At 65.6% G+C, this 45,178-nt stretch carries 41 protein-coding genes; 23 read left to right on the forward strand and 18 right to left on the reverse strand.

Going from position 1 to position 45,178, the window contains the following annotated elements; genetic code table 11:
- Positions 1–67: 67 nt before the first annotated feature.
- Entirely contained in the window at positions 68–1,117 is a 1,050-nt protein-coding gene (locus QO033_RS23480; protein WP_284483211.1) for a cytochrome-c peroxidase, read from the reverse strand.
- Between the two features lie 137 nt (positions 1,118–1,254).
- The gene (locus QO033_RS23485) at positions 1,255–1,827 is read right to left on the reverse strand and encodes a lytic transglycosylase domain-containing protein (RefSeq protein WP_407682147.1); all 573 of its coding nucleotides are present in this window, start codon (positions 1,825–1,827) and stop codon (positions 1,255–1,257) included.
- A 264-nt stretch (positions 1,828–2,091) separates the two neighbouring features.
- On the opposite strand from QO033_RS23485, the gene ssb reads away from it, so the two are divergent.
- Both ssb and QO033_RS23495 read left to right on the forward strand, forming a co-directional pair.
- Complete coding sequence (gene ssb, locus QO033_RS23490; protein WP_284483213.1) at positions 2,092–2,631, forward strand: single-stranded DNA-binding protein; 540 nt, start codon at positions 2,092–2,094, stop codon at positions 2,629–2,631.
- Between the two features lie 77 nt (positions 2,632–2,708).
- Positions 2,709–3,782 (forward strand): site-2 protease family protein, encoded by a 1,074-nt coding sequence (locus QO033_RS23495; protein ID WP_284483214.1) that lies wholly within the window; start codon positions 2,709–2,711, stop codon positions 3,780–3,782.
- A 78-nt stretch (positions 3,783–3,860) separates the two neighbouring features.
- Here QO033_RS23495 and aroB read toward each other — a convergent pair whose 3' ends face one another.
- Together aroB and QO033_RS23505 are read right to left on the reverse strand one after the other, a co-directional pair.
- On the reverse strand, positions 3,861–4,973 hold the full coding sequence (gene aroB / locus QO033_RS23500; RefSeq protein WP_284483215.1) for a 3-dehydroquinate synthase: 1,113 nt from the start codon (positions 4,971–4,973) through the stop codon (positions 3,861–3,863).
- Positions 4,970–5,584 (reverse strand): shikimate kinase, encoded by a 615-nt coding sequence (locus QO033_RS23505; protein WP_284483216.1) that lies wholly within the window; start codon positions 5,582–5,584, stop codon positions 4,970–4,972. The genes aroB and QO033_RS23505 overlap by 4 nt, the downstream gene beginning before the upstream one ends.
- Positions 5,585–5,665: 81 nt before the next feature.
- On the opposite strand from QO033_RS23505, the gene QO033_RS23510 reads away from it, so the two are divergent.
- From QO033_RS23510 to QO033_RS23530, 5 genes are all read left to right on the forward strand, one after another.
- The gene (locus tag QO033_RS23510; RefSeq protein WP_284483217.1) at positions 5,666–5,815 is read left to right on the forward strand and encodes a hypothetical protein; all 150 of its coding nucleotides are present in this window, start codon (positions 5,666–5,668) and stop codon (positions 5,813–5,815) included.
- Positions 5,805–7,334 carry a hypothetical protein gene (locus tag QO033_RS23515; protein WP_284483218.1) on the forward strand — a complete coding sequence of 510 codons (1,530 nt, stop codon included), beginning with the start codon at positions 5,805–5,807 and terminating at the stop codon, positions 7,332–7,334. Before QO033_RS23510 ends, QO033_RS23515 begins: the two co-directional genes overlap by 11 nt.
- Before the next feature lie 3 nt (positions 7,335–7,337).
- Positions 7,338–8,288 (forward strand): tyrosine recombinase, encoded by a 951-nt coding sequence (locus tag QO033_RS23520; RefSeq protein WP_284483219.1) that lies wholly within the window; start codon positions 7,338–7,340, stop codon positions 8,286–8,288.
- A gap of 106 nt (positions 8,289–8,394) precedes the next feature.
- Positions 8,395–9,702: an HlyC/CorC family transporter gene (locus tag QO033_RS23525; protein WP_284483220.1), complete on the forward strand. Its 1,308-nt coding sequence runs from the start codon at positions 8,395–8,397 to the stop codon at positions 9,700–9,702.
- The gene (locus QO033_RS23530) at positions 9,699–11,333 is read left to right on the forward strand and encodes an MFS transporter (RefSeq protein WP_284483221.1); all 1,635 of its coding nucleotides are present in this window, start codon (positions 9,699–9,701) and stop codon (positions 11,331–11,333) included. Before QO033_RS23525 ends, QO033_RS23530 begins: the two co-directional genes overlap by 4 nt.
- A gap of 67 nt (positions 11,334–11,400) precedes the next feature.
- On the opposite strand, the gene QO033_RS23535 is transcribed toward QO033_RS23530, so the two are convergent.
- The 4 genes from QO033_RS23535 to QO033_RS23550 form a co-directional block, all read right to left on the reverse strand.
- Positions 11,401–13,128, reverse strand: coding sequence for a calcium-binding protein (locus tag QO033_RS23535; RefSeq protein ID WP_284483222.1), 1,728 nt, complete (start codon positions 13,126–13,128; stop codon positions 11,401–11,403).
- A 113-nt stretch (positions 13,129–13,241) separates the two neighbouring features.
- Positions 13,242–14,531: a DUF2254 domain-containing protein gene (locus QO033_RS23540; RefSeq protein ID WP_284483223.1), complete on the reverse strand. Its 1,290-nt coding sequence runs from the start codon at positions 14,529–14,531 to the stop codon at positions 13,242–13,244.
- A 99-nt stretch (positions 14,532–14,630) separates the two neighbouring features.
- Positions 14,631–14,879: a hypothetical protein gene (locus tag QO033_RS23545; RefSeq protein WP_284483224.1), complete on the reverse strand. Its 249-nt coding sequence runs from the start codon at positions 14,877–14,879 to the stop codon at positions 14,631–14,633.
- A gap of 166 nt (positions 14,880–15,045) precedes the next feature.
- On the reverse strand, positions 15,046–15,609 hold the full coding sequence (locus QO033_RS23550) for an NADPH-dependent FMN reductase (protein WP_284483225.1): 564 nt from the start codon (positions 15,607–15,609) through the stop codon (positions 15,046–15,048).
- A 186-nt stretch (positions 15,610–15,795) separates the two neighbouring features.
- Here QO033_RS23550 and QO033_RS23555 point away from each other — a divergent pair, with 186 nt between their 5' ends.
- From QO033_RS23555 to QO033_RS23565, 3 genes are all read left to right on the forward strand, one after another.
- On the forward strand, positions 15,796–16,206 hold the full coding sequence (locus QO033_RS23555; RefSeq protein WP_284483226.1) for a winged helix-turn-helix transcriptional regulator: 411 nt from the start codon (positions 15,796–15,798) through the stop codon (positions 16,204–16,206).
- A 79-nt stretch (positions 16,207–16,285) separates the two neighbouring features.
- Positions 16,286–18,694, forward strand: a complete 2,409-nt coding sequence (locus QO033_RS23560; protein WP_284483227.1) for a GcvT family protein — start codon at positions 16,286–16,288, stop codon at positions 18,692–18,694.
- A gap of 32 nt (positions 18,695–18,726) precedes the next feature.
- Positions 18,727–19,350, forward strand: coding sequence for a nucleotidyltransferase family protein (locus tag QO033_RS23565; protein ID WP_284483228.1), 624 nt, complete (start codon positions 18,727–18,729; stop codon positions 19,348–19,350).
- A 148-nt stretch (positions 19,351–19,498) separates the two neighbouring features.
- Here QO033_RS23565 and QO033_RS23570 read toward each other — a convergent pair whose 3' ends face one another.
- From QO033_RS23570 to QO033_RS23600, 7 genes are all read right to left on the reverse strand, one after another.
- On the reverse strand, positions 19,499–21,928 hold the full coding sequence (locus tag QO033_RS23570; protein WP_284483229.1) for a Hint domain-containing protein: 2,430 nt from the start codon (positions 21,926–21,928) through the stop codon (positions 19,499–19,501).
- 772 nt (positions 21,929–22,700) lie between these two features.
- Positions 22,701–23,714: an ABC transporter ATP-binding protein gene (locus QO033_RS23575; protein WP_284483230.1), complete on the reverse strand. Its 1,014-nt coding sequence runs from the start codon at positions 23,712–23,714 to the stop codon at positions 22,701–22,703.
- The gene (locus tag QO033_RS23580) at positions 23,711–24,685 is read right to left on the reverse strand and encodes an ABC transporter ATP-binding protein (RefSeq protein ID WP_284483231.1); all 975 of its coding nucleotides are present in this window, start codon (positions 24,683–24,685) and stop codon (positions 23,711–23,713) included. Before QO033_RS23580 ends, QO033_RS23575 begins: the two co-directional genes overlap by 4 nt.
- Positions 24,682–25,557 (reverse strand): ABC transporter permease, encoded by an 876-nt coding sequence (locus QO033_RS23585; protein ID WP_284483232.1) that lies wholly within the window; start codon positions 25,555–25,557, stop codon positions 24,682–24,684. Before QO033_RS23585 ends, QO033_RS23580 begins: the two co-directional genes overlap by 4 nt.
- Before the next feature lie 3 nt (positions 25,558–25,560).
- Positions 25,561–26,673 (reverse strand): ABC transporter permease, encoded by a 1,113-nt coding sequence (locus tag QO033_RS23590; protein ID WP_321170060.1) that lies wholly within the window; start codon positions 26,671–26,673, stop codon positions 25,561–25,563.
- A 108-nt stretch (positions 26,674–26,781) separates the two neighbouring features.
- Positions 26,782–28,335, reverse strand: a complete 1,554-nt coding sequence (locus QO033_RS23595; protein WP_284483233.1) for an ABC transporter substrate-binding protein — start codon at positions 28,333–28,335, stop codon at positions 26,782–26,784.
- 117 nt (positions 28,336–28,452) lie between these two features.
- Entirely contained in the window at positions 28,453–29,394 is a 942-nt protein-coding gene (locus tag QO033_RS23600) for a LysR family transcriptional regulator (protein WP_284483234.1), read from the reverse strand.
- 108 nt (positions 29,395–29,502) lie between these two features.
- Between QO033_RS23600 and QO033_RS23605 the strand changes: the two genes are divergently transcribed.
- Positions 29,503–31,131 (forward strand): amidohydrolase, encoded by a 1,629-nt coding sequence (locus QO033_RS23605; protein ID WP_284483235.1) that lies wholly within the window; start codon positions 29,503–29,505, stop codon positions 31,129–31,131.
- On the forward strand, positions 31,128–32,006 hold the full coding sequence (locus QO033_RS23610) for a CobW family GTP-binding protein (protein WP_321170061.1): 879 nt from the start codon (positions 31,128–31,130) through the stop codon (positions 32,004–32,006). The genes QO033_RS23605 and QO033_RS23610 overlap by 4 nt, the downstream gene beginning before the upstream one ends.
- Positions 32,007–32,027: 21 nt before the next feature.
- On the opposite strand, the gene QO033_RS23615 is transcribed toward QO033_RS23610, so the two are convergent.
- Entirely contained in the window at positions 32,028–32,513 is a 486-nt protein-coding gene (locus QO033_RS23615) for a MarR family winged helix-turn-helix transcriptional regulator (RefSeq protein WP_284483236.1), read from the reverse strand.
- A gap of 621 nt (positions 32,514–33,134) precedes the next feature.
- On the opposite strand from QO033_RS23615, the gene QO033_RS23620 reads away from it, so the two are divergent.
- Positions 33,135–34,100, forward strand: a complete 966-nt coding sequence (locus QO033_RS23620) for a 2-hydroxyacid dehydrogenase (protein WP_284483237.1) — start codon at positions 33,135–33,137, stop codon at positions 34,098–34,100.
- Here the strand turns inward: QO033_RS23620 and QO033_RS23625 are convergent.
- Complete coding sequence (locus QO033_RS23625; RefSeq protein ID WP_284483238.1) at positions 34,043–34,561, reverse strand: MarR family winged helix-turn-helix transcriptional regulator; 519 nt, start codon at positions 34,559–34,561, stop codon at positions 34,043–34,045. The genes QO033_RS23620 and QO033_RS23625 overlap by 58 nt on opposite strands.
- A 114-nt stretch (positions 34,562–34,675) precedes the next feature.
- On the opposite strand from QO033_RS23625, the gene QO033_RS23630 reads away from it, so the two are divergent.
- The 7 genes from QO033_RS23630 (at position 34,676) to QO033_RS23660 (ending at position 41,264) form a co-directional block, all read left to right on the forward strand.
- On the forward strand, positions 34,676–35,617 hold the full coding sequence (locus QO033_RS23630; protein ID WP_284483239.1) for a PDR/VanB family oxidoreductase: 942 nt from the start codon (positions 34,676–34,678) through the stop codon (positions 35,615–35,617).
- 14 nt (positions 35,618–35,631) lie between these two features.
- The gene (locus QO033_RS23635; RefSeq protein ID WP_284483240.1) at positions 35,632–36,996 is read left to right on the forward strand and encodes an aromatic ring-hydroxylating dioxygenase subunit alpha; all 1,365 of its coding nucleotides are present in this window, start codon (positions 35,632–35,634) and stop codon (positions 36,994–36,996) included.
- A complete protein-coding gene (locus QO033_RS23640) occupies positions 36,993–37,475 on the forward strand; it encodes an aromatic-ring-hydroxylating dioxygenase subunit beta (protein WP_284483241.1) in 483 nt (160 codons plus the stop codon). The genes QO033_RS23635 and QO033_RS23640 overlap by 4 nt, the downstream gene beginning before the upstream one ends.
- A gap of 66 nt (positions 37,476–37,541) precedes the next feature.
- Positions 37,542–38,267: an SDR family NAD(P)-dependent oxidoreductase gene (locus tag QO033_RS23645; RefSeq protein WP_284483242.1), complete on the forward strand. Its 726-nt coding sequence runs from the start codon at positions 37,542–37,544 to the stop codon at positions 38,265–38,267.
- A 125-nt stretch (positions 38,268–38,392) separates the two neighbouring features.
- Positions 38,393–39,427 carry a TRAP transporter substrate-binding protein gene (locus QO033_RS23650; protein ID WP_284483243.1) on the forward strand — a complete coding sequence of 345 codons (1,035 nt, stop codon included), beginning with the start codon at positions 38,393–38,395 and terminating at the stop codon, positions 39,425–39,427.
- 21 nt (positions 39,428–39,448) lie between these two features.
- Positions 39,449–39,970 carry a TRAP transporter small permease gene (locus QO033_RS23655; RefSeq protein ID WP_284483244.1) on the forward strand — a complete coding sequence of 174 codons (522 nt, stop codon included), beginning with the start codon at positions 39,449–39,451 and terminating at the stop codon, positions 39,968–39,970.
- A gap of 1 nt (position 39,971) precedes the next feature.
- Positions 39,972–41,264 carry a TRAP transporter large permease gene (locus tag QO033_RS23660; protein ID WP_284483245.1) on the forward strand — a complete coding sequence of 431 codons (1,293 nt, stop codon included), beginning with the start codon at positions 39,972–39,974 and terminating at the stop codon, positions 41,262–41,264.
- A 49-nt stretch (positions 41,265–41,313) separates the two neighbouring features.
- Here QO033_RS23660 and QO033_RS23665 read toward each other — a convergent pair whose 3' ends face one another.
- On the reverse strand, positions 41,314–42,093 hold the full coding sequence (locus QO033_RS23665) for a 2-keto-4-pentenoate hydratase (protein WP_284483246.1): 780 nt from the start codon (positions 42,091–42,093) through the stop codon (positions 41,314–41,316).
- Positions 42,094–42,283: 190 nt separating this feature from the next.
- Between QO033_RS23665 and ilvD the strand changes: the two genes are divergently transcribed.
- From ilvD to QO033_RS23680, 3 genes are read left to right on the forward strand one after another with little or no spacing between them, the layout of a single operon-like run.
- Positions 42,284–44,011 carry a dihydroxy-acid dehydratase gene (gene ilvD / locus QO033_RS23670; RefSeq protein WP_284483247.1) on the forward strand — a complete coding sequence of 576 codons (1,728 nt, stop codon included), beginning with the start codon at positions 42,284–42,286 and terminating at the stop codon, positions 44,009–44,011.
- Between the two features lie 2 nt (positions 44,012–44,013).
- A complete protein-coding gene (locus tag QO033_RS23675; RefSeq protein ID WP_284483248.1) occupies positions 44,014–44,883 on the forward strand; it encodes an NAD(P)-dependent oxidoreductase in 870 nt (289 codons plus the stop codon).
- Between the two features lie 11 nt (positions 44,884–44,894).
- Positions 44,895–45,110: an aspartate racemase/maleate isomerase family protein gene (locus tag QO033_RS23680; protein ID WP_284483249.1), complete on the forward strand. Its 216-nt coding sequence runs from the start codon at positions 44,895–44,897 to the stop codon at positions 45,108–45,110.
- Positions 45,111–45,178: the final 68 nt, after the last annotated feature.

Genomic DNA, 45,178 nt, shown 5'->3' on the forward strand with positions numbered 1-45,178 from the left:
TCCCAGCGATCTGAGAAACGCAGTCTGAGCATCCATTGCGAAACGCACTCCCATCTTGAGATGGGTATCACCTCGCAGTCCGCGCCGGCGCAGACAACGTGCCGCTCAGACACCGCTTACGGTTGATCTGCCGGGCGGCGGATTTGGAGTTGTACTTGTTATAGAACAGCACCACCGTGCGCAGGTCCCTGAACACGCCGTTATGCATGTAGGGCGCGGTCACCGCGACGTTGCGCAGGCTCGGCACCTTGAACTTGCCGGCCTCGGCCGGATCGGTGACCTGCGGGTTGTCCAGCAGCCCCTGATCGGGGACCGCCGCCACCGCCGGGTTCGCCGGCACGCCGATGTTGTGATATTGGTAGTTCGAGAAGGTCTCTTCCGGATCGATCGGACTCGTCTTCAGCTGATGGCAGATGTTGCAGTTGGTGAACTGCTGCGAGAAGAACAGAAGCCGTCCCAGGTCCTCTTCCGGCGTCAGCTGATAGTCGCCGCGCAGGTAGCGGTCGTATTTGCTGTCGAAGGGGGCGAATTCCGGGGTCCGCTCGTAGGCGGCGAGTGCCTTGGTCATCCCGGCATAGGCCTGATCGGCGTCGTCGAAGATATCCGGGGCCACCAGCGCCTGCAGCGCGGCGACGTAATCGGAGTTCTCGCGCAGCCGGTCGACCACCGCGGCGTGATCGGGCATCCCCATCTCCACCGGGTTCACCGGCGGGCCGCCGGCCTGATCCTCCAGTGTCGCGGCGCGCCCATCGAGAAACTGCCCCCCCACCCATTTGCCATCGGTGCCGAGGTGAAACGGCGGCGTCAGCGCGGCATAGCTGGCGGTGGGCGCGTTGCGCGTGCCCAGAGACTGGCCGTCATCGCCCAGCGACACCGCGCGGCCGGCGTCGGTTTCGCGCGGATCGACGAAGCCGGCATCGGGCGTGTGGCAGGTGGAACAGGACTGCGTGCGGTTCATCGACAGGTTGGGATCGAAGAACAGCGCCTCGCCCAGCTCCTCGAGACTGTCATAGAGCGGCGGCTCCGATTGCGGTGTCGCCGCGCGAACCGCGCCGCCCCCGCCCAACACCAGAACCCCGGCGCAGAGCGCCGCCACCGCTTTTTCCGCAAATGCCATGATCCGTTCCCCTTTCACGGCCGCATCGTAACCAGAGCGATATACTCAGGAATTGATCTGACGCAAATCCGTAAAGCGTCGCAGATCACGCGAGCGTGACTGCCACCCGCGCAGGCCTGCCGGGAAGGGCGCTGCGATCAGCTGCCCCAGATCGCTTTCACGTAGTTCTGCGTCTCGGCATAGGGCGGCACGCCGCCATGCTTCTTCACCGCCTCCGGCCCGGCGTTATAGGCGGCCAGCGCCAGACGCCAGGATTTGAACTTCCGGTACTGCCGCGCCAGATAGCGAGCCCCCCCGTCGAGGTTCTCATAGGGGTCGGCCGGGTCCACCCGCAGGCGGCGGGCGGTGTCCGGCATCAGCTGCGCCAGCCCCAGAGCCCCCTTGTGCGACAGTGCATTGGGGTTCCAGCCGGATTCCTGCTGCACGAGCCGCAGGAACAGGTCCTCCGGCACGTCGTGACGCCGCGCCGCCTCCCGCGCCATGTGCAGATATTCGCCGCGATACTTGCCGGCATAGGGCAGCGGGCCCCATTTGGTTGGCGTATGGATCGACGGCGGCAGCAGCCGGACGGAATCGTTATACTGCTGCGAAGCCCGGGTATCGAGCACACGCGTCTGCGACTTGAACAGGTTCTTCTGCGATCTGGTGGCGAAGATATCCGCCTGCGCCGGCACCGAAAGACCGGCAATCAACAAGAAACTCAGCGACATACTGCGCATACGGCTCTGCCCTGCCCAATTGTGAACCGGCGCGACTATACAGGAATTTATCTCAAAGGGAAGATTGCCGGCGTCCCTGCCCCGCGGTCGCCCCCGGCATCGGCGGACAACCGTGTTTTATCCGGCCTGCAGGTTCTGTAGGGTGCCCGCCATCGCGCCCGTTTCCCCGACCGGAGATTCGGGCGCCACGACACAGACGATAACCCCAATAAGACGTCTCAGAGGCGTCAGAGACGAGAGAAGCGAGGGAGTCCCATGGCCGGCTCAGTGAACAAAGTCATCCTCATCGGCAATCTGGGCCGCGATCCGGAGGTGCGCAGCTTCCCCAACGGCGGCAAGGTCTGCAACCTGCGTATCGCCACCTCCGACACCTGGAAGGACCGCAACACCGGCGAGCGGCGGGAAAAGACCGAGTGGCATTCGGTGGCGATCTTCAACGAGAACCTGGCCCGGCTGGCGGAGCAATATCTGCGCAAGGGCTCCAAGGTCTATGTCGAGGGCAAGCTGGAAACCCGCAAGTGGCAGGACCAGAGCGGTCAGGACCGCTATACCACCGAGGTGGTGCTGCGCCCCTATTCCGGCGAGCTGACCTTTCTTGACGGTCGCGATGGCGGCCAGGGCGGTGGCGGCGGCGGCAGCTACGGCGGCGGCCAGGGCGGCGGCTATGGGGGCGGCTCGGGCGGCGGTTACGGCGGCGGCTACGACAGCGGCCCCTCCGGTGGCGGCGATCCCTATGGCGGCGGCAGCCGCGGCGGCCCGTCCAGCGGCATCGACGACGACGAAATCCCGTTCTGATCGCAACGGGCACATTCAGGGGGCACGCCGCGGCGTGCCCTTTTTCTCAGGGCGTTTTCCAGGGCTGAGGCAGGAATATGAGCTGGTCTTTCTCCATCGGCAGGCTGTTCGGATCGGATCTGCGCATCCACGTGACCTTCTTTCTGCTGCTCGGCTGGATCGGCTATGCCGCCTATGTGCAGGACGGCGCCCAGGCGGCGCTGGACAATGTGCTGTTCGTGGTGGCGCTGTTCGCCTGCGTGGTGGCGCATGAATTCGGTCACGCGCTGACCGCGCGCCGCTATGGCATCCGCACGCCGACGATCACCCTGCTGCCGATCGGCGGCATGGCGCAGCTGGAGAAGATGCCGGAAAAACCCGGCCAGGAAATCGCCGTGGCGCTGGCCGGACCGGCGGTGAATATCGTCATCTGGGCGGCGCTGACTCTGCTGGGCGCCAAGGGCATCTCCGACCTGAGCGCCGAGCTCGATGCAGGCGGCAACGCCAGCTTCCTGTCGCGGCTGGCGGCACTCAACCTGTTTCTGGCGCTGTTCAACCTGATCCCCGCCTTTCCGATGGATGGCGGCCGGGTGTTCCGCGCGCTTCTGGCCTTGATGATGACCCGGGTACAGGCCACCCAGGTCGCCGCCACCGCCGGGCAGATCGTCGCCTTCCTGTTCGGGTTCTGGGGGCTGAGCAGCGGCAACCCGATCCTGGTCCTGATCGCGATCTTCATCTTCATGGCCGCCAATGCCGAAAGCCAGGACGTCGAGATGCGCAGCCTCGCCCGCAAGCTCAAGGCGCGCGACGCGATGATCACCGCCTATGAGAGCCTGACACCGGCGGATACGCTGGACACCGCCGCCTCGGCGCTGATCCGCACCACCCAGCATGAATTCCCGGTGGTCGACGTTCAGGGCCAATTTCAGGGCTTCCTGACCCGCAGCGCGCTGTTCTCCGCGCTGGCGCATGATCACCCGCGCACCCAACCGGTGTCTGAGATCATGGTCACCGACGTACCCAGCCTGCCGCTGACTGCCGGGCTCGACAAGGTATTGGACGCTCTGCACAAATCCGCCCCCGCCGTGGTGGTGGTGGACGCCCGGGGGCAGATGCTGGGTTATATCACCAACGAGAATGTCGGCGAGCTGATGGTGCTGAAGGCACGCTGAGCGCCGCCCCCAACAGACGCGACGACGACAAGACACGATGGCCCGCCCGGTCTCGCCGGACGGGCATCTCGCCCGGGATCAGCGTACCGCCAGCGCATCGTCCAGCAGCCGCACCACCGCCTCACGCGGGACATCGGAGGTGACGAAGGCCGCGCCGATCCCGCGCGCCAGGATGAACCGCAGCTGCCCGTCCACCACTTTCTTGTCCTGCGCCATCAGCGCCATCAGCGCCTCCGCATCCGGCAAGGGCCCGGGGATATCGGCCAGATCGGTCTTCATCCCCATCGCCTTGAGATGCGCGCGCACCCGGCTCGGGTCTTCCTGCGAACAAAGCCCCAGCCGCGACGACAGCTCGAACGCCAGCGCGCAGCCGATCGCCACGCCCTCACCATGCAACAGACGGTCGGAATAGCCCGTCGCCGCCTCCAGCGCGTGGCAGAAGGTGTGGCCCAGGTTCAGCAGCGCACGATCGCCCTGCTCGGTCTCGTCGCGGGCAACGATATCGGCCTTCATCTGCACCGATCGGGTCACCGCGCGCACCCGCGCCGCCATATCGCCCGCCGCCAGCGCCGGCCCCTGGGTTTCCAGCCAATCGAAGAAACCAGCATCGCCCAGAAGCCCGTATTTCACCACCTCGCCGTAGCCGGCGAGGAAATCGCGCGGCGTCAGCGTGCCCAGCACCGCGGTGTCGGCCAGCACCAACGACGGCTGGTGAAAGGCACCGACCAGGTTCTTGCCCTGCGCAGTATTGATGCCGGTCTTGCCGCCGACCGAGCTGTCGACCTGCGCCAGCAGAGAGGTCGGGATCTGCACAAACCGTACGCCGCGGCGCAGCACCGCGGAGGCGAACCCGGCCAGATCGCCGATCACGCCGCCGCCGAAGGCGACCACCACATCGCGGCGCTCCACTTTCTGTTCCAGCAGCCACTCCACCGCGCGGGTGAACTGCGGCCAGCCCTTGGTGGCCTCGCCCGGCGGCAGCGCCAGCGCCTCCATCGTGATGCCCGCCGTCGCAAGCCCCTCACGCAGCGCGTCCAGATGCAGCTCCGCCACCGTCTCATCGGTCAGCACACAGACCTGTTTGCGTTTCAGCAGCGGCGCAATGCGCGTGCCGGCCTCGGCGATCAGCCCGGGGCCGATCTCCACGTCATAGGACCGCTCGCCCAGCTCGACATGGACGGTTTCTTTCATGTTTCAGGCTCCAGAACATCCGGGCGGCTGGCAAGGGCGTCCAGCACCCGGTCCACCACCCCATCGACCGAGGTCTGCGCATCGGAGCGCACCGCCAGATCGGCCTCGGCATAATACGGCACCCGCGCCTCATAGAGGGATTTCAACGTGCCATAGGGATCGGGGGTGCGCAGCAGCGGCCGGTGATCGCGATGGCGCACCCGGTTCCACAGCACGTCGAGATCGGCATTCAGCCAGATCGACACCCCTTTCTGAGAGATCATCCGCCGGTTCGCCTCGGACAGGAAGGCGCCGCCGCCGGTGGAGAGCACGCCCCGCGCCTCCTCCAGCAGCCGGGCGATCACCTGGCTCTCCTTCTTGCGGAAGAACGCCTCTCCGTCGCGGGCGAAGATTTCGGGAATCGTCATGTTGGCGGCCGATTCGATCTCGTGATCGCTGTCCAGAAACGGCACCCCGAGCCGCGCCGCCAGGGCCCGGCCCACGGCGGTCTTGCCGGCGCCCATCATGCCGACCATGACGATGGTTTTCTTGACCCTGGCCGACCCGGATCCGGGCTGCGGCGCGACCGCGGCGCCCGTCGGAGCGGCAGGGGTATGCTCAATTTCGCTCATTCTTCAGTCAATGACGTGATCTTGCGAAAAAGGCCATATATAACTTGAGACAAAGCACGGAACCAATCCCACGGGGTCCCTATGGGGCGTTTGCTCAAATACTTGTTTTTCCTCATCATTCTGGCTGCAATCGGGCTGGTCGGCTATGCCTATGTCGGGCCGTGGTTCGGCGCCGACTTCTCGCCGCCGCTGGCGGAGGTCCGCCAGCCGGTCACCCTGCATGCGGATTAAGACAGCGCTGATCGCTGCGCTCTGGCCGGCGTCGGTGGTGGCGCAGGAGCCGTTGTCGGTGATCGACTGGCTGGGAGAGGCCTATGCCAATCCCGGAGCCGGCGGCTTCGTGCTGCTGGAGCCACCGGTGGCGGAGGCGGCGCTGCGTCCCGAGGTCGAGGTCAGCCCGCTGGAGAGCGTCGCCACCCCGCTGGGGCTGGTCGCCCCCGAGATCACCGGCCTGCCGGTCGATCTGTGGCACGGCAGCGATCCGCAACAGCTGATCCGGCTGATCGGCGAGGTGCCGGTGCATGACAGCCCGGCGATGCAATCGCTGCTCTATACCCTGCTGCTGGCCGAGAAGGCGCCGCCTGCCACCGCCAGCGACGCCGAGGCCGACGCGCTGATGCTGGCGCAGATCGACCGGCTGATCGCCCTCGGGGCCATCGACCCGGCCCAGGCGATGGTGGAGCTTGCCGGCCCCACCCGCAACCGGGCGTTGTTCCGACGCTGGTTCGACACCACCCTGCTCAGCGGCGACGAGGACCGCAGCTGCGCCGTGCTGCAGCAGATCCCCGATCTGGCGCCCCATTACGCCGCCCGTATCTTCTGCACCGCCCGCCATGGCGACTGGCAGACCGCCGCGCTGACGCTGGAGACCGCCCAGGCACTGGAGCTGTTGCCGCGGCCGACGCTCGATCTGCTCGACCATTTCCTGAACCCGGAGTTCTTCGAAGGCGCCGCGCCGTTGCCGGCGGCGGTCGATCCCGATCCGCTGACCTTCCGCCTGTTCGAGGCGATCGGCGAGCGGATGCCCAGTTCCACCCTGCCCCGCGCTTTCGCCAATGCCGACCTGCGCGAGATCGCCGGCTGGCGGGCGCAGATCGAGGCGGCCGAAAGGCTGACCCGCGTCGGCGCGCTCAATCCCAATCAGCTGCTCGGCCTGTACACTGACCGCAAACCCGCCGCCTCGGGCGGTATCTGGGACCGGGTGGCGGCGGTGCAGCGCTTCGACATCGCGCTGTCCACCGGCAGCGCCGAGGCGGTTGCCAAGACGCTGCCGACGGCCTGGACCCAGATGCGCGCGGCGCGACTGGAGGTGCCTTTCGCGCATCTCTTCGCCGACCGGCTGGCGGCGATCCCGCTGCAGGACGCCGCCGCCGCACTGGCCTGGCAGATCCGCCTGCTGGCCCCGGACTATGAGGCCGCCTCGCATCAGGCGCCCGGCAACAGCCGCGCCCAGAGCTTTCTGGGGGCGCTGGCCCAGGGCGCGCCGGGCCGCGCCGATCCGCCCGACGATCAGGCCCGCGCCATCGCCCTGGGCTTCGGCGATGCCTCCGCCGTGCCGCCAGAACTGACCACGGCGCTGAAAGACGGCCGTTTGGGCGAGGTCATCCTGCGCGCCATCGGCCTTTTCGACCGTGGCGCCCGCGGCAACCCGACCGAGCTGACCGCCGCGCTGGCAACACTGCGCCGCGTCGGGCTGGAAGACACCGCCCGGCGCGCGGCGCTGCAGCTGATGATTACCGGGCGGGGCTGACCCATGGAGAGCTCCGCCGATCAGATGGGCTGGATCGCCAGTTTCCTCGATGCCCAAGCGGCAGAGCTCGGGGCCGCCACCAACACCCAGCTGGCCTATGGCCGCGACCTGAAGGATTTCGCCGGCTGGCTGACCCGGCGCGGCAGCGATTTCGCCACCGCCGACCGCGACCTGATCGAAAGCTACCTGGTCGATTGCGATGCCCAGGGGCTGTCGCGCGCGACCCGGGCGCGGCGGTTGTCGGCGATCAAGCAGCTCTACCGCTTCGCCTTTGAGGAAGGCTGGCGCCCGGACAGTCCGGCGATCCAGATCCGTGGCCCCGGCCGAGACAAGCGGCTGCCAAAGACGCTGGACGTGCCGGAGGTGGACAAGCTGCTAGCCGCAGCGCGTGAGGTCGGCCGGACCGAGGCCGACCGGCTGCGCAACACCTGCCTGATGGAACTGCTCTATGCCACTGGCATGCGGGTCAGCGAACTGGTGTCGCTGCCGGTCTCGGCGGCGCGCGGCGATCCACGGATGCTGCTGGTCAAGGGCAAGGGCGGCAAGGAACGTCTGGTGCCGCTATCGCCGCCGGCGCGGACGGCGCTGGCGATCTGGCTGGCGGAACGCGACGCGGCCGAGGACAAGCGCCGGGCCTCCGGGGCGCCGCCATCGCGGTTCCTGTTCCCCTCGCGCGGCAAGGCCGGCCACCTGACCCGCACCCGTTTCTACCTGCTGATCAAGGAGCTTGCCGTCGCCGGCGGCGTCGCCCCCGACAAGGTCACGCCGCACCGGCTCCGGCATGCTTTCGCCACCCATCTGCTGGCCAATGGCGCGGATCTGCGGTCGATCCAGGCGATGCTGGGCCATGCCGATGTCGCCACCACCGAGATCTATACCCATGTGCTGGACGAGCGGCTGGCCGATCTGGTGCTGGACCACCACCCGCTGGCCCACCCCGCCGAGGACGACTGAACCACCGCGGACCGCAGGCACCCCGCGCGCAGAGGCCCCTTGAACGCAGAGGGCTCCGCCCCCATAACCGTGTCAGACCAAAGAGATAGATCCGATACAGCCACCGATGGACAGCCCAGCCCCCCTTCTCGACGCCGCCTTCTGGATCACCGCCGGGGCGATCCTGCTGCTTCTGGTGCTGTCGGGGTTCTTCTCCGGCTCTGAAACCGCGCTGACCGCCGCCAGTCGCGCCAAGCTGCGCAATCAGGCCGACAAGGGATCGCGCGGCGCCCAGCAGGCGCTGGCGGTGACCGAGGACAACGAACGGCTGATCGGCTCGGTGCTGCTCGGCAACAACCTGGTCAACATCCTGGCCGCCTCGCTCGCCACCTCGCTCTTCACCAAGGTGTTCGGCCAGAATGGCGTGGCGCTGGCCACCCTGGTGATGACGCTGCTGGTGCTGATCTTCGCCGAGGTGCTGCCAAAGACCTATGCGATCACCAATTCCGAAAAGGCCGCCGCCACCGTCGCGCCAGTGATCCGGCCGATGGTGATGATCTTCTCTCCGGTGGTGGCCGCGGTCCGGCTGATCGTCCGCGGGGTGCTGCGGCTGTTCGGCGTCCGGATCGACGCCAACAGCCAGATGCTGGCCGTGCGTGAGGAAATCGCCGGCGCGCTGCAGCTCGGCCATTCCGAAGGGGTGGTGGAGAAGGAGGACCGCGACCGTATCCTCGGCGCGCTGGATCTGAGCGACCGCACCGTCGAAGAGGTGATGCTGCACCGCTCCGGCATCGAGATGGTGGATGCCGCCGCCGATCCTCAGGACATCTTCGCCCAATGCGTCAACAGCCCGCATACCCGGTTGCCGGTGTTCCGCGACGAGCCGGAAAACATCATCGGGGTGATCCACGCCAAGGATCTGCTGCGGGCGATCTATGCCCGGCTGGACAAGGCCCGCGACATGGCCGAGGCGTTTCGCGGCTTTCAGTTCACCGATATGGCGAAACCGCCCTACTTCGTGCCCGAGACCACCACGCTGGACGACCAGATGCGGCAGTTCCTGCGCCGCCGGGCGCATTTCGCGCTGGTGGTGGACGAATACGGCTCGCTTCAGGGGCTGATCACGCTGGAGGATATCCTGGAGGAGATCGTCGGCGAGATCACCGATGAATTCGACGTCGACGGCGATCACCCGGTGCGCAAATCGGACGACGGCCATTACCTGATCGACGGCGCGATGACGATCCGCGACCTGAACCGCGCCACCGAATGGCAGCTGCCCGACGACGAAGCCAATACCGTCGCCGGTCTGGTCATCCACGAGGCGCAGATGATCCCGACGGTGGGACAGGTGTTCTCCTTCCACAACTTCCGCTTCGAGGTCACCGGCCGCGACGGCAACCGGATCACAAAGCTGAAGATCCGCCCGCTATGAGGCGGCTGTCAGCGGATCTCTGGGGCTGGTTCGATGCCGTCGTGCTCGACCTCGGCCGGCAGATGCGCTGGTCCTTCCTGCCGCCGCTGATGGTCTATTTCGCCTATGGCGCCTCCGGCATCACCTCGGTGGTGGGGACCTTCTTCGTCAAGGATTACCTCGATGTCTCCGCCGCCTTCCTGGCGGGGCTCGGGTTCTGGGTCGGCCTGCCCTGGGCGCTGAAGATGCCGATCGGCCACCTGGTCGATCTGATGTGGCGCTGGAAATGGGTGCTGGTGTTCCTCGGCGCCGGGCTGATCGCCGCCAGCTTCACCATCATGTACGGGCTCGCCACCCGGGTCGCCTGGATGCCTGGCATGATGCCGGTCACCGCCTGGTTCGTCCTCGCCTCGCTGCTGTCGCCCTGCGGCTACGTGCTGCAGGACGCGGTGGCAGACGCGCTCTCGGTCGAGGCGGTGCCGAAACACGACGCGACCGGACAACCGCTCGACGAGGCGACGACACGGGCGCTGCACACCACCATGCAAACGCTGGGCCGGGTGGCACTGATCGGGGCGCTGTCGGCAGTGGCGGCGCTGAACATCACCCTGTTCTCCGGTATCGAGACCCTGCCGGAGGCCGCCAAGGGCGCCGTCTACGGCCGCATCTACCTGATGGGACTGGCGATCCCGGTGATCTCGGTCTCAGGCGTGCTGCTGGCCAAATGGCAGCAGAACCAGCAGATCGCGGCGCTGATCGCCAACGGCCAGTCGCGCGCCGAAGCGGAGGCGCATTTCGCCCCAGATGGCGGCGCGGTGACGCCCAACTGGTCCTATTTCATCGGCGGCGGCCTCTTCGTGGCGATATCGGTCGGTCTCGGCCTCTCTGACGTTCCCTACGCGCAGGAGATGATCTTCACCGGGTCACTGGCCATCGTGCTCTATCTGATGCGCCAGCTGATTGCGGTGCTGGAACCGGCCAAGGCCCGCGCGCTGGTCGGCACCGCGATCATCATCTTCGTGTTCCGCGCCACGCCGCTGCCCGGCGCCGGGGCGACCTGGTTCACCATCGACCAGCTCGGCTTCGACCAGCAGTTCCTGGCGATCCTGTCGCTGCTGACCTCGGTTCTGACACTGGCGGGCATGTTCGTGCTGCGGCCGCTGATGGCCAATCACAGCATCGTCTTCATCGTGATGCTGCTGACGCTGGCTGGCGGGCTTCTGTCGCTGCCCAACATCGGGCTGTTCTACGGCATCCAGAGCTGGACTGCCGCCCATACCGGCGGCGTCGTCGATGCCCGGTTCATCGCCATTCTGGACACCGCGATGGAAAGCCCACTGGGTCAGGTGGCGATGATCCCGATGCTGGCCTGGATCGCCCGCAACGCCCCGGATAATCTCAAGGCCACCTTCTTCGCGGTGATGGCCTCCTTCACCAATCTGGCGCTCTCGGCCAGCAGCCTGGGCACCAAATACCTCAACCAGCTGTTCACCGTCACCCGCGAGGTCACGGCTCCCGACGGCAGCCTGCAGACACCGGCGGATTATTCACAACTGGGCTGGCTGCTGATCGCCGTGGCGGTGATCGGGGTGATCGGGCCGCTGATCGCGGTGGCGCTGGTACAAAGATCCCGGCTGCGGACGGCGGATTGATCGCCGCGCGCGCCTGGTGGTGCAGGTCGGCCGCGGGCTGAGGCGCCCCTCTGCCCGCGGCCTCAGATCAGAAAGCGCCCCAGTCGTCCCGGAAGTCGCTGAAATCGCTGATGCCGTTCACACGCAGCACATCGCCATCGCCGAAGTCGAAGATCAGCGCCGCCTTCGCCTCGGTCACGATATCGGCCAGCTTGTCATTGGTGATCCGGCCCGGCATCAGGTCCTTGTCGAACAACACCCGGTCGGTGTCATCGGCGAAGTCCAGGATCTTGTCCTTGCCGCTGCCGAGGCCGAAGACAAAGACGTCCTTGCCCCCGCCGCCCTTCAGCACATCGTTGTCGGCGCCCCCGTCCAGACGATCATTGCCGGCCCCTGCCAGGATCTTGTCCTTGCCCCCGCCGCCGTCGATACGGTCCTTACGAGCGCCGGTATCGAACACCTCATCGGCCGAGGTGCCGAAGAGATCCTGCGCCTTCTTGGCCCCGTAGGCGCCGATCTTCAGCACCTGCGCCTTGACCGACAGGCCGCTGTCGTCGCCGGTCTCCGACTCCCAGGTGATCGCGACATTGCCGTTCTTCAGCGTGTCGATCGCCGGATCCGCCTGATCCCCCTTGGTGGTGGCATTCACCACCTGGGCCTTGCCCAAACGCACACCGTCGGCATCGAACCGCTGCGCCATGATGGCGCTGCCGTTGCCGTCGGCATCGCCGCCCGCGACCCAGGTGACCATGAATCCGCCATCCTTCAGCGCGGTGATCTCGGCGTGATCCTGATCCTCGCCGCTGTCGGAATGCACCTGGATGACCGGAGAGGCTTCCTTCAGCGTCTTCTTGCTGAAGATCTGCGCATAGACATCCGTTTGTGCCGATTTGCCGCTGCCGGTGGTCTCGGTCCAGGTGATGGCGAACTGCTTGCCCACGAGCATGACCACCCGCGGATCGGAGGCCGCGCCGGTGGTGCCGGAGCCCTCCAGCACGAAGCGTTCGCTCAGATCGAAGGCCAGGCCCTGCACCCGGGGTTCCTCGAACAGCTGAAACTGGATGATCCCGTCCGCCCCTTCGGCATCCGCGGCGAGGGTCCCCACCACCAGGATATTTTCATCATCGAACTGCGCCAGATCGCCGAAATTGGTGGCGCCGCGCGGGAAAACTTCGGTGTCCATGTAATTACGGGACCATTGGCCATTCGTCGGCAACCGATAGGTATTGGCGGTATATTCATCGACGGTGAACTGGAATTCCGCGTGCAGGTAATCACGCACGTAATAGCCGGTGGCGAACATGTCGCCCCCCAGCGAAATCACCCGCGGTTCCAGCGCGTCCTGCCCCTCGGCTTCGGGATCGGTGCGGCCATAGCGGACGCGTTCGAAATTGTAGTATTCTTCGCCATCCCCGTCGCCGTCGAAGCCGAAGGTCTTGGACCGCGTGCGGATGTTATCCGCCTCGTAATCGCGTGAGACCGGCAGTTCGTCGCGGTTGATGTTGGTTTCGCTCCAGATCGCGTCGGTCTGCCACACCCAGGAGCCCTGACCGGCGCGATTGAAAGCGACATCGGGGTTTTCCTGGTCGCCGACGGTCATGTCGTTGATGCGGAATTCGCCATCCACCATCGCGCCCAGGGCGCCGAAAGTCTGGCCGTAGATGCCGTAGCCATCGCCATCCTGGCCCTTGCTTTCCCAGACGATCTGAAACCCGCCGGTTTTCGGGTTGGCCGCAATGGCAGGATCGCCCTGGTGGCTTTTGCTATAGGTGTTCACCTGAATTTCGTCACCAATAGCCTTAAATGAAGACGCCATAACGCGTTCCCCTTTCAATCAATACACAAGAATAAATTTGCCCGAAGGCATAAAAAAAGGCCTTTTAATGCGCCGAACTTTTCAGGCGTATGCGGCCCTGTCAACCCGTTCCGTCAGGTCGGGAGGTCGCAGACAGGCACTGCCGCGCCCCAACAGCGCCGGCCCATCGCCTCCACATGCGCCGCCAGCGCCTCGCGGTCGACCTCATGCGGTAGCGCCTCCATCGCCCGGCGCAGCGCCAGCTCCCGGGTCTGGCGCGCCGCCTCTGCCAGTGCCGGATCGGGATGATGCTCCAGCCCCGACAACCGCGACTGCAGAACCTTCTGCACCTCCAGCACCGCGGCGCCGTCCCGCGCGATCAGGCCGAAGGGCTCGGCCACCAGCGGCGCCGGGTCCAGCGGCGGCAGATAGAGGCCGGGATAGCGCGGCTGTGCCTCCGGTGCCTCCTGCGGGGCCAGCCAGCTTTCCAGCACCCGGGTGATCCGGTCGATCATGTCGATCACCGTACCGCCGTCGTTCACCCCGGGCGACAGCGCCTTCGATCCGATCTCGGCCAGTACATGCAGGCCGAAGCCCGGGTCCTGCTCGATATCGCGCATCGAACCGATCTGCACGTTGCCCAGCACCGCCTCTGCCAGCTCGGCATCGGTCACCTGGGCGATCACCTCGCCGCGCGAGACATACTCACCCACCCCCTTGAGGACATAGACCACGCCACCGCAACCGCGCGCATGGGCGTCGATGGCCGCGGCGAACACCCGTTCGACATAGCCCGAGCGCGGCGCAGTCACGTCGATGACGTTCTCCGGCACCACCAGTTCGGCGCTCAGCTCCCGGGCGCCCAGACAGGGCGCGGCCATCCGGCGCCGAAATGCCCGCAAGGTCTGATCGGTGATCCGTCCGGCGATATCGGACAGGCTGCCCATGGTCTGCAGCCGGATCATCCAGCGCAGCAGCATCACCACGACCAGCACGATCACCAGCAGCGTCATCCCGAAGAGCACGACGATATCGCGATCCGCGAAGAACCGGGTCGACCGCAACACGATCGAGCAAAGCGCATAGACGAAGGCGCCAACGAAAGTCGCCAGAACCATCTGCGTGGCGTTGTCGCGCAGCTGGATGCGATGCGCCCGCGGGGTCCATTGCGACGAGATTGCGCGGTAGACCGAAACCATGACCGACAGCGAAAAGGTGGTGACCGCCAGCATCGAGCTGCTGAGGATATCCAGCAGCTGATCGACCGACTGCGCCCCCACCAGCCGATCCAGCCCATGCGGCAGCACCGGCCCCAGCAGCTTGGCCGCCAGCACCGCGACGATGCTCAGAACCGAAATCCCGGCAACCCGGAACCACAGGGTGCGCCAGATCAGCAGCCAGCGTTGCACGAGCGTTGTCAGCATCCTCGCCCTCCTGGCCGCCAGCATGACCGGGCGACGGCAGAAGGACAAGCCGGCGGATCGGCCCGGCGCGACATGTGCCGGGATGCCTCGGTCGCTCGATCAGCCGTTACAGGCGCAGCCCGGCCCGACGCGGCAGCTCTTGCTCTTGCTGATACAGCTGTTGCCGCAAGCCTTGCCCTTCTTGCAGATCTTGCAGCAGGCGGCAGCCACCACCGGCGGTGCCGCAAGCTCATGAATACGGCCGATGAAACCCGTCGCCGGTGCGTTCACCGGCGCCAGCGGCGCCGCCGGCGCGCCCGACACCGAAACCATGGCCAAAACAGTCGCGAAAATAGCTCTCCTCAGCATTTCGCCTCCTCCCACTCTCGACAACGATACATTCGCAATCGAAATTCACTCAACCAATAGATGAAAAATAAATCAATTCGGAAATGAAAAAGGCCGGCGCGCAGGCGCCGGCCTCGGGAAGCATCGGAAGCTTCGGTGCGGGGCACCGCGCCCCCTGGCGATGCGATCAGCCGCGCATCGGTTTCAGCGCTTCGGCCCATTTGGCCAGCTCGCCGAGCGTCGCGTTCATGCCGTCGGTCATCGGCTCGTTCGGTTCGACCACGCCATCCTTGACGAACTGCGGGAAGAACGGCACCGGCACCACCTGCGGCAGCGGCATCATCTGCAGGTTCGACATCAGCAGGCGCAGTTCCTGCGCCGCGCGCAGCCCGCCCGAGACATAGGCATAGCTGACCGTCGCCGCCGGCTTGTAGCGCCATTCCTGCGACAGGCACTGAAGCGCGTTCACCAGCGACGCCGGCGGGAAGTAGTCGTATTCCGGGGTCACGAACACGAAGGCATCGGCGTCATCGATGACGGCGCTCCAGGCCTTGGTGTGGTCATGTTCATATTGCTTCATCGCCGGGTGGTTCGGCTCGTCCAGCAGCGGCAGGTTGAAGCTGGCCAGATCCACCAGCTCCACGTCAAAGCCGCCAAAGGCTTCCGCAGCTTTCGCCGCCCAGTCGCCGATCACCGGGCCAGCACGTCCCGGACGGGTCGCGCCGATGATTACTTTCAGTTTCAGAGTCATATGTTTGGTCCTTTATCTTAACGTTCCGGATAAGCCCGGACCCGGACCGGCGGCCGCCGGAGGAGGCTGCGACCAGATGGGTCTTGGTGCAGAACTGAAACTCAGGTATCGTCAGGATACCGGCGCGAAAATAGGCTTTTGCCTGCCCGCTGCAAGACGGAACATTTCTGATACCTGGTATCCCCGATGAAACCGCATCCGAACCCGGACGCCCTTCCGGCGCGCGATCACCCGCACTGCATGGCGATGCGCGACCTGCTGCAGAAAATCAGCAGCAAGTGGACCACGCTGATCGTGACCCACCTGGAGCCCGGCCCCAAACGCTTTACCGAACTGAAACGCGGCATCGGCATCACCCAGAAATCCCTCACCGCCTCGCTGCGCGATCTGGAGCGTGACGGGCTGGTGGAACGGGTGGTGACGCCGACGATCCCGCCGCGGGTCGACTATGCCCTGACGCCGCTGGGGCGCACCCTGCTGGAGCCACTGCGGGTGCTGACCGCCTGGGCAGTGGAAAAAGCCCCGGAGGTCGCCACCGCCCGCGCCCACTATGCCGCCCGGACCGCACCGAAGGCGGCCTCCCGCGGGGACACCTGAACGACACTTTCTGTCGTTTTGGGACAAGCCCCCGGTCGGAACCATCGGATGATGGGATAAACCAGCGAGGGAGTGCCCCATGAAAACCACCACCCGGGTCGTCGTCATCGGCGGCGGCGTCGTCGGCTGCAGCGTGCTCTATCACCTGACCAAGCTGGGCTGGTCGGATGTCATGCTGCTGGAGCGGTCCGAGCTCACCTCGGGCTCCACCTGGCATGCGGCGGGTGGCTTTCACACCCTGAACGGCGATACCAACATGGCCGCGCTGCAGGGCTATACCATCCGGCTCTACAAGGAACTGGAAGAGATCACCGGCATGTCCTGCGGGCTGCATCACGTCGGCGGCGTGACGCTGGCGGACAATCGCGACCGCTTCGACATGCTGCTGGCAGAACGCGCAAAGCACCGCTTCATGGGTCTGGAAACCGAAATCGTCGGCCCCGAGGAGATCGCCAAGATCGCGCCGATCACCAACCTGGATGGCATCATCGGCGCGCTTTACGATCCGCTGGACGGCCATCTGGATCCGGCCGGCACCACCCACGCCTATGCCAAGGCGGCCCGGATGGGCGGTGCCACCATCGAGACCCATTGCATGGTGCGCGAGACGACCCAGCGCCCGGACGGCAGTTGGGACGTGATCACCGACAAGGGCACGGTCCACGCCGAACATGTGGTCAACGCCGGTGGCCTCTGGGCGCGTGAGGTCGGGGCGATGGCGGGCGTCTACTTCCCGCTGCACCCGATGGAGCACCAGTATATCGTCACTGAGGATGTGCCCGAAATCCTCGCCATGGTGGCGGAGGGGCGCGAGCACCCGCATGTGATGGATCCCGCCGGCGAAAGCTATCTCAGGCAGGAGGGCCGCGGCCTCTGCATCGGCTTTTATGAACAGCCGTGTCGGCCCTGGGCGGTGGATGGGACGCCCTGGAGCTTTGGCCATGAGCTGCTGCCAGATGACTTCGACAAGATCGCCGACAGCATTGAGTTCGCTTATAAACGTTTCCCCGTCCTGGCCACCGCGGGGGTCAAGACCGTCATCCACGGCCCGTTCACCTTCGCCCCCGATGGCAACCCGCTGGTGGGGCCGGTGCCGGGCATGCGCAACTATTGGTCGGCCTGTGGCGTGATGGCCGGCTTCAGCCAGGGCGGCGGCGTCGGGTTGATGCTGGCGCAATGGATGATCGAGGGCGAGCCCGAGCGCGACGTGATGGCGATGGATGTGGCGCGGTTCGGCGATTGGATCACCCCCGGCTACACCCGCCCGAAAGTCATTGAAAACTATCAGAAACGCTTCTCTGTCTCCTATCCGAACGAGGAGCTGCCGGCGGCACGGCCGAACCGCACCACACCGATGTATGACATCTTCTCCGACATGGGCGCGGTCTGGGGTCAGCAGTATGGGCTGGAGGTGGTCAATTACTTCGCGCAGGGCGACGAGCCTGGCTATGAAACCCCGAGCTTCCGCCGCTCAGACGCCTTTTCGGCCGTGGCGCGTGAGGTGAAAGGAGTTCGAGAAGCCATTGGAATCAATGAGATTCATAACTTCGGGAAATACCGCATCAGCGGCCCGCGCGCCGGTGCCTGGCTGGACCGCCTCATGGCCGGACGGCTGCCCGCCCCGGGCCGGCTGTCGCTGAGCCCGATGCTGTCGGAAAACGGCAAGCTGATCGGCGATTTCACCGTTACCTGCCTGGCTCCGGACCGCTTTCAGCTGACCGCCTCCTACGGCGCGCAGGCGTTCCACATGCGTTGGTTCCTGAAACATCAGGAAGATGGCGTAACCATCGAGAATATCAGCGATAAGCTGAACGGATTTCAGATCGCCGGACCCCAGGCACGGGCGGTTCTGACCGCCTGCACCCACGCCGATATCGCGGACCTCGGGTTCATGCAGGCGCGGCCGCTGGTGATCGGCATGACCGACTGCCTGGTACAGAGGGTCAGCTATACCGGCGATCTGGGCTATGAAATCTACTGCGATCCGATGGCGCAGCGGCAGCTGTGGCGGACCCTCTGGGCGGCGGGGGCGCCTCTGGGCATGATCCCCTTCGGCATGCGGGCGATGATGTCGCTGCGGCTGGACAAGGGCTTCGGCAGCTGGATGGCAGAGTATTCGCCGGATTACACGCCGGCGGAAACCGGGCTCGACCGCTTCATCTCGCTGCGGAAACCGGTCGATTTCATCGGCCGCGCGGCGGTGGAAGCCGACCGGCCCGACCGCCGGCTGACCACCTTCGTGGTAGAGGCGGAGGATGCCGATGTCCAGGGCTATGAGCCGATCTGGCTGGACGGCCGGGTTCAGGGCTTCTGCACCTCCGGCGGCTATGCGCATCACGCCGGCTGTTCAGTCGCCATCGGCTTTCTGCCCCTGGGCGCGATTGCCGAGGGGCGGGAGGTGGAAATCGAGATCCTCGGCCAGATGCGCAGGGCCCGGGTGGTGACGCAGCCGCTGTTCGATGCCGACGGGGCGCGCATGCGGGGCTGACAGCTCCCCCTCTGCCGGCCTATGATCGTTTCATGACCCAGGCTTTGCCCATCCTCCTGCTCGCCGCCGGACAATCACGCCGGATGCAGGGGCGTGACAAGCTGATGGAACCGGTCGAAGGCGTCGCGCTGCTGCGGCGCATGGCGCAACGGGCGATCGCCGCCGGGCTCGGCCCGGTCTACGTGACGCTTCCGCCGCCGCCGCATCCACGGTATGCCGCGCTGAGCGGGCTGGAGCTGACACCGGTGGAGGTGCCCGATGCCGCCAGCGGCCTTTCGGCCAGCCTGCGCCGTGGTTTTTCCGCGCTGCCGCCACAGGCCGGGGCGGCGATGATCCTGCTCTGCGATCTGCCAGAGCTGACCACAGAAGACCTGAAGAACATCGCACAATCACTTGATTTGAATTCTGAAAATATGATTTGGCGCGGCACGTCAGAAACCGGGGCACCGGGTCATCCGGTGGTGATCGCCCAGCCGCTTTTCGACGAGGTGCAGACGCTCACCGGCGATCACGGAGCGCAACCGTTGCTGCGCCGCCATGCCGACAGGGTCGTGAAGGTTGCGCTGCCCGGCGATCACGCGATCTGCGATCTCGACACGCCGGAGGCCTGGGCGGCCTGGCGTGCCCGGCAGGACACCGCCGTTCCCGCCCCCTGATCATCCGCGCCGACGATCCGCCAAAGGAAAAGGCAGGGACCAAGCCCTGCCTTCCTGATCCGCGCCCCGTTGGCGGATCGAATCGTAGCTGCATCGGAGCATCCGACTGAGGCGAACGCCCGGCCCCCCAGCCGGACGCCCGCAGCGATCAATGCATCAGCAGGACCGCTTCGTGACGCTTCAGGGACCGGCGGGCCGAGGGATAGGCCGCGAGACCGTCACGCGTCTTCAGCTCCGGGAAAAGCTCCAGGATTTCCATCCGCTGGGCACTGTCCATGCCGTTCAGGCTCAGGTCCCCGGGCTGGAAGCTCTCGGTCCAGGCGCCGTCCGACAGAACCACCTCGTGATGGTCGAACATGAAGTGGATATAGGTCACATCCGGGCGTGCCACCTGGTCGACCCCGTCCATCCAGGTCAGATGCTTGGCCGCCACCAGAACCTCGCGATCCTCGAAATAGAGCGAGGTGCGGTCACTGGCGATCAGCACCCGGTGTTGCGGGCTGACCATCATGTCGCGGTCCGGCAGGCCGTTGCCCAGGGCCCCCTGACGGATCAGGATCGGCTGCAGGTGATCGGCCATCTCGGCGGCCTGCAGGTCGCGGCGCCCGACCCAGCGGATTTGCTGGATGCCGTTGTCGCGGGTCAGCACCTGATCGCCGATCTCCAGCTCCTCGACCAGACGCGCGCCCTGCGGCGTCGCGATCCGGGTGCCCGGGGTGAAACAGGGCACGATCTTCTCGATCTCGTGGAAATCGATCGATCCGGTGACATTACCAAAATCATCCAGCAGGTTCATCGTGCCGGAGGTGCTGTTGCCATCCGCATCGACGGTTTCGCTGGTGATCTTGAACCGCTGCCCGCCCATGTAGAGCGTGTCGTAGTCGTCGCCACCGGCGCCGCCGTCGACGTCATCGCCGTCGGTCACCCCGTAGAAGGAGTCGCGATCGTCGCCGCCGGACATGGTATCGCTACCCTGGCCGCCTATCAGCGTGTCGCTGCCGGCGCCGCCCAGCAGGGTGTCGTCATCCACACCACCGTCGATGTAATCGTCGCCGTCGCCGCCCTCGATGTAATCGTCGTCATCCTGGCCGTAGATGGTGTCGTTGCCGGCCCCGCCATAGATCACGTCCATGCCGTTGTCGGTCACCGGATCGGGATCGCCGGCACTGCCGTCATCGGGGATGTTCATGTAATCCGGATAGGCCGGGTCGAGACCGCCATAGATGGTGTCATCGCCATCACCGCCGTGAATCTCGTCCGACCCTTCGCCGCCGACGATGAAGTCGTCGCCGTCGCCGCCCTCGATATAGTCGTCGTCGAGACCGGCATCGATCACGTCATTGCCGGCGCCACCGTAGATGATGTCGTCATCGTCGCCCGTGATGATGGTATCATTGCCATCGCCACCATCGACGAAGTCCATATCGTCGGTCGGATCGGCGTCGGCCGGGATCGGGGGCAGCCCCTCGTACGAGGGGAAGCCGCGGTCGGGCAGCGGGATACCGGAGGTCGAGGAGGTGTCGATGAAATCGTCGCCCTCGCCGCCATAGACGGTGTCGCTGCCGTCACCGCCGATCAGCGTGTCGTTGCCACCTTCGCCGTAGATGGTGTCGTCGCCCTCGCCGCCGTCGATGTAATCGTCGCCATCCTCGCCATCGTCGACGCAACCGGTGCCGGCGTCGAAATAGATGTCCGTGACGGTGACGCCGGAGTTGTTGGCGCCGTCTTGGCTGTGAGTAATGCTGAGGCTGGCGACCGGGCCATCGATGCTGACCAGAACCGAATAATCGGCACTGTCGTTGTCATCGTAGCCGCCGTTGGAATCCGCCGTGTCGGGGCCGGTCACAGTGTCGGTGTCCAGCAGCGTCAGGTTGGCGCCGGCGGTCAGGGTGACCTCAACCGGGTTGCCCTGGGCATCGTAGGCCTCGATCTTGACCACGCCGTCGCCGTCGATGTCGTTCACCCGGAACGAGATGTTTTCCACCTCTTCGGAGAAATCGACGTTATAGGCGACGCTGTTGCCTTCGCCCTGGGTCAGCGAGTCGAGCCCGCTGGTGGTCGAGGCCGGCGTGCCATCGGTCACGATATCGTCGACATTCTCGGTTTCGGCCGACAGCGCGGTGACCGTGCCCCAGTCGGCGGAACTGACCGAGAAGGTCACATCGACGCTGCCGGTGTTCTGGGTGAAGCCGCCCTTCAGGCTGTCGTTCACATCGATCGGGGTGGCACCGCCGTCGTCCGGATCGGGCGCCAGGTCCCATTGCAGCACTTCGCGCGACGCGGTCGGCGCGCCGTCGTTGTAGTTACTGTCGCCATAGAGAACGTCGTCGCCCTCCTGGCCGTAGACTTCGTCGCTGCCGCTGCCGGCATAGACGGTGTCGTCGCCCAGACCCGCTTCGATATAGTCGTCGCCGGCGCCGGCATCGACGATATCGTCGTTCGGCCCCTCGCCCGCCAGAACCGCATCGCCGCCGTCGATGACATCGCCATCGGGATCGCCGGTATAGGTCAGATCAATCTTGTTGTTGCCGGAATCGCCCTCGACGATACCGTTCGGGGTTCTCGGGGTTACAGCCATGACAACTACTCCTTTTCGGCCCACGCCATATCGCGGGCCGGAAATCTCAAGCCCAAATCACCTTCCGGGGAAAACAGATCACGGTCCTGCCACGCCCTATTTCGCGGCAGTCGACAACCGGCCCGGTCGCAGCTATGCAACCGGTCACAAACCGCACGTCGGCTCGTGGGTCTTGTCCTCGCATCATCTTGCCGATGCGCTCGGACGGCCGCTCGCGCGACCGATCTGTTATGTGCCCCCCAGTAGGCCCGTATAGAATTACCGCAACGCAGAACGGCGACAAAAAGAAAAATTGAACAAAAGTATCGCCAGATTATCCGAAAATCCCGCCAGCCCGACTGACGCCGCGTCCTGACCTAGGGTACGCCATGCAGATTGTTTCCAATATTCCCGGGGCTGCTGAGGGAGATTTGACCAAAGACCGGCGGAGACCGTGAAATCCGCGCATCCGCCGCCGCTCTACCCCCATACTGTTTCCCGATCCATGACAGCAGCGCACCGCTCTGTCGCCCCGGAACAGCGCCTGCCCCGAGGGCAGGATGGGCGGAGGCCGGCGCCCTCAGCCCCGGCGTTCCGGAACCAATCCGGCAGGTTTTCGAAGAATTCTACTCAAATCACGAACAGTGGATTCGAATTTTACTCGAATCAAATCTTGCCAGCCCCGAATCCGCGAGTCCCCGGGCCAGAAAAACACCGCCCCGCAGGCCGGACAAGGCCTGCGGGGCGGTGATATCGGACAGAGCCCCGTGCGACAGGGCGGATCGCGGCGGGATCAGGCGGCCTCGGCCGCCGGTCCCGGGAAATGGCAGGCCACCTGCTGGACCGGACCGGATGCCCCGCCCGCGCCCGCCAGCGGCGCCAATACCGGCGGCGTCTGCCGGCAGATCGCCTGCGCCTTGGGACAGCGCTCGGCAAAGGCGCAGCCGGCCGGCGGATTGATCGGACTGGGCGGATCGCCGGAGACCTTCAGCGGCCGCACATAGCCCTTCGACTTGCGCCGCGACAGCGACGGCGCCGCCGACAGCAGCGCCTGGGTATAGGGATGCTGCGGCGCATCGAAGAGCGCATCGCGCGGCCCCATCTCGACGATCTTGCCCAGATACATCACCGCCACATCCTCGCAGACATGGCGCACCACCCCCAGATCGTGGCTGATGAAGAGATAGCTCAGCCCCAGCTCTGCCTTCAGCCGGGCCAGCAGGTTCAGGATCTGCGCCTGGATCGCCACATCCAGCGCCGAGACCGGCTCGTCGCAGACCAGCAGCCGCGGATTGGTGGTCAGTGCCCGCGCGATGGAGATCCGCTGCCGCTGTCCGCCGGAGAACTGATGCGGGAAGAGATTGAGCTGATCGGGTCTCAGCCCCACCAGGCTGAACAGCTCCTTGACCCTCGCCAGCCGCTCCTCCGGCGTGCCGATCTCCAGCAGGTCCATCGGTTCGCGCACGATATCAACCACCCGTGCCCGCGGGTTGAGCGAGGAATAGGGGTCCTGGAAGATCAGCTGCACGTCGCGGCGACGCTGTCGCATCCCTTCCTCGTCCAGCGCCAGCAGATCCTCGCCCTCGAACAGCACCTGGCCACCGGAGGCCGGGGTCAGGCGGATCGCCGCCATCGCGGTCGTGGTCTTGCCCGACCCGCTCTCGCCCACGATCCCCAGCGCCCGGCCGGCGTCGAGGCTGAAGGACACCTGCCGCACCGCCTCCAGATGCGGGCGCGGACCGAACATCGAAGCCTTCGGCAGGGCGAAGCGCACCGTCAGGTCGCGCACATCGAGAAGCGTGGTCATATCCGTCCCTCCTCGGCGCCGTGACAGGCCACCGGATGCCGGCCATGATCGGTCAGCAGCGGCTTTTCCGCGTCGCAGCGGTCGAATTTATAGGCGCAGCGATCGGCAAAGGCGCAGCCCTTGCCCAGCAGATGCAGCGGCGGCACCACGCCAGGAATTTCCTTCAGCGCGTGATCGGCGCGGCCCAGCGTCGGGATGCAGTCGATCAGCCCGCGGGCATAGGGGTGCTGCGGCAAATCCAGCACGTCGTCGGCGGTGGCGGTCTCGATCACCCGGCCGGCATACATCACCGCCACCCGGTCGGCCATTTCGCTGATCGCCCCCATGTCATGGGTGATCAGCATGATGGCGGCGCCGAAATCGCGCTGGATCTCGTTCAGCAGATCGAAGATCTGCGCCTGCACTGTCACGTCCAGCGCGGTGGTCGGCTCATCCGCGATCAGCACCTTGGGCCGGCAGGAGACCGCCATGGCGATCATCACCCGCTGCCGCATGCCGCCCGACAGCTGGTGCGGATAATCCCGCGCCCGGCGGTCCGGGCTGGGGATCCCCACCCGGTCCAGCAGCGCGACGGCATCCCGGAACGCCTGATCGGGGCTGACCTTCTGATGCAGCATGATCGCCTCGGCGATCTGGTCGCCGACGGTGAAGACCGGGTTCAGGCTGGTCATCGGCTCCTGAAAGATCATCGCCACATCCGATCCGCGCAGTGCCCGCATCCGCGCCGGCGACACACCGATCAGCTCTTCGCCGTTCAGCCGGATCGAGCCGCCGGCGATCTTGCCCGGCGGGCTGGGGATCAGCCCCATCACGCTCAGCGCGGTGATCGACTTGCCACAGCCGGATTCGCCGACGATGCCCAGGGTCTCGCCCGCATTCACCTGCAAGGACACCGAATCCAGCGCGGTGACCTCGCCATAGCGCGTCCGGAACGTGACGCGCAGATCTTCGATTTCCAGTAGCGCGCTCATCTTTCCCTCAGTTTCGGATTGAATGCGTCATTGAGCCCGTCGCCGATCAGCGACACCGCGAAGACCGTCAGAAAAATCGCCAGACCGGGAAAGGTTACCGGCCACCAGGCATCCAGGATATATTCGCGGTTGGCGCCGATCATCAGGCCCCAGCTCATCTGGTTGGGATCGCCGAGCCCGAGAAACGACAGCCCCGCCTCGAACAGGATCGCCACGCCGATGGTCAGCGTCGCCGAGACGATCAGCGGTGCCGCCGCATTGGGCAGGATCACCTTCCAGATGATCCGCTTGTTGCGCGCCCCGATCGCCCGCGCCGCGGTGACATATTCCAGCTCCTTGATCTTGAGGAATTCCGCCCGGGTCAGCCGCGCCGTCTGCGGCCAGCTGACCACGCCGATGGCGGCGGCGATGGTCCAGATCGAGGGCGAGAACAGCGTCACCAGCACCATGGCGAACAGCAGCGCCGGCAGCACCTGGAAGAATTCGGTCACCCGCATCAGCAGGGTGTCGACCCAGCCGCCGTAATAGCCCGCCAGCGCCCCCAGCGCCACGCCGATCACCATGGTGATCGCTGCCGCCGCCAGCCCCACGGTCAGCGTCGGTGCGCCCCCCGTCAGCAGCCCGGCCAGGATATCGCGGCCCAGATAATCGGTGCCCAGCGGAAAGCCCGGCTCCACGCCCGGCATCTCATGCGGCGCCCAGACGATATCGAAGGGATCGCCGGCATAGAAGAAACTGCCGTAGAGCGTCGCTGCCACGATGGCCAGCAGGATCACGGCCCCGGCCACCGCCGGCAGGTTGCGCCGATACATCCGCCAGGCCTCGCGGGCCGGGCTCTCGGCGACATATTCGGAAGATGTCGGTTCGCTCATCGCTTATCCCGCTCTTTTTCTGGCTTGAAATATCCCGGGGGTGAATGCGCCCCCGCCGGGGGCGCAGAGGGGGTTGGCCCCCTCCTGCCCCGCCGCGGCCGCCCCGCGCCGGCGCGGCCCTGTTGTCCTGATGCCGCTCATCCCCGGCCCCGCAGCCGCGGATCGGCCAGCCGATAGCTCAGATCGGTGAGGATATTGGCCACCACCACCATGGCAGAGGCAAAGAACAGCACCCCCCATGATCGTCGGATAGTCCCGCCGCAGGATGGAATCGAAGGCCAGCCGCCCCATGCCCGGCCAGTTATAGACCGTCTCCACCAGCAACGAGCCCGAGATCAGGTTGCCGAACTGCAGCCCGGCCACCGTCAGGATCGGCAGCGCCGCGTTCCTCAGCGCGTGGCGGAACAGCACCGAGCGTTCGCCCGCCCCCTTGGCCCGCGCGGTGCGGATGTAATCCGATCCCAGCACCTCCATCATCGAGGCGCGCGACAGCCGGGCGTATTGCGCCAGATAGATGATCGCCAGGGTGAAGGCCGGCAGCACCAGATGGTGTATCACATCGAGCCCCCGCACATACCAGGCGGCGTCGCGCAGCCGCACCGAGGCCATCCCCTCGACCGGGAAGATCGGAAAGGTCGAAGCGAAGAGGATGATCAGCATGATCCCGGTCCAGAACACCGGCACCGCATAGCCCAGCGTCGAGAAGACCGACACGAAGGCCGACAGCGGCCCGTTCGGCTTGCGCGCCGCGATCACCCCCAGGAAGACGCCCAGCAGGATCGACAGCAGCTGCGCCACCAGCACCAGCAGGATGGTCGGCCCCAGCCGCTGACCGATCAGCGAGGCCACCGGCTGGTTGAAGAAATAGCTCTGCCCCAGGTCGCCCTGCGCCACGTTGGAGATATAGATCCACAGCTGCGTCAGCACCGGCTGATCGAGCCCGTATTCGGCGCGGATCGATTGCAGCATCTCCTCGGTGGCGCCACCCATCTCGCCGGCGATCACCACGGCGGGATCCCCCGGCGCCAGCCGGATCAGGAGGAAATTGAGGACGACGACGCCCAGCATCAGCACCAGCCCATAGGCCAGGCGCCGGATCAGGAAGGAAAAGCTCATCGCTTGGTCACCCGATCCCGGAACGCGTCCCGGGATCCCTTGGCAGAAAGTGAAACTTCGGCCTCCCCCGTCCCGCGGGACGGAGGCTGCCATGGGCAAAGGCCGGGATTATTCCGACCAGTCCAGCTGGTCCATCGGCGCCAACGGCCCCCAGATGCCGTCGGGCACATGCACCAGCTTCTTGTCATAGGCGGTCATCTGCGGCATCTGGTTCAGGAAGTAGATCGGCGCATCGTCGACCACGATCTGCTGGAATTCGGCATAGAGCGCCTTGCGCTTGTCGAAATCGCGCTCCACCGCCGCCTGGGCCAGCAGTTCGTCCACCCGCGGGTTGGCATAGCTCTGGGTGTTCGACCAGATCACGCCCTTGCGGATGTTGGAGCTGACATAGGTGCGGTGCACGCCGATCACCGGATCGCCCCAGTTGAACACCGCGTCCATGGTCAGTTCGAAATCGTGGTTGGCGACCCGACCCGCCCAGGTCGGGAAGTCGGGGGCGGCGCGCACGGTCACGGCGATGCCGATCTTCTTCAGCTGCGAGCGCAGATATTCCGCCACCGACTGCTGCTGTTCCTTGAAGCCGGGGATGTAATCCACCGTCAGTTCCATGCCGTCGGGATAGCCGGCCTCGGCCAGCAGCGCCTTGGCCTTGTCCAGATCGACGTCATAGGGGTTGATGTCGGGATTGAAGAAGGGCGACTGCTCGACAATCGGGCCGCGCGCCGGTTTCGAGACGCCGCGATGCAGCGCCTTGATGATGAAGTTGCGATCGACCGCATAGGCGATGGCCTGGCGCACCCGCTTGTCCGACAGTTTCGGCGAGGCGGTGTTGAACGCCAGCCAGTTGATCGGACCGATGGCGGCGCCGCCGTCGCGTTCGATGCCGATGTGATCGGCTTTCTCCAGCCGCTTGATCTCCTGACTGCCGCCCATGAACGGGTACATGTCGGCATCGCCGTTTTCCATCGCGATCAGCAGTGCGGAGGGGTCCTTGATGATGCGGACGATCACCTCATCCAGTTTCGGCCGGCCGTCGAGGAAGAAGTTCGGGTTCTTCTTCAGCACGATGGAGTCGCCCTGGGCGTAGCTGTCCAGCATGAAGGGACCGGAGCCCACCGGCTTGATATTGGCGGGATGCGTCTTGATGTCCTGGCCGTCGCCATAGACGTGTTTGGGAATGATCGGGCAGAGCGCCGGTGACAGCGCCAGCAGCAGCGCCGGATGCGGCTGGCTCAGCTTGATCACCGCGGTCAGCGGATCGGGGGTCTCCACCGCTTCGACCGGGGCGAACATCGATTTGAACGGGTGATTCTCCTTGATCGTCATGATCGAGAAGGCGACGTCCTCCGAGGTGATCGGCACCCCGTCGTGGAAAGTGGCGTTATCCACCAGATGCAGGGTCAGCGACAGGCCGTCCGCGCTCTCCTCCCAGCTCTTGGCCAGGTAGGGCTGCGGCGTCCAGTCCTCGTCATAGCGCAGCGGCGAGGCGAAGATCTGCGCCGACGGCAGACCGGTCGCGATGCCCGATTGCACCGCGCCGTTAAAGTGACGGGGGACCTGGGTCGAGGCGATCACCAGCGTGCCGGAGGCCAGCGCAGGCAGCGCCGACAGGCTCAGCGCGGCGACGGAAACCGCGCCCAGCAAGCGAGAGAAATAGGTCATTTGGATATCCCTGTAGGTCGTCGTTCTGATTTTATGGCATCAGGCTAGCGGCGCCCCTTCCCCCAGAAAACAGTGTTTTCTGTAACAATTCCCCCAAGAAATGTGACAATGAATCCGTCAAATCATCAACAAATGATCAAGCCCACCTTCCCGGACCAGCTCCTCTCCGGTTCGAAGGACCGCCCGGACAATTGCCGATTCCTGCAACGTAGCGGCGTAAGCTACCCCAAATGTCGGAGAATCCAGCGGATCCGAGATCGGGAGCGCAACATAGCCTGCGCTGCCGTCGCGATCGGCCGGCCCACAAATGTTCAAGATGGAATAGCCGAACTCGGCCGAGACCAGCCCACGCAGCACCGAACTGGATTTTGTGCGGTGCACAACATTCGCGCGCAATTCCTGGGATTCAAACAGCCCGAGGAAATATTCCGTCGCCCCTGGCAGGTCGAGCACGATCATCGGCAGCGGCGCCAGCTCGGCCATGGTCACCGATTCCTGCCCCGACAGCGGTGAATTCGCCGGCACGATGGCCCAGGGCTGGGCATGGAACAGCGGCGTGAAGGCGCGATCGTCCGGCACCGAGATCATCTGATGCGGCAACACCATGCGATAGGTCAGCGCCAGATCGACTGCCCCGGATTTGAGCAGATCGCTGATCGAATTCAGATCGCCCTCGGTCAGATCGATGCGAATGTCGGGATAGCTCTGGGCGATCCGCTTCAGCAGCGGTGGCAACACATAGGGCGCCGTCGGCGCATAACAGGCCATCCGCAGCGTGCCGGTGGGATCGCCTGTCAGCGACATCAGATCGGATTCGAAAAGCCGCGCCTGCTCCAGAAAAGACGCCACCCGCGTCCCCACCTGGGTGCCGGCGGGCGTGGCGAGCAGCCCCTTGGCCGGCACCCGCCGAAACAGTTCCACCCCGATGGATTGTTCGATCAGATCGATCGCCGCGGTGATCGAACTTTGCGAGATATTCATCTCCTCCGCGGCCCGCGCGATCGATCCGTTGCGCAGCGCCGCATCGAAGTAACGCATCTGCTTGAGGGTGAAGCGCATGGATCGTTCTCGCAAAAAATGGGGTTTACCCCGACAGTAAATCTATTTTGCCGATCAAATTTGCTGTGTCACTGCTGACAGCGCGCAACCAAGGACCCGGAGACGGCAATGAGCGACATCACCCTGTTTCGAGCGAAAAAAATCATCACCATGGACCCGAACCTGCCGCAGGCGACCCATGTCGCGGTGCGCGATGGCTGGATTCTGGCGGTGGGCGATGCCGATTGCGCCGCCGGCTGGGGCGATGGGACCGTCGACGACTCGCTGGCCGACAGCGTGCTGATGCCGGGCTTCATCGAAGGCCATTCGCATCTGATGGCCGGTGGCATCTGGAAATATGCCTACGCCGGCTATCACGACCGTATCGACCCCGAAGGCAAGCTGTGGAAGGGCGTCACCACCGCCGAAGAGGTGATCGCGGCGATGAAGGCCCATGCCGAGACCCTGCCCGAGGGCGCGCCGGTGATCGGCTGGGGGCTCGACCCGATCTTCCTCACCGGCGAACGGCTGAGCCGGCATCACCTGGATCAGGTCGCGTCCGACCGACCGGTCGCCATCATGTTCTCCAGCTTCCACGTGCTCTGCGCCAACTCCCGGGCGCTGGAAATGGCGAGTTACACCCGGGAAAGCAATGTCGAGGGGGTGCTGAAGGACGCCAGCGGCGAGCCGACCGGAGAGCTGCAGGAAATGGCGGCGATGTTCCCGGTGCTGCGGCGGCTGGATTTCGCCTTCGAGACGATCACCGGCGATCCCGCCGCGATCCGTGCCTTCGGCGCGGTGGCGCAGCGCGCCGGGGTGACCACGCTGACCGATCTCTATGCCTCGATGAACCCCGGCGATGTCGAAAAGCTGCAGTCCATCACCGGCGACGACAGCTTCCCCGCCCGGCTGGTGCCGGTGGTCGGCGCCGTCGGGCTCGACCCGGTGACGACGGCCACCGAGGCTCAGGCGCTCAGGGCGCAGTCGACCGAGAAGCTGCGGCTGGGCCGGATCAAGCTGATGACCGACGGGTCGATCCAGGGCTGGACCGCGCGGGTGAAATGGCCCGGCTACATCGGCGGCCAGCCCAACGGCATCTGGAACACCCCGCCCGAGGTGCTGGACACCCAGGTGATGGAATACCACAAGGCCGGCATCCATCTGGACATCCACGTCAATGGCGACGAGGCCAGCGAAGCCGCGCTCGACGCCATCGAAAAGGCGCAGCGCGCCCACCCCTGGCCCGGTGCCCGCCATGTGCTGCAGCATTGCCAGCTGATGGGGATCGACCAGTTCGAGCGCTGTGTCGAACTGGGCGTCTGCTGCAATATCTTCGCCAATCACATCTGGTATTTCGGCGATCAGCATGTCGCGATGACAGTGGGCGAGGACCGCGCCCGGCGGATGGATGCGCTGCGCAGCGCGCTGGATACCGGCGTGCATGTCACCATTCACTCCGATGCGCCGGTGACGCCGCTGGCGCCGTTGTTCTCTGCCTGGGTAGCGGTGAACCGGCGCACCATGTCGGGCCGCGTGCTCGGCGCCGCCCAATGCGTGAGCGTCGAGGAAGCGCTGCATGCGGTGACGCTGGGGGCGGCCTATTCGATGCGGCTGGATCGCGAGATGGGCTCGATCGAGACCGGCAAACGCGCCGATTTCGCCGTCCTCGGCGATGATCCCACCGCCATCGATCCGATGGCGATCAAGGATGTGCCTGTGCGCGGCACGGTGTTGGGTGGCCGGGTTCAGCTGCTGTGAGCCTGCCACGCCTGCCCCTGACGGTGATCGGCGGCTATCTCGGCGCCGGCAAGACGACGCTGATCAACCGGCTCCTGGCCGAGGAGCACGGCCAGAGACTGCTGGTTCTGGTCAACGATTTCGGTGCCATCAACATCGACGCGGCGCTGATCGCGGCCGAGGGCGGCGATACGTTGGAGCTGACCAACGGCTGCGTCTGCTGCACCATGGCCGCCGGCTTCTATATCGCGCTGGGGCAGGCGCTGGACCGGCGGCCGCGGCCCGATCACCTGCTGATCGAGGCCAGCGGCATCGCCGATCCGGCCGCCATCGCCAATGCCGCCAAGGCGGAGCCGGAACTGAGCTATGCCGGGGTGATCACCCTTTTCGATGCGCTGAACGGCCCGGCGCTGCTGCAGGACGCACGCATCGCGCCGCAGATCGAACAGCAGATCCGCGCCGCCGATCTGCTGCTGATCACCAAGGGCCAGACCCCCGATCCGCAGCTGGTGGCGCAGCTGGAAGCCATCGGCGCGCCGGCGCCCGCGGCACTGCCCGCCGAGGGCCCGCTGGCACCGCTGCTGTTCGAACTGATGCCCCGGCCCAAGGCCCCCGCCCCGGTGCCGCATCCAGCCTATGTCCGCTGGCAGCACCGCAGCGACCGGGTGCTGACACGGGCCGGGCTGGAGGCGCTGCTGGCGACACGGCCAGACGGGCTCTACCGTCTGAAAGGGTTCGTGCTGACCGATGCGGGACCGATGGAGCTGCAGCTGGTCGGCCGCCACAGGGAGCTGCGCCCGGCCACGGCGGAGGCAACCGCGCTGGTCGGCCTTGGCCTCAAGGACCGGGTCAGCCCGGAAGAGATCGAGGCCTGGTTCGCCGCGGCGGAGTGCTGAGCACAGCCACCACCGGCGGCATCAGTACTCGTGCTGCCTCACGTTGTTCAGCATCTTGTGCAGGGTGCCGATGAAGGCCCGGCGTTCGTCCTCGGGGATGCCCTGGAACATGCGGTCATGGCTGTCGGCCATATGCGGCCACATCCGGTCGAAGGCGGCGCGCCCGGCCCGGGTCAGGAAGATGCGGGTGGCGCGCTGATCGTCGGGATCGCTTTCGCGCCGTGCCAGCCCGTCGGAACAGAGCGAATCCACCGCCCGCGACAGGGTCGATTGTTCGACCACCGCATAGACGCCCAGCTGCGACATCTGGATGCCGTCGACCACCGACAGGACCGCCAGCGCCCGCATCTTCGCGGTGCTGAGCCCCAGCGCCGCCATCTCGCGCCGCAAGTCGGCGTTGTACCGTCCCATGATGCGGTTCATCAGATAGGGGGCAAATCCGTTCAGCCCGACCTCTCCCAGCCAGGAGCGCGTGATGGGGTCCGGGCTGTCACCGGTATCGGTCATGGATGTCTCTCCCGAGCGAGTATTGATAGCGTTGCGCATCGCTGCGCCCTCCTCCGGCGCGTGGGCCGTTCGACTGCCGGCCATATTTCCATGATATTTCAACCTTTCGCAACCCTTTCGCATCCCCGCCCCTGGCGGGCGGTCCGGGCTGCGCATTCTGGCAGCATTCCCCTTGGTCACGCAGGTCAGTGCCCTTACCTTACTTGACCGATAAAGCATATCGGCCATACGGGCCCCTGCGGCTGCGCCGGGCCCTGAGCCCGCGCCGTTCGGCGCCTCTGCCAGCTCGCCCCGAAGAAACTTCCATTTGCATGGATAAGCGGGTCTTGCGCCAGTTCCCTACCGCTGCCGGAGAGGATCCGCTGCGATGGCACACCGGCGGCGCATTTCGACCACTCCGGCGCCCATGTCAACACAAACATCATGATCGTCATGCGCGCGTCGGCCCGCCCAGACTGCCCCGGCCCCGACTGCCCCGGCATTGTGCAGGACGCGACGATCCCCCGTCCGCCGGTGATCAAGCGTCTGGTGCTCACGTCTCCGGTCTGGCAGCCTCTGGCCGGACCCGGCCGCCGCCCCCGATCAACGGGCGGCGCCCCCAAGGCGCCCCGAAAGGACATCATGAGCAAGACCATCGAAATCTACGCCCGCGGCGTGCTGCCGCCGCGTCTGGACAGCCGCCTGGATGCGGCCTTCACCCTGCACCGCGACACCGGCGAGATGCCCTCCGACGCCTGGCTGGCCGAGTTCGGCGACCGCGTGGTGGGCATGGCCAATGCCAGTTTCAGCCCGCTCGGGGCGGCGCTTATGGACCGGCTGCCGAACCTCAGGATCATCTCCTCGCTCGGGGTTGGCTACGATCTGATCGATGTCGCCGCCGCCAAGGAGCGTGGCATTCTGGTGACCCATACCCCCGACGTGCTGAACGCCGATGTCGCGAATTACGCGCTGCTTCTGTTGCTGGCGGCAAGCCGCGATCTGCTGGCGCAGGATGCCTATGCCAGGTCCGGCCGCTGGGCGCGGGACGGCCGGGCGCAGCTGACCCGCACGCTGGAAGGCGCCACGCTGGGCATCGTCGGTCTGGGCCGGATCGGCCGCACCCTGGCGAAAAAGCTGGAGATATTCGGCGGGCCGATCCTCTATCACGGTCGCCACGCCCAGCCGGATGTTCCCCATGAATACTGTGCCGACCTGGTTGCCATGGCCCGGCGCTGCGACGCGCTGATCCTGTTGCTGCCCGGCGGCGGCGCCACCGATCACATCATCAATGCCGAGGTGATGGCCGCGCTCGGCCCCGATGGGATCCTCGTCAACGTCGCCCGCGGCTCGGTGGTGGACGAGCCGGCGCTGATCACGGCGCTGGAAACCGGGGCGCTCGGCTTTGCCGCGCTCGACGTCTTCGCCGAGGAGCCGGGGATTCCGCAGGCACTGAAGGACAGCGACAGGGTGATCCTCAGCCCGCATGCGGCCAGCGCCACCCATCAGACCCGGCAGGCGATGTTCGATCTCACCGCCGACAATCTGATCGCCTATTTCACCGATGGCGCGCCGCTGACCCCGGTGCCGGAGTGCCGCGACATGCTCTGATCGCCTTCGGGCGCCTCGAGCTGTTCCAGCATCGTCGCCAGCAATGGCTTCAGCCGCGCCGCATCCTCGGGGTCCAGACGGGCGAGGATGCGGGCCTCATGCGCCTGCGCATCCTCGCGCAGGCGCAGCGCCAGCGCCCGCCCCTCCAGCGTCAGAAACACCCGCACGCGCCGCCCGTCCTGCGGATCCGACCGGCGGATCACCAGACCCCGCTCCACCATCTGATCGATGATTCGAGTCAGCCGGGACTGCTCCATCATCGACAGCCAGGCGAGCCTCGTGGTCATCGCGCCATCCTCATCCGTCAGGCTTGCGAGCACCCGCCATTCCGGCACCCTGAGCCCCTCTGCCCGGGCGTGTGCGTGGAACTCCGCACTCGCCCGATCGCTGACCTTGGCCAGGAGATAGAGCAGATAGGAGGGGACAAAGGACTGATCCGATTGCGATTTTTCTGAGGTCATAGGCTCCTGCCCGGTTCTTGCGCAGCCACCCTGCCGCGACCGCAGGGCAAGTCAAGAAAAAGCTTGACCGGTATTATATGAAATTTCATATTGTTTGCACAGGGAGATAAAAACGTGACAGACAAACTGGTCATAGACAGCCTTCGCGATCTGACCGGCCGCATCCGGGAGTTCACGCTCCGGCCGGCGGATGGCGCCGCCCCGCCCGCCCACGACGCCGGGTCGCATCTGAAATTCGACCTCGGCCCGCTGGGTGAGCGATCCTATTCGCTGGTCGACTGGCCCGGCGACAGCGGCGATGTGCTGCGCATCGCGGTTCAGCGCGAGGATGAGGGCGACGGTGGTTCCCGGCAGATGCACAGTCTCGCCGTCGGCGATACCCTGGCGGTGACCGGCCCGAAAAACGATTTCCCGCTGCAGGATCACACCGGCCCCGCCCTGCTGGTCGCCGGCGGCATCGGCATCACCCCGATCCTGTCGATGGCCACCGCGCTGCAGGCGGCGGGGCGGCCCTTCGCGCTGCATTACGCCAGCCGCAACCGTGGCGTCATGGCCTATGAGGAGGCGCTGGCAGAGGCCTTCGGCGCCGCCGCCCAGTTCCATCACGACGATATCGCACCGCTGAACCTGAGTGCGCTTTTCGCCCATGTCGATCCGGCCACCCATGTCTATGTCTGCGGTCCCAAGCCGATGATCGAGGCCACCCGCGCCGCCGCCAATGCCGCCGGCCTGCCGGATGCGCAGATTCATTTCGAGCTGTTCACCTCCGCCCAGCACGAGGCCGGCGACACCGCCTTCGAGGTCGAGATCGCCTCGACCGGCGAAGTCTTCCTGATCCCGCCGGACAAGACCATCATCGAGGTTCTGGAGGAAGGCGGCATGGATCTGATCTACGATTGCCAGCGCGGCGACTGCGGCATCTGCCAGACCGATGTGATCAGCGGCATCCCCGACCACCGTGACGTGGTGCTGTCGGATGCAGAGAAGGCCGAAGGGAAACTCATGCAGATCTGCGTCAGCCGGGCCAAATCGGCCCGCCTGGTGCTCGACCTCTAGGGAAGGAACGCCACATGCCAGCCGACACGCCCGCTTATACCCCCGCTTACACCATCGACACGGTCACAGATCTGGTCCAGCCGCATCAGGTCCACCGCGACGTCTATACCGACCCCGAGGTCTACCGGCTGGAGATGAAACATCTCTTCGCCAACACCTGGGTGTTTGTCGGCCACGACAGCCAGACGCCGAACAAGGGCGATTACTACACCACCCAGATCGGCGATCAGCCGATCATCCAGGTGCGCCACAGCGACAACGAAATCTACGTCCTCTACAACCGCTGCCCGCACAAGGGTACCAAGATCGCGATCGACCGCGAGGGCAATACCGGCAAGTTCTTTCGCTGCCCCTATCACGCCTGGTCGTTCAAGACCGATGGCTGCAAACTGGCGATCCCGCTGAAGAAGGGCTACGAGGGCACCGGGCTGGAAGAGACCGTCAGCGGCCAGGGCATGAAATCGGTCGGCGCGGTGAAGAATTACCGCGGCTTCATCTTCGCCCGTCTGGCGGAGGACGGCATCGGGTTCGAGGAATTCTTCGGCGACAGCCTGTCCTCGCTCGACAATATGGTCGACCGCTCCCCCGCCGGGCGGCTGGAGGTTGCCGGCCCGCCGCTGCGCTACATGCACAAGTGCAACTGGAAGATGCTGGTCGAAAACCAGACCGACACCTGCCACCCGATGGTGGCGCATGAATCCAGCGCCGGCACCGCGGTGAAGATCTTCGAGGATATGGACTGGCCCGCCGACAAACCGAAGCCGATGGCGATGGAGATCATCGCGCCGTTCATGTCGCCCTACGAGTTCTTCGAGAACATGGGCATCCGCACCTGGCCGAATGGCCATGGCCACACCGGCGTGCATCATTCGATCCATTCGGATTATTCCGCCATCCCCGGCTATTTCGAACAGATGGTCGACGCCTATGGCGAGGAGAAGGCGAAACAGATCCTCGGGGAGAACCGGCACAACACCGTCTATTTCCCCAACATCATGATCAAGGGACCGATCCAGCAGCTGAGGAACTTCATTCCGCTCGGTCCCGACAAGACGCTGGTGGAAAGCTATATCTACCGCCTTGTCGATGCCCCTGACCAGTTGCTGGCGCGCACCGCGATGTACAACCGGCTGATCAACGCGCCCACCTCGATGGTCGGGCACGACGATCTGGAGATGTACGAACGCGCGCAGGAAGGGCTGGCCGCCGATGGCATCGAATGGGTCAATATCCAGCGCCTTTATGAAGACGGCGAGGATTTCGATCATGAGGCGGTCGAGAACGGCACCACCGAACGGCAGATGCGCAACCAGTTCCACGCCTGGGTGAAATTCATGGCGCCGCAACCGGCGCCGGCACAAGCGGAGGCCGCGGAATGAGCTTTCCTGCCCGTGAGGATCTGATCGACTTCATCTATGACGAAGCCCGCATGCTGGACGAGGGCCGTTACACCGAATGGCTGGATCTTTGGATGCCCGAGGGGGTCTACTGGATGCCGCTCGACTACAAGCAGACCGACCCAGATCTGGTCACCTCGCTGCTGTATGAGGATCAGTTCATGCTGAGGCTCCGGGTCGAACGGCTGAACGGCGCCCGCACCTTCAGCCAGAAACCGAAAAGCCGCTGTCATCACGTGATCCAGCGCCCCTTCGTCGATGTGATGGACGCCGGGGCCAACCGCTATGTCACCAATACCAACATGCATTACGTGGAAACCCGGCTGGACGATCAGTTCCTGCTGGCGATCACCGCGACGCATGAGCTGACGGTGATCGACGGCAAGATCAGGATCGCGAACAAGCGGGTCGATCTGCTGAACTGCGACGCCGCCTTCGGCAATATCCAGCTCCTGCCCTGATCCTGCGCCGGGCGCCCCGCCAGGGCGCCCGGTTTTCGTTTGACGACCGCCCACAAGGACCACCACATGACCGACCATACCGCCGTCATCACCGGGGCGAGCCAGGGCATCGGCGCCGATCTGGCCCAACGGCTGCTGGAGCGCGGCTATCGCGTGATCTGCGTGTCGCTGACCGATCCGGAGTTCACCCATGACAATCTGATCAGCCTGCCGACCGATCTGCTGGATCCGCAGGCCACCGCGAAGACCGCCGCCGAAATCGCCCGGCGGTTCGAGGTCACCCATCTGATCCACAACGCCGGGCTGATCCGCCCCAATCTGGTGGAGGACGCCCGCCCGGAGGACTTGCTGGCGCTGACCCAGCTGCATCTGGGTGCGGCGCTGACGCTCCTGCAGGCGGTGCTGCCGGCGATGAAGGCGCGGGGATTCGGCCGGGTGGTCTTCAACAGTTCGCGCGCCGCGCTGGGGGTGCCGACCCGCACCGCCTATTCCGCGACCAAGGCCGGGATCATCGGCATGGCCCGCACCTGGGCGCTGGAGCTGGCGCCGCATGGGATCACCGTCAACGTGGTGGCCCCCGGCCCGATCCGGACCGAGAATTTCTGGAGCATCATCGAAAAGGACAGCGACCGCGAGGCCCAGCTCGCGGCGCGAATCCCGGTCGGGCGGCTGGGCGAGGTCGAGGATATCTCCAACGCCTTCCTGTTCTTCTGCGCCCCCGAAAGCAGCTTCGTCACCGGCCAGACTCTCTATGTCTGCGGCGGCGCGAGCATCGGAACCCTGCAATTGTGACCGCCTTCCCCAAAAGGGGTTTGCGTTTGTGTACCAATACCCTGAAGATAAAAGTTAAAACCCGACTTCAATCAGGCTCCGGACCAACCGGGGCGCGACCAAAACGGACCAACAGGAGACCCACCATGATCATGAAACGTCTGATCGCAACCGTTTCCGCGGGCATCACTGCCGCGGCCCTTTCGACCGGTGCGGCGATGGCCACCGAGCTGACCTATTCGTCCTGGATTCCCTGGACCCACCCGGTGAACCTCAACGTCTACATCCCCTGGATCGAGGCGGTCGAGAAGGCATCGAACGGCAAGATCACCTTCAAGCGCCTGCCCAAGGCCATCGCCTCGCCGCAGGGCTCGCTGGACGCGGTACGCACCGGACAGGCCGACGTCTCCTTCTCCGTGCATGGCTATGCGCGCAAGCAATTCGCCCCCTATCTCTTCGCCGAGCTGCCGCTTCTGGGCGACAGCGCCGAGATCACCTCGATCGCGCTGCAGCGCACCCATGACAAGTATCTGGCCGACAAGGGGCTCTACAAAGGGCTCTATCTGGTCGGCATGATGATGCACGGCCCCGGTCAGGTGCATCACACCAAGAAGGTCATCGCCACCCCCGCCGACATGGAAGGCCAGAAGATGCGCACCGGCGGTGTCATCCCCAAGGCGATCACCGAGGCCTGGGGCGGCGTGTCGATCAGCCAGCCCTCGTCCAAATCCTACGAGATCCTGTCCTCCGGCATCGCCGACGGCATCATGTTCCCCTATGAGAGCGTGACCAGCTTCAACCTGACCGATGTCACCAAATACTCCACCAACGTGCCGGGCGGCTGGTATTCCTCCAGCCACTTCCTGTTCATGAACAAGAAGACCTACGACAACCTGCCGGCGGACGAGAAGGCGATCATCGACCAGTTCTCGGGCGAGGCTTTCGCCAAGATCGCCGGCCACGGCTGGGACGTGATCAACGCCAAGGGGCTCGAGGATCTGAAGGCCAACGGCAACACCATCGAGGACGCCTCGCCCGAGCTGATCGAGGCGATCAGCGGCCTGCGCGACCAGTTTCTTGAGGATTACTATGCCGCCGCCGCCGCCGAAGGGCTCGATGGCAAGGAAATCTACGCCTATTTCCAGGAGCAGGTGAAAGCGCTCGAGGCTGAGGCCAAGTAAGGCCTCCGGGAGTATCCGAAAGTGGACATTCAGACCGCTCATGGGACCGCGGGGCATATCCGCGGTCTCTCACCTCTGGCGTGGTTTCTGACCTATATCGCCTGCCTGCTGCTGTTCGCGATGATGTTTCTCACCTTCGCGGACGTGATGGGGCGCTACCTGTTTTCAGCCCCCCTGCCCGCCACCTACGAAGTGGTGTCGCTGATGATGCCCGCCATCATCTTCTGCGCGCTGCCGCTGACGGTGCTGAACGAGAACCACGTGACCGTCGACCTGCTGGATGACATCATCCCGCTGCCGATGGCCAAGATCCAGGCCGTCTTCGTGCATCTCTTCTGCACCGGCGCGCTGGGGCTGATCGCCTGGCGACTGGCGATCAAATCGTTCGACCAGCACGAATACGAAGAAGTCACCGACGAACTGTTCCTGGCGATGTGGCCGTTCAGCGCGGCGATGGCCGGGCTCTGCGCCATCGCCACGCTGGCGGCGCTCGGCAATGTGATCCTGGTCGTGACCGGCCGCAAGATTCCGGGGAAAAGCTGAGATGACCGAAGCTCTGATCGGCCTTGCCGTCCTGCTGATCCTCGCCTTTCTGCGCATCCCGATCGCCTTTGTCATGGCGCTGGTGGGCTTTGCCGGCATGGCCTGGGTGATGAGCCCGACCGCCGCGCTCTACAACGTCGGGCAGACCGCCTTCGATGCGGCGATCAACTATGAGCTCTCGGTGGTGCCGCTGTTCGTGCTGATGGGCAATTTCGTTGCCCGGGCCCGGCTGGCGGCCGAGCTCTACAATGCCTCCAACGCCTTTCTGGGGCACCGCAAGGGCGGGCTCGCCATGGCCACGGTGGTGGCTTGCGGCGGCTTTTCCGCCATCTGCGGATCGTCACTGGCGACGGCGGCCACCATGTCCAAGGTCGCCATGCCGTCGATGCGGCGGTTCGGCTATTCGGATTCGCTGGCCACCGGCTCCATCGCCGCCGGCGGCACACTGGGCATCCTGATCCCGCCCTCGGTGATGCTGGTGATGTACGGTATCCTGACGCAGCAGAGCATCGGCAAGCTCTTCGCCGCCGGCATCCTGCCCGGGGCGGTGGGGATGGTCTTCTACCTGTTGGCGGTGCGCTGGGTGACCTGGCGCCGTCCCGCCGAAGGGCCCGCCGCCGACCGCCAGAGCTGGCCCGAGCGCATGCGCGCCCTGCGCAGCGTCTGGGGGGTTCTGATCCTCTTCATCGTGGTGATGGGCGGTATCTACGGCGGTGTCTTCAGCCCGACCGAGGCCGCCGGGATCGGCGCGCTCGGCTCCTTCCTCTTCGCGCTGCTGCGCGGCGCGCTGACCTGGAAGGTGCTGACCGAAATCCTGGTCGAGAGCGTCGAGACCACCGCGATGCTGTTCGCCGTGCTGATCGGCGCCCTGCTCTTCGCGAATTTCATCAACTTCACCGATTTCCCGCAGGGGCTGGTGAGCTTCGCGATGCAGTTTCAGGAGACCCCCTGGATGGTGATCGTCGCCATTCTGGTGATCTACATCCTGCTGGGCTGCGTGTTCGAGAGCATGTCGATGATCCTGCTGACCGTGCCGATCTTCTATCCGGTCGTCATGCAGCTGGGCTATGACGCGATCTGGTTCGGCATCGTCGTCGTCGTGGTGACCGAAATCAGCCTGATCACGCCGCCCGTCGGGCTCAATGTCTTCGTGCTGCGCGGAGTGCTGCCCGATGTCACCACCGGCACCATCTTTCGCGGTGTGACGCCGTTCTGGGTCGCCGATATCTTCCGGCTGACGCTGATCGTCGTGGTGCCCTTCCTGTCGACCTGGCTGGCCTCTTTCGTGGCCTAGGTCCTTGCGGGGCCGGGCGCAGGCCCGACCCCGGACGAACGCGATACCGTCAGGCGCTGCGCGAAAACGCGACGCTGCCGAGCGGCCCCATCGTCACCTCGACGCGGTCGACCTCCGGGTCGAGCACCCGCAGCGGCAGATGGGTTCCGCACATGACGAGCATCCCCGGCGCGACCTCGGTGCCCCGCGCGATCAGCGTGGTCAGCAGCCAGGCGACCGCCTCAAAAGGATCCTGCGGGGCCGCTCCGGTGGCCTCGCCCGCCAGTTCCCCGTCAAGTTTCAAAGTCACATGCAGCTTGTCCAGTTCCAGCGCTTCCGGGGCGATACCGCCCTCGCCCAGCACACAGCCGGCGTTGAAGACATTGAGCGCGATGGCCTGCCCCAGTTCGACACCGGCGATGGAAATGCCCCGCTGGTCGATCAGTTCGATCGAGGCGCAGAAACGCTCGATCAGCCCGCGCGCGTCAGCGGCGCTCACCGGCCCCGACAGATCCGCCACCCCCTGGCCCAGAATGGCGGTAATCTCCGCCTCGATGCAGAGCTCACCATAGGCGGCCTTCGGCAGGACGACACCGCCAGGATGCACCTCGGGTGCCAGAACCCGCGCCCAGGCCGGCTCGGTCACGCCGAAATGCGCCTGCTGCGGCTTGCCGTTCACCGCCAGCTTGTAGCCCGCCACCGGCGCGCCGATAGCGGCGACATAGGCGTCCTGCAGCGCATAGGCATCGGCGAAGGGTGCCCCGCCCATCCCCTGCGGCAGATCATAGGGCGCCACCACGCCCCGCGCGGTTGCAAGGGCTGCGGCCACGCTGTCGATTTCGGATGTCACGTTTCACTCTCCCGTTCCGGTGCTGAGGTCTTGGCGCGCATGTTGGCGCCAGCGCCCGCCAATGACCAGAGCCCGACCCGCGCTTCGCGGCGATTTCCGCACCCGGCCGCCCCGGCGGCCGCAGGGATCGTCCCCTTCCCCACGCCGGCGACCGCCATCCCGGCCCGATCCAGACCTGAGGAACACTGAAATGACCGACCCCAAGGCCAGCAACCGCAAGCTGCGCTCCCGCATCACCACCGACGGGCTCGACCGGGTGCCGCACCGCGCCTTCTATCGCGGTCAGGGGCTGGATGACGATGCGATGGCGCGGCCGATGATCGGCGTCGTTTCCACCGCCGGAGAGACCTCGCCCTGCAACGCCAATCTCGGCGAACAGGCGCGCTATGCCTATCGCGGCGTGCAGGAGGCCGGCGGCACGCCGCGCGAATTCACCACCATCTCGGTCTCCGACGGGTTCAGCATGAACCATCAGGGGATGAAAAATTCGCTGATGTCGCGCGACCTGATCGCGGATTCGGTGGAACTGGTGATGCGCGGCCACGCCTATGACGGGCTGGTGGGCTACGGCGGCTGCGACAAGAACCTGCCGGCGCTGATCATGGCGATGGTGCGGCTCAACACGCCCTCGGTCTTTGTCTTCGGCGGCTCCACCCTGCCCGGGGTCTACAAGGGCAAGCCGGTGTCGATCCTCGATACCTATGAGGGGGCAGGCGCGGTGATGACCGGAGAGCTGACGGTAGAGGAGCTGGACGAGATGGAGCGCGCCGCCATGCCCACCATCGGCGCCTGCCCGGGCCAGTTCACCGCCAACACCATGGGCATGGTCTCAGAGGTGCTGGGCATCGCGCCGCTGGGCAGCGCCACAATGCCGGCGGTCTATGCCGAGCGGGTCGCCCTGGGCCGCAGGGCCGGCAAGATGGTGATGGAGATCCTGGAGCGCGGCGGGCCGCTGCCGCGCGATCTGATCACCCGCAAGTCGCTGGAGAACGCCTGTGCCATCGTCGCCGCCACCGGCGGCTCGACCAATGCCGGCATGCATATCTCCGCCATCGCGCATGAGGCCGGTATCCTCTTCACCATGGACGATGTCGGCGCCGTCTTCGAACGCACGCCGCTGATCGGCAACCTGCGCCCCGGTGGCGCGTATTACGCGCTGGACGTGCACCGGCTGGGTGGCGTGCCGGTGATCATCAAGGAACTGATCCGCTCCGGCCACATGCATGGCGACACGCTGACCATCACCGGCCAGACCCTGGCCGAGGCGGTGGCCGATGCGCCGGCACCCGATGGCGAGGTAATCCGTTCGGTCGACAGCCCACGCGACAGCTCCGGCGGGGTGATCGTGCTCAAGGGCAACCTCGCCCCCGAGGGCGCCTTCATCAAGGTCGCCGGTCTCAAGGTCCGGGTGCACGAGGGCCCCGCCCGCGTGTTCGAAAGCGAGGAAGACTGCATGGCCGCGATCCGCAAGCGCGATTACCGCGAGGGCGATGTGATCATCATCCGCAACGAGGGCCCCGCCGGCGGCCCCGGCATGCGCGAGATGCTGGGGCCGACCGCGGTGATCTATGGCCAGGGCATGGGCGAAAAGGTGGCGCTGGTCACCGATGGCCGTTTCTCCGGCGCGACGCGGGGGATGTGCATCGGCTATCTCTCGCCCGAGGCCTATAATGGTGGTCCGCTGGGGCTGGTCGAAAATGGCGATCCGATCCGCATCGACACCCGCGAGGCCCGCACCATCGACCTCCTGGTCGACACGGAGGTGCTGGAGGCACGGCGCAAGGCGCTGGCCGCCCGTCCGCCCCGCCGTCTGGCCGGCGCGCATGAGAAATACGCGGCCCAGGTGAAAAGCGCCTATTACGGCGCGATCACCCATTCCGGTGCGGTCGACTGGCCGATCGACGAGGTGGAGGAATGAACATGCCGCGTCTGGGATACCTCGGCACCGGGCTGATGGGTGAGCCGATGGTGATGAACCTGCTGAAGGCGGGCTATGAGGTCACTGTCTGGAATCGGACGCCATCGAAATGCGATGCCGCCGTCGCCGCCGGTGCCCGGCGCGCCGAAAGCCCTGTCGCTCTGGCGCGCCAGAGCGATGTGATCATGGCCTGCCTGACCAATGCCGCCGCCGTCGAGGCAGTGCTCTTCGGCGAGGATGGCGTGGCCGAGGTGACCGGACCGCAGCTCTTCGTCGATTTCTCCTCGATGGACCCGGGGCTGACCCGGGAATTCGCCGAACGTCTGCGGACCGCCAATGGCATGGGCTGGGTCGATGCCCCGGTCTCCGGCGGCACGCCGGCGGCGACCGCCGGGACGCTGACCATCATGGCCGGCGGCAGCGCCGCGGAGTTCGCCCAGGCCGAACCGCTGATGGCGCCGCTGGCCCAGCGGGTCACCCATATGGGCGAAACCGGCGCCGGCCAGATGACCAAGCTGGTCAATCAGATCGTCTCCGGCTGCACCATGGCGGTGGTGGCGGAGGCGGTGAACTTCGCCCGGGTCATGGGCGTGGATGCCACCCGGCTGACCGAGGCGCTGGCCGGCGGTTTCGCGGATTCCAAGCCCTTCCAGCTCCTCGCCCCGCGCATGGCGCGCGAGACCTTCGAAAACCCGCTGGGCACGGTGGCGATGATGCTGAAGGATCTCGACACCATCGCCGAGGTCGGCGGCGACCGCGCCGAACTGCCGATGACCGACAGCGCCCGCGCCCTGATGCGCGCGACCTGCGATCTGGGCCATGCGGAGGACGATATCTCCACCCTGATCCTGACGCTGAAAGGCCGGACATGACCTGCGTCGGCATGATCGTCCCCCCCGCCGCCGGCGCGGTGCCGCCAGAGCCGTTGCAGCTCTATCCCGATCTCGATTTCGTCGCCGTCGGCCTCGGCATTCCGGAGGTCACGCCGGAGGGCTTCGATCAGGTGATCCATCGCTTGGGCGCCTTGGCGGCGGAACTGAAGGAAAGTAAGCGGTGTCTGAGCGGCACGTTGTCTGCGCCGGCGCGGACTGCGAGGTGATACCCATCTCAAGATGGGAGTGCGTTTCGCAATGGATGCTCAGACTGCGTTTCTCAGATCGCTGGGAG

Source organism: Pseudodonghicola flavimaris (assembly GCF_030164425.1).
In the GTDB taxonomy this organism is placed as follows: domain Bacteria; phylum Pseudomonadota; class Alphaproteobacteria; order Rhodobacterales; family Rhodobacteraceae; genus Pseudodonghicola; species Pseudodonghicola flavimaris.

Coding starts and splice junctions, on each gene's coding strand:
- QO033_RS23480 (WP_284483211.1), bottom strand. CDS start 1,117: ATGGCATTTGCGGAAAAAGCGGTGGCGGCGCTCTGCGCCGGGGTTCTG.
- QO033_RS23485 (WP_407682147.1), bottom strand. CDS start 1,827: ATGTCGCTGAGTTTCTTGTTGATTGCCGGTCTTTCGGTGCCGGCGCAG.
- ssb (WP_284483213.1), top strand. CDS start 2,092: ATGGCCGGCTCAGTGAACAAAGTCATCCTCATCGGCAATCTGGGCCGC.
- QO033_RS23495 (WP_284483214.1), top strand. CDS start 2,709: ATGAGCTGGTCTTTCTCCATCGGCAGGCTGTTCGGATCGGATCTGCGC.
- aroB (WP_284483215.1), bottom strand. CDS start 4,973: ATGAAAGAAACCGTCCATGTCGAGCTGGGCGAGCGGTCCTATGACGTG.
- QO033_RS23505 (WP_284483216.1), bottom strand. CDS start 5,584: ATGAGCGAAATTGAGCATACCCCTGCCGCTCCGACGGGCGCCGCGGTC.
- QO033_RS23510 (WP_284483217.1), top strand. CDS start 5,666: ATGGGGCGTTTGCTCAAATACTTGTTTTTCCTCATCATTCTGGCTGCA.
- QO033_RS23515 (WP_284483218.1), top strand. CDS start 5,805: ATGCGGATTAAGACAGCGCTGATCGCTGCGCTCTGGCCGGCGTCGGTG.
- QO033_RS23520 (WP_284483219.1), top strand. CDS start 7,338: ATGGAGAGCTCCGCCGATCAGATGGGCTGGATCGCCAGTTTCCTCGAT.
- QO033_RS23525 (WP_284483220.1), top strand. CDS start 8,395: ATGGACAGCCCAGCCCCCCTTCTCGACGCCGCCTTCTGGATCACCGCC.
- QO033_RS23530 (WP_284483221.1), top strand. CDS start 9,699: ATGAGGCGGCTGTCAGCGGATCTCTGGGGCTGGTTCGATGCCGTCGTG.
- QO033_RS23535 (WP_284483222.1), bottom strand. CDS start 13,128: ATGGCGTCTTCATTTAAGGCTATTGGTGACGAAATTCAGGTGAACACC.
- QO033_RS23540 (WP_284483223.1), bottom strand. CDS start 14,531: ATGCTGACAACGCTCGTGCAACGCTGGCTGCTGATCTGGCGCACCCTG.
- QO033_RS23545 (WP_284483224.1), bottom strand. CDS start 14,879: ATGCTGAGGAGAGCTATTTTCGCGACTGTTTTGGCCATGGTTTCGGTG.
- QO033_RS23550 (WP_284483225.1), bottom strand. CDS start 15,609: ATGACTCTGAAACTGAAAGTAATCATCGGCGCGACCCGTCCGGGACGT.
- QO033_RS23555 (WP_284483226.1), top strand. CDS start 15,796: ATGAAACCGCATCCGAACCCGGACGCCCTTCCGGCGCGCGATCACCCG.
- QO033_RS23560 (WP_284483227.1), top strand. CDS start 16,286: ATGAAAACCACCACCCGGGTCGTCGTCATCGGCGGCGGCGTCGTCGGC.
- QO033_RS23565 (WP_284483228.1), top strand. CDS start 18,727: ATGACCCAGGCTTTGCCCATCCTCCTGCTCGCCGCCGGACAATCACGC.
- QO033_RS23570 (WP_284483229.1), bottom strand. CDS start 21,928: ATGGCTGTAACCCCGAGAACCCCGAACGGTATCGTCGAGGGCGATTCC.
- QO033_RS23575 (WP_284483230.1), bottom strand. CDS start 23,714: ATGACCACGCTTCTCGATGTGCGCGACCTGACGGTGCGCTTCGCCCTG.
- QO033_RS23580 (WP_284483231.1), bottom strand. CDS start 24,685: ATGAGCGCGCTACTGGAAATCGAAGATCTGCGCGTCACGTTCCGGACG.
- QO033_RS23585 (WP_284483232.1), bottom strand. CDS start 25,557: ATGAGCGAACCGACATCTTCCGAATATGTCGCCGAGAGCCCGGCCCGC.
- QO033_RS23590 (WP_321170060.1), bottom strand. CDS start 26,673: ATGAGCTTTTCCTTCCTGATCCGGCGCCTGGCCTATGGGCTGGTGCTG.
- QO033_RS23595 (WP_284483233.1), bottom strand. CDS start 28,335: ATGACCTATTTCTCTCGCTTGCTGGGCGCGGTTTCCGTCGCCGCGCTG.
- QO033_RS23600 (WP_284483234.1), bottom strand. CDS start 29,394: ATGCGCTTCACCCTCAAGCAGATGCGTTACTTCGATGCGGCGCTGCGC.
- QO033_RS23605 (WP_284483235.1), top strand. CDS start 29,503: ATGAGCGACATCACCCTGTTTCGAGCGAAAAAAATCATCACCATGGAC.
- QO033_RS23615 (WP_284483236.1), bottom strand. CDS start 32,513: ATGACCGATACCGGTGACAGCCCGGACCCCATCACGCGCTCCTGGCTG.
- QO033_RS23620 (WP_284483237.1), top strand. CDS start 33,135: ATGAGCAAGACCATCGAAATCTACGCCCGCGGCGTGCTGCCGCCGCGT.
- QO033_RS23625 (WP_284483238.1), bottom strand. CDS start 34,561: ATGACCTCAGAAAAATCGCAATCGGATCAGTCCTTTGTCCCCTCCTAT.
- QO033_RS23635 (WP_284483240.1), top strand. CDS start 35,632: ATGCCAGCCGACACGCCCGCTTATACCCCCGCTTACACCATCGACACG.
- QO033_RS23640 (WP_284483241.1), top strand. CDS start 36,993: ATGAGCTTTCCTGCCCGTGAGGATCTGATCGACTTCATCTATGACGAA.
- QO033_RS23645 (WP_284483242.1), top strand. CDS start 37,542: ATGACCGACCATACCGCCGTCATCACCGGGGCGAGCCAGGGCATCGGC.
- QO033_RS23650 (WP_284483243.1), top strand. CDS start 38,393: ATGATCATGAAACGTCTGATCGCAACCGTTTCCGCGGGCATCACTGCC.
- QO033_RS23660 (WP_284483245.1), top strand. CDS start 39,972: ATGACCGAAGCTCTGATCGGCCTTGCCGTCCTGCTGATCCTCGCCTTT.
- ilvD (WP_284483247.1), top strand. CDS start 42,284: ATGACCGACCCCAAGGCCAGCAACCGCAAGCTGCGCTCCCGCATCACC.
- QO033_RS23675 (WP_284483248.1), top strand. CDS start 44,014: ATGCCGCGTCTGGGATACCTCGGCACCGGGCTGATGGGTGAGCCGATG.
- QO033_RS23680 (WP_284483249.1), top strand. CDS start 44,895: ATGATCGTCCCCCCCGCCGCCGGCGCGGTGCCGCCAGAGCCGTTGCAG.